Genomic DNA, 53,216 nt, shown 5'->3' with positions numbered 1-53,216 from the left:
GGCCATCGCGATGTTCCTCTCGGTAGTGATCCTTGGTCGTTTCACCACAGAGACTCACGCGATGGCCCTCTACATCAGCACCGACACGCCGCCACTATTTACACCACGCCCCGGGACGTTCCCCGCTATGCCGCTTAAGTGTGGCATCATTGGATGCATCAATGATGCTCATGGAGGTGTCTAAATGAGGACGACGGTGACGATTGACGACGCCTTATTGGCAGAGGCGGCCGAACTGACCGGGGTGACAGAGAGCGTGGCGCTCCTCCGTCAGGGACTGCAGACACTCGTTCGGGTAGAGAGCGCCCGTCGGCTGGCGGCGCTCGGCGGCACGGATCGGAAGGCATCGGTCGGCCCTCGCCGGAGGACACCCGCCGATGATTCTCGTTGACACGTCGGTATGGATCGATCATCTGCACGTCGCCGACAAGCGACTCATAGAGTTCCTGACCAACGACGCAATCGGTTGCCACCAAATGGTGATCGAGGAGTTGGCATTGGGTGCGATCAGGCGGCGCGCCGATCTATTGCGCCTGCTGTCCAATCTTCGGGCGTTCCCGTTGCTGACGCATGCGGAGGTCCTTCATCTCGTCGAATGCCACCGCTTGTGGGGCCGCGGACTGAGTGCGATCGACGTCCATCTTCTTGGGTCGGTTGCTCTGGTCGACGGTGCACGGCTATGGACCAGGGACAAGAATTTAAAAGCGGCGGGCTGGGACGTGGGTATCGCGATCGTCGACGAGCTCTGACGTTGCGTCGACGCCCTCGTCGGTAGGCGTCCGACTCACTTCAGAACACCGTTGTTGGAACGCTGGAGAAGTGCGACGCCACTGACGAGACTGACAGTTATGAGTTTCGTAGAGGAAAAACTGCTCCCACAGGTGCTGCGGGTGCACGACACGGTCTACCGCAAGACCAACGGCTGGATCGGTCACCGCACGCTGTGGATACCGAGCCTGCTGCTGCACACCGTCGGCGCAAAGACCGGCAAACCGCGCACCACGTCGCTGACCTACGCCCGCGACGGCGAGAACTATCTGGTGGTCGCGTCCAAGGGCGGCGCGCCCGAGGCCCCCGGCTGGTATCACAACCTCAAAGCCAAGCCGGAAGCCGAAATCAACGTGGGCCCAAAGCGTTTCGCCGTCACCGCGCGGATCGTGCCGCCCGGCGACGCTGACTATGCCCGGCTCTGGGAGATCGTGAACAAGAACAATCAGAACCGCTACGCCGAATATCAGAAGCGGACGTCGCGCCCGATCCCCGTAGTCGTCCTGACGCCGAAAAGCTAGAACGCGCAGCAACATTCGGATGCGCCCGGCGAAGCGGAGGCTTCACGTCAGATGGCTCCGTTCATCGCCGCCGCCGTGGAGATCTCCGATCCGCAGCATCCCGCGCGCGTGCGGGCCCGCGAGTACAAGACCTCCGTCGCCGCCCGCCTGAGCGAGACTGCCCGGGAGGCCGGCGCCGCCGATCCGGAACTGCTCGGTGAGCAGCTGGCGCTGTTACTCGATGGCGCCTCGGTTCGGACCAGGGCCTTGGGCAGCGACGCCTTCCCGACGGCTGCCGGGATCGCGGCCGCCCTGGTCGAGCGCGCCATACCCCCGACGGCACGGTGAATCTCGCGCCTGCCGGCCCGACAAAACGGCCGCTCGGTTGTCAGAGGCAGCGCCTAATCTGCTTGGGCGACACCACATCCACCCCTTCGAGGAGCGCCCGCATGAAGTTCGTATCGACCCGCATCATCACCGCCGACGTGCAGCGCCTCGTCGGTTTCTACGAGATCGTCACCCGAGTCTCGGCCGTGTGGGCAAACGAGCTGTTCGCCGAGATTCCGACACCGGCGGCCACGCTGGCCATCGGCAGCGACCAGACGGTACCCCTGTTCGGTGCCGGATCCGCCGAACCCGCGGCCAACCGCAGCGCGATTGTGGAGTTCATCGTCGATGACGTCGACGCCGAATACGAGCGGCTCCGCGAGCAGCTCACCGAGGTCGTGACGGAGCCGACGACCATGCCGTGGGGCAACCGCGCGTTGTTGTTCCGGGATCCGGACGGAAACCTGGTCAACCTGTTCACCCCGGTGACGCCGGAGGCGCGGGCCAAGTTCGGGATATGAGCCCTAGAACCCGCGACAACTCCGAATTGCCACTTGCCCCGAACCTCGCCACGGGAAAGTCTTAGGGCATGACGACGGAAAAGCGCACGGCGGGTTGGGCGGCGAGTGTGGTGGCGGGCGGCGCGTTGGCGATGTCCGTCGTCGGTCTCGCCGGCGGCCCCGTCGCCGCGGCGGCCCCGGCCCCCGCACCCACCGGGCATTGGTGTCCGGGCGATCCGTGGAACCCGTCCTGGGGCAACGTCTTGGACTGGGACTGGCATCAATGCCACGACTGGCAACACCCCGGTGGCCCCACCGGCCCGGCGGGCTGGGGGCCCTGGGGACCGCCGCCGGCGTGGGCACCGCCCCCGCCACCGCAACCGGCCTGGGCGCCCGGGGCGCAAATGATGTGGAACCCGACCGGCGCCGGTAACTGGGGAATCTGGAACAACGGAGTGTGGACCCCGCTCTGAGCACCCGGACCCGGTGCCGGCGGCGCTCGGCGCGTCGAACGGTCGGCCGCCGCAGGGTTAGGGTGAATTGTGGCCGCAGAACACTGGGCCGAGCCTCCCGAGGAATCCGAGCGTCGGTCCGACGCGCTCGATCAGCGCGAGAAGGCCCTGGCCCGGCGGGAGGCCGACGTCAGACGACGTGAATGGCTGGCGGGTCGACGAGGCCGGGTCGCCGATCAGCGCGAGCAGATCGCCGACGAGCGCGAGCAGCTCGCCGACGAACGCGAGGGCACGGCCGCCGAGCGGGAACGGGCGCGACTGCGCCGCATCGACGAACGGGTCAAGCGGACGCGGGCGCGCGCCAACCGGGAGCAAGCCGAGGTCGACCGCGAGATCGCGGAAAGCGAGCGAGACGACGCGTAAGGCCGGGTCGCCGAAGGCGTAAGCATTTTGCTGCGGCAAATATACCCGTGTGTAATATATTGGCTCAGTCTGCGGCGCACGTCATTGTCCGTTTAGCGAATGACCTGGGCCACAAATTTTGGATCGCAATAAACCTTATTGCTAGCCTCCCTGGCCATGGTCGTTATTGCAACATTGATGTCGTTGATCAATCAGGTCTCCGGCACGCCTTATATTTCGGGTGGAGATTCTCCGGCTGGGACCGATTGTTCGGGACTTGCTTCGTGGATTGCGAATGCAGCAACTGACAGGCCAGTGTTCGGGGACCGGTTCAATACCGGAAACGAGGAAGCCGCGTTGTTGGCCCGGGGCTTCCAATACGGCACCGCCCCCAACGCCTTGGTGATCGGCTGGAACGGCGGCCACACCGCGGTGACGCTGCCGGACGGAACGGCGGTGTCCAGCGGCGAGCACGGCGGCGTCCACGTCGGCGGCGCCGGTGCCTACCAGGCCGGATTCACCCACCACATGTTCCTGCCGATGCCCCCCGAGGACGGCGGCGCGCCGCCGCCGGCGATGTTCGGGCCGCCGCCGCCGCCGGACGCACCGCCACCCCCGCCGGACGCACCGGCTCCGCCGCCCGACGCGCCGCCTGCGCCGCCGGAAGCGCCGGCCGTTCTGATCGATGCGCCGGCGCCCGTGCCGCCGCCCCCGCCGGGCCCCTGAATTACCTTTCCCGGCGACGCGGTAATTGCGAATCCATAACGAATAAAACGCGGCCGTGCTGGTGATTGTCACCCGGTTTTCGGCGCCCCGGTTCGCGACCATTCTCGTTCCGCAAAGTGAAATAGCGCGGATATCCGTGCCCATGTGAGCTGGGCCACTACGTGTGCGACCGGGTGGCGCGCGGCAAAAGCGGGCTGATGTGTCGCCTGTGACGGATGAGCCCACTTTGCTGTGATTATTTCGCCCAAAAAAGCGACCTGCCATCGCGGCCGGGGCCGGGCCGCGGTGGCGACCCGGCCCCGATAGGCTGGCGCTGCCCGCCGGCAGGGGCGGGCGTCATCCCAAGTCATCCCAAGCGCCATCCCAAGTCATCCCAGCAGCGAACCGAGGCGGGGCCGCAATGATCTTCATCGTCGTCAAGTTCGAGACCAAACCCGAGTGGGCCGACCGCTGGCCGGACCTCGTCGCCGCGTTCACCGCGGCAACCCGGGCCGAGGAGGGCAACCTGTGGTTCGAGTGGTCGCGCAGCCTGGACGACCCGGCCGAGTACGTGCTGGTGGAGGCGTTCCGCGACGGTGACGCCGGCAGCGCTCACGTCAACAGCGACCACTTCAAGCGGGCGATGCAAGAGCTCCCACAGGCGCTGAAGTCCACGCCCAAGATCATCAGCCAGACCGTCGAGGCCACCGGGTGGTCGCGGATGGGCGAGATGACGGTCGACTAACCCCTCACCGATCGACCGCGATCTCGATCTCGTCGCCCAGCGCATAGCCCGGCGTGAGCGGAAGCTTGTCGCCGCTCCAGAACGAGCCCGGGTCGAACCAGTTCGAGTATTTCTCGGTGGTGAGCAAACCCATTTCCTCGTAGGTGATCGCCACGGTTTCCGCGCAGTAGGCCGCTTCCAGACCGAGCCGTTGACGTTCCTTTCGTCGGCGCGTTGTCTCCCGAATCTTCTTGTCCACCACGGGGATTCCGCGTGCCCAGTCGTAGGCGGTGGGCAGTCGGCCGCGCAGCCACCGGCCGGTGAGGCGCATGGTGGTGGGAAACGCGGTGCCGTCCATCCGGGCGATCACGCGCAGCAGCCTGTTCTCCTGCTCGCGGGTGGCCGGCGGCGTCAGCTGGCGCAGCCAGCACCGTTGGCGGTAGCGCTGCGTCCACTGCAACACCGACTGGTGCAGATCGTTGAGTTGCACGCCACGATGATTCGTCCCGATCCACAGGTCGACGAGCTTGTCACCCAGCTCGGCGTGCCAGATCAGCGGCGGCAGGTCATCGATGGCCACCGTCATGCCGACGTGATTGACGGGGCTGTTGGTCAACGTCTGGATGGCGCGGTCGGGACCCGAACCGCCGCGAAACAGCCACAGGTCACCGGTCCGGGTCTCCTCGAGCGCTTGGTTCAAGGTGAGCATCGTGTAAGCCCGTCTCCCGCTGCAATTTTCGCCGACGTCGCCGCCGCCCCGCCCCGCTTCTTGCGGGTAAGGCCAGGCGGGGATCCAGTCAATCACAACTACGCCTAGCCTGGTGGCATGCGCAGCATGTGGAAGTGGCTCGGGCTGGCCGGTGCGGCCGGCGTCGTCGCCGGCGGCGTGCTGGTGGTCCGCGACCAACGCAAACGCCGGGCCTACACCGCCGACGAGGTCCGGGATCGTTTGCATCAGCGGCTGGCCGAATACGATGCGCTTCAGTCGGGATCGGGCGAGGCCAGCACGGCGAACAACCGGTAGGTGCCCGAGAATCCCTTGAGCTCGACCTCGCGTCCGTCATCGAACCGGATCCCGTCGGAGCGCGAAAGCGCGTCTCGCACCGGCTGACTCACCAGGATCTCCCCGCCGGCGGCCTGGGCGGCGACCCGCGCCGCCATCGCGACGTTGCGGCCGAACAGGTCGTCGCCGCGGCGCACCGAGCGGCCCATGTGGATCCCGATCCGGACCCGAATCTCCTCGTGCCGCTTGCGGTTTGCGTTCCGGCGCAACGCGCGTTGCAACTCGATGCCGCACCGCACCGCCTGCTCGGGGCGGGCGAAGGCGACCATGAATCCGTCGCCCTGGCTCTTCACCACGTGACCGGATTGGCGCCGCACCAGATCCGAGACCAGCTTGTCGTGCGAGCTGATCAGCTTGACCCAGGCCCGGTCGCCGATCCGCTCGTTGAGCGCGGTGGATTCCTCGATGTCGGTGAACAGGATCACCACCGGGCCGTCCGGGGTCACCCGGGCCAGGTCGGGCCGCTCCACCTCGGCCCAGTCCGCGAGCTCCTCGATCGAGCTGCGCACCGCCGCGCCGAAACCCTCCTTGCGCACGAGATTGGCGGTGTTCCATACCGTCTTGACCGCTTCCCGCCCGCCCGCGAGCAGCCAGTTGCGGGCGTCGGTGCGCTGACGCAGCTCGTCGAGTTCGGCGCGGCTGCGCACCAGCCGCCGCCACAGCACGGCCAGCGCGCCGGCCTCGACGGCGGCCAGCCCGGCCAGGATGTAGACCGTGACATGCAGCACGTCACCCATGCCGGTCATCCTGTCAGGCGGCGCCGCGGTCGGGCTGGCGCCCCTGCCGGGCTGTGTCTAGTGTTGAGTCCGCCGGCCGCGGGTAGTGAGTCTCAAGGGAGCCGATCGGGTGACTTTCGGGAGGAGCGGTCTTGGCCGACGATGACAGCCATCCATCCGACCTGCTGGTGATCTTCGGAATCACCGGGGACTTGGCGCGCAAGATGACGTTCCGCGCGCTCTACCGGCTGGAGCGCCGCGAGGAGCTCGAGCACCCGATCATCGGCGTGGCCAGCGACGACATCACCCTCGACCAGCTGCTGGACCGCGCCCGGGAGGCGATCAAGGCCACCGGTGAGACGTTCGACGACGCGGTGTTCGACCGCTTGGCGGGCCGGCTTTCCTACCTGTCGGGCGACGTCACCGACGCCGGGCTCTACAGCGAGCTCGCCGAGAAGATCGGTGACGATTCGCGTCCGCTGTACTACCTGGAGATGCCGCCGTCGTTGTTCGCGCCGATCGTGGAGAACCTGGCCAAGGCCGACCTACTGGAACGCGCCAGGGTGGCGGTGGAAAAGCCGTTCGGCCACGACCTGGAATCGGCGCGCGACCTCAACGCCCGGCTGCGCGCGGTGCTCGACGAAGACCAAATCCTGCGCGTAGACCACTTTTTGGGCAAACAGCCGGTCGAAGAACTGCAATACCTGCGGTTCGCCAACAACGCCCTGGCCAAGCTGTGGGACCGCGACAGCATCTCCGAAATCCACATCACCATGGCCGAGGACTTCGGCATCGAGGACCGCGGCAAGTTCTATGACGCGGTGGGGGCGGTGCGCGACGTCGTGCAAAACCATCTGCTGCAGGTGCTCGCGCTGGTCGCCATGGAACCCCCGGTCGGGGCCGGCGCCGACGACCTCAACGACAAGAAGGCCGAGGTGTTCCGGGCCATGCCGTCGCTGGACCCGGAGCACTGCGTGCGTGGCCAGTATCGTGGCTACACCGAAGTCCCCGGTGTGGCAAAGGATTCCACCACCGAGACCTACGTCGCGTTGAGGACCGAGATCGACAACTGGCGCTGGGCCGGGGTGCCGATCTTCCTGCGCGCCGGCAAGGCGTTGCCGCACAAGGTCACCGAGGTTCGGATGTTCCTGCATCACGTGCCCGGCTTCTCCTTCCTGCCCAACCGCCGCCCGCCCGAGCCCAACCAGATCGTGCTGCGCATCGACCCCGATCCCGGGATGCGCCTGCAGCTGTCCGCTCAGGTCGGCGACTCGTGGCACGACGTCCACCTGGACTCCTCGTTCGCGGTGGACCTCGGCGAACCGGTGCGGCCCTACGAACGGCTGCTCTACGCCGCGTTCAACGGCGACCGCCAGCTGTTTGCCCGCGAGGACGCCATCGAAGAGACCTGGCGGATCGTGCAGCCGGTGCTGGACAAGCCGAGCCGCATCCACCAATACGAGCAAGGCTCCTGGGGACCCGAGGCCGCGCAGGCGCTGGTGCACGGTCGCCACGCCTGGCAGCAACCGTGGCTGCCGCAGAGCACGTCCACGAAACGATAAGGAGGCTCGAAACACGATGCAGCTGGGGATGATCGGCCTGGGCCGGATGGGTGCCAACATCGTCCGCCGGGTGGTCAAGGGCGGACACGAATGCGTTGTCTACGACCACAATCCGGACGCGGTCAAGGCGATGGCGGGGGAGGAGAAGACGACCGGGGTCTCCTCGCTGCAAGAGCTCGCCGCGAAGCTGAGCGCCCCGCGGGTGGTGTGGGTGATGGTGCCGGCCGGGACGATCACCACCGGGGTGATCGAGGAGCTGGCCACCACGCTGGAGCCCGGCGACATCGTCATCGACGGCGGCAACTCCTACTACCGTGACGACATTCGTCACTCGAAGACGCTGTCGGAGAAGGGGATTCGGCTGCTGGACTGCGGCACCAGCGGTGGCGTCTGGGGTCGGGAACGCGGTTACTGCCTGATGATCGGCGGCGACGAGGAGGCGTTCGCGCACGCCGAGCCGATCTTCGCCACCGTCGCACCCGGGGTGGACGCCGCGCCGCGGACGCCGGGCCGCGACGGCGAGGTCACCCGGTCGGAGCAGGGGTATCTGCATTGCGGGCCGTCCGGCGCCGGGCACTTCGTGAAGATGGTGCACAACGGCATCGAGTACGGGATGATGGCCTCGCTCGCCGAGGGACTCAACGTGTTGCGCAACGCCGACATCGGCAAGCACGTGCAGGAAGGCGACGCCGAAACCGCGCCGCTGTCCAATCCCGAGTTCTACCAATACGATTTCGACATCCCCGAGGTCGCCGAGGTGTGGCGGCGCGGCAGCGTCATCGGATCCTGGCTGCTGGATCTCACGGCGATCGCACTGCACGAATCACCGGAGCTCAAGGAGTTCTCCGGGCGCGTCTCCGACTCGGGGGAGGGCCGCTGGACGTCCATCGCCGCGATCGACGAGGGGGTCCCCACGCCGGTGCTGACCACCGCGCTGCAGTCCCGCTTCGCCTCCCGGCATCTCGATGACTTCGCCAACAAGACGCTCTCGGCGATGCGTAAGCAATTCGGCGGGCACGCCGAGAAGCCGGCCAACTAGCCGCGCGGATTTCTCAGCGGCGCTTGACGAACGCCACCACGGCGTCGCTGAACGCGTCGTTGTCGTCGCCGGCCGCGGTGTGCCCGGCGTTGGACAGCTCGACGAACTCCGCGCGCGGCACGGTGGCCAAAAAGTGCCGGACCCCCTCGGGGCTCACCACATCGGAGAGCTTGCCGCGGATCAGCAGGACCGGGATCGACAGGTTCTTGGCGGCCTGCTCGAAGCTTTCGGTGCGCAGTTCGGGATCGTCGCCGGGCTTCGTCATGAACGCCGGGTCCCAGTGCCAGTACCAGCGGCCGTCGCGCAGCCTCAGGTTCTTCTTCAGCCCCTCGGGGCTGCGCGGCTTGCTGCGGTAGGGCAGATAGGCGGCGACGGCGTCGGCGGCCTGCTCCAGCGAGTCGAAGCCGTCCAGGCCGCTGATCATGAAGTCGCGGATGCGGGCGCTGCCGTCCTTCTCGAACCGGGGCACCACGTCCACCAGCACCAGGCGGGTCACCTTCGCCGGCCCGGCCCGGTGCGCGGCCAGGATGCCGGTCAGCCCGCCCATGCTCGCCCCGATGATCGTCACCGGCCGCCCGATCGCGTCCAGCACCCGCAGCACGTCGGCCGTCAGCGTCTCGATCTGGTAGTCGGCCTGCGGCGAGCGATCGCTGTCGCCGTGCCCCCGGGAATCCAGCGCCACCACGTGCAGCCCCTCGTCGGCCAACGTCTGCCCGGTGTTCTTCCAGGAAAACCGGTTCTGGCCGCCGCCGTGCAGCATCAAGATGCTCGGCCGGCCGGCGCCGTCGGAGCCCCGATTCCATTCGTCGGCGACCAGGGTGATCCCGTCGACGCCGGCAAACTCCACCGTCTCGGGACTGCTGCTGACGGTACTCATGGGTCCTGACGTTACATAGGTCGCATAAGCACTCTTGCGCGGGCCGACGACGCGATGAGTTTCCACGGCCGCCGGGGTCTACCCCAGCACAACCAACCAGCCGGCGAGGAGGCCCGCGGACATGCCATCGATCACCCCGTCCTTGTGGTTCGACGACAACCTGGAGGAGGCGGCCACGTTCTACACCTCGGTGTTCCCGAACTCGCACATCGAGGGGTTCAACCGGACCACCGAGGCCGGCCCGGGCGAGCCCGGGACGGTGCTGTCGGGCAGCTTCGTGCTGGACGGCTCGCGGTTCATCGGGATCAACGGCGGCCCGCACTTCCGGTTCAGCGAGGCGGTGTCGTTCACGGTGCACTGCAAGGACCAGGACGAGGTCGACTACTACTGGGACCGGTTGAGCGACGGCGGCGAGGAATCCCAATGCGGCTGGCTCAAAGACCGCTTCGGCCTGAGCTGGCAAATCGTCCCCGACCGGCTCTTCGAACTGATCGGCGACCCCGACCGCAGCAGGGCGGCGGCGGCCACCCAGGCGATGTATGGCATGCGCAAGATCGTCATCGCCGAGCTGGAGCGGGCCGCGGCATCCTCGTAGCGAAACCCGCTGACGCAGTGACGGTTTGACTTCATACTTACTGCGGTCGGTGCGTCTCGACGACACACGGGTTAGGTTGGTCCGTGCGGACGCGCCGAGCAGGGAGTGAAGATGGCTGAACCAGGCTGGATCGACGTGACCGGCCCTGCGGGGGACCTCAAGGCGCTCACCTGGGGGCCGCCCGACGGCCCGCTCGCGTTGTGTCTGCACGGCTTCCCCGACACGCCGTACGGGTGGCGCAAGCTCGCTCCCCGGCTCGCCGACGCGGGGTGGCGGGTGGTCGCGCCCTTCATGCGCGGATACGCGCCGTCGGCGATCCCGTCCGACGGCAGCTACCACGTGGGTGCGCTGATGGACGACGCGCTGCGGGTGCGCGCGGCCGCCGGCGGTACCGAGAACGACGTGGTGATCGGCCACGACTGGGGGGCGATCGCGGCCACCGGCCTGGCCGCCATGCCCGACAGCCCGTTCGCCAAGGCGGTGCTCATGTCGGTGCCGCCCTCGGCGGCGTTCCGGCGGCGCGGCGGCAGCGCGGCCGAGCGGGGCCGGCTGGCCGCCCATCTGGCCCGCCAGGTGTTCCGCAGCTGGTACATCCTTTACTTCCAATTGCCTTGGCTGCCTGAACGTTCCGCTTCCTGGGTGCTGCCGCTGCTGTGGCGGCGCTGGTCGCCGGGCTACCGCGCCGAGGAGGATCTGCGGCACGTTGACGCCGCGATCGGGGCGCCGGAGAGCTGGAGGGCGGCGCTGGGCCCCTACCGCGCCACCATCCGCAACACCGCCCCGCCGGCCCAGTACGCGACGTTGCACCGACTGTGGACCGAGGAGCCGGTGCTGCCGTGTTTGTACCTTCATGGCCGCGACGACGGTTGCATGACATCGGCTTTCGCTCACCAGGTGGAAAAGGTGCTGCCCCCCGGCAGCGAAGTCGACATCGTCGAACATGCCGGGCACTTCCTGCAGCTCGAACAGCCCGACAAGGTCGCCGGCCTGGTGCTCGGGTTCATCGGCTCACCCGGCTGAATGACGGGCCACCGGGTGGCGGCCGTCGATGCGCAGTTCTACTGGATGTCGGCCAAGATCCCCAACGACGAGTTCCTGCTGTACGCCTTCGACGGCGAGCCGGCGGATTACCCGGCTGCCGCCGATCAGCTGCGCCGGCGGGCCGACGCGGAGCCGGCGCTGAGCATCCGGGTGCGCGACCGCGGCCGGCTGCGCTACCCGCACTGGGTGCCCGCGGCCGTCGCCCCCGAGCAGGTGGTCAGCCACGAGCTGGCCGAGCACAGCTGGGACGGGTGCCTGGCCGCTGTCGCCGGGCTCGCCGACGACCAACTCGACCTTCGCCGGATGGCCTGGCGGCTGCACGTTTTCGGCCCGGTCCGCGGCATTCCGGGGGTCCGCGGGCCGGGCACGGTCGCGGTGCTGCAGGTCGCGCACGCGCTGGCCGACGGCGCCCGCGCCGCGGCGTTGGCCGCCCGGCTTTTCGGCCGGGCCGCCCCGGTGCCCGAGGTGCCCGTCCCGCGGCCGGGCTGGTTGCCCTGGCGGGCCGCGGTGGCCGCGCGCACCCACCGCCAACTGGTGCGCGACACCCGTGCCGGGCGGCTGGCCCCCGGGGCCAGGCCGCGTCCGCTGCTGCCGACGAACGCCCGGCCCGCCGGTGTGCGTTCGCTGCGCACCCTGGTGCGGCACCGCGCGCAGCTGCCCGGTCCGACGGCCACGGTTGCGGTGCTGGGCGCGGTGGCGCAGGCGCTGTCCGATCTGCTTGGCGATCAAGCGGATTCGCTGGGCGCCGAGGTTCCGATGGCCAAACCCGGTGCACCGCAGGCATACAACCACTTCGGCAACGTCGTGGTGGACCTGCATCCGAGGCTGGGGGCCCAGGCCCGCGCGGAGCGGATCGCGGCCGGCCTGGCCGCCGGGCGGCGCCGCTTCGGGCACCCGGCAACCCGGGCCGCCGACCGTGCATTCGCCGCGGTGCCGGCCGCGCTGTTGCGTTGGGGCGTAGACCAATTCGACGCCGACCAGCGTCCGGACCAGGTGGCCGGCAACACCGTGGTGTCCAGCGTCAATCGCGGGCCGGCCGATTTGAGCTTCGGCGGCGCGCGGGTGGTGCTGACGGCGGGCTATCCCGCGCTGTCGCCGGTGATGGGGCTGACGCACGGCGTGCACGGCATCGGGGACACCATCGCGATCAGCGTGCACGCGGCGGCGTCGGCGGTTCCCGACGTCGACGCCTACCTGGCGTTGCTCGACGCGGCGCTATGACTATTGCGCGTCACCGGATCTGGCGGCTTGCTGCCTGGTCAGGCCGACGGCGACGATGAGCTCTTCGTGCAGTTCGAACCACACCGTGTGGTAGGAGTCGATCAGCGGCCTGGTCAGCCACGCCGTGTCGCCGGCCCGCACCTTGTCCAGGGCCGCGGCCAGTTTCGCCGCGTAGCGGTACAGCCGCGGCAGTTGGGCGGCCGCGGCCTCGATGACCGGCGTCACCCGCGCGTGCGCGTCGTCCAGGCGGGCCAACACGGCGGCGTCGTACTCGGCGTCGTCGTGGCGGTTGGGCGCGCCGTCCTTGAGCTGCCAGTCGGTCACCAGGCGCTTGAAATCGGCGTTGATCGCCCGAAAGTCGTCATAGACGGCGGCCATCGCGGCGGCGTCGATGCCCCGGCGTTCCTCGGCGAGCAGCGCCGTGAGCCGGGCGCTGCCGGCCGGGGTGATCCGCAGGGTGGCGTCCCCGGTCACCAGGCCCGCCGCGCTCAGCCGCTCGACCGTGCCGGCGATTTCGTCGGGATCCGTGCCCAGGGTGGCGGCCAGGTCGGCTCGGCTGACCCGGCCCTTGAGCCGAATCGCTTGCAGCACAGCCAGTTCGGTCACGGCGCGCCCTGGCGCAGCGCGGTCAGCATGACCAGCAGCGGGGTGGGCGAGACCACGTCGGTCTGCCCGGCGGCCAGGGCCGCGCGCACGGCGCTCTCGGAGTCGTCGTCCAGCCGCGGATGGTCGCCGCCGGAATGGGCGCGCAGCGGGCTGATCCGCCGCGCGATCTCGGCCAGCTCGCGCAGCTCCGGGGTATCGTTCTCGGACCACGCGGACAGGGACAATTCGCCTTCGCGCACTTCGCCTTCGGCGCCGTCCACGGTGATCCGCCGGCCCGCCAGCATCGCGGCCACCCCGGCGCCGCAACCCACCACGGCCACCCGGCCCAGTTCCCGGCTGACCACCGCCGCATGGCTGGCCGCGCCGCCCACCTCGGTGACGATGCCCCGCGCGGCCAGCATGCCCGACACGTCTTCGGGCCGGGTGTGGTCGCGCACCAGGATCACCGGTTCGCCCCGCTCGGCGGCGTGCAGCGCCTCGTCGACGTCGGCGTAGGCCGTGCCGGATACCACGCCGGGGCAGGCAGGTAGGCCCTTGGCCAGAAGTGGTGCCGCCAAACGTATTTCGGGTTGAAGGGCGGGCATCAGCAGCGACCGCACGTGCGCCGGGGTGACCCGCCGCAGCGTCTCGGCGTCGTCGATCAGCCCCTCGCGTCGCAGCTGCAGCGCCAAGCGCACCGCCGCCTGCGCCGAGCGTTCGGCCGCCCGGGTCTGCAGCAACCACAGGGCGCCGTCCTCGACGGTGAACTCGATCTCCTGGACGTCACGGTCCAACCGCTCCAGCGTCCGGGCGGCGGCCATCAGCTGGTCGTAGACGGCCGGCTGCTCGTCGCGCAGCGCGGCGATCGGTTCCACGTCGACCGATCCCGACACCACGTCGTCGCCCTGGCCCCCGGGCAGCCACTCGCCGAACGGCTCGTCGTCCCCGGTGATCGGGTTGCGCGAAAAGAATGCTCCCGCACCGGAATTGGGGCCGTGATTGCCGAACACCATGGCCTGCACGACGACGGCGGTGCCGTGCCGGTCGGCGAAACCGTAATGGGCGCGGTAGGCGCGGGCGCGCGGGGAGTTCCACGACGCGAACACCGCCTCGATGCCGGCGCGCAACTGCGTGTACGGGTCGGACGGCACCGGCCGCTCGACACCCACGATGCGCCGGTACATCTCGCGGAACCGCCGGTGGGTGTCGCGGGCGAACGCCGGGCCGTGCTCGGCGGCCAGCGCCTGCTCCACGGAGTCGTTGATGCCCAGGTTCAACAGGGTGTCCATCATCCCGGGCATCGACTGGGTGGCCCCGGAGCGCACGCTGACCAGCAGCGGGTGCGGGCCCCGCCCGAACGTGCGCGAGGTCTGCGCCTGCAGCCAGCCCATCCGGTCCAGCACGTCGTCCCAGACGGCGTCCATCGTCGCCGCAGGGTCGGCCAGATACCGCAGGCCCACCGCGGTGGTGAGGCAGAACGCGGGCGGCACCGGCAGGTGGTGGCGGCGCATCACCTCGATGCCGTGGCCCTTGTTGCCCAGCAGCTCGCGGGGGTGGCTCGATGTGCCGTCCAGCAACACCACGGACTGCTCGGTCGGCGCGGCGTCCCGGTCGCGTGACGCGTTGCGGTGGGCGCCGCTACCTGGTGCGGTGCGAGCCGTGGTGCACCCCCTTCGTGGTGTCGCTGCTGATTCGGGCAACCCCGGAACGCCCGCTATGTTCCCACACGGGCCGGCGGGTCGACTCAGCCGCGCGGCGGTCCTGTCCTCCCCGGCGGCCGATGATCTAGGTTTGCACGTATGACTCCCTACGACGTCGGGTTACTGATCCTGCGGCTGGTGTTGGGCGTGACGTTGGCCGCGCATGGCTACAACAAGTTCTTCGGCGGTGGCCGCATCCCGGGCACCGCCCGGTGGTTCGAGAGCATCGGCATGAAGCCGGGCAAGTTCCACGCCACCGTGGCGGCAAGCACGGAAATGGCCGCCGGTCTGGGCCTGGCCGCCGGGTTGCTCACCCCGATCCCGGCGGCGGGCTTCGTCTCGCTGATGCTGGTCGCGGCGTGGACGGTGCACCGCCCCAACGGCTTCTTCATCGTCAAGGAGGGCTGGGAATACAACCTGGTGCTGGCGGCCAGCGCGGTGGTGGTGGCCACCCTGGGCGCCGGCCGGCTCAGCCTGGATTGGCTGGTCTTCGGCAAGAACTGGATGGACGGCTGGAACGGCCTGCTGATCTCGCTGCTGCTCGGCCTGGCCGGGGCCATCGGCCAGCTGGTGATCTTCTACCGGCCGCCCGCCAAGCAAGCCGGGTAGCCCCGGCGCGCACCGGTCCAGCGTCGACTTGTTGCGCCGACACGCCGGGTGATCGCGCAACTAGTCCACGCTCGACGCCGCGGCCGGGTGTCGCCGCGCGGCCGGGTGTCGCCGCGTTGCCCGAGGTTGCCGGGCGTGTTCCTAGAACGCGTTCTAGTCTTTGACACCATGGGATTTCTGAAGCCCGAGCTGCCGCAGCTCGACATGGCCGAATGGAGCAAGGGCACCCGTAGCGACAAGATCCGCCCGATGGCCAAGCACTGGGCCGAGGTGGGGTTCGGCACCCCGGTCGCCCTGCACCTGTTCTACGTCGTCAAAATCCTGCTCTACATCCTGGGCGGGTGGCTGTTCGCCTCGGCCACCCGGGGTCTCGGCGGCTTCACCCACGTCGCGTCGTGGTGGTCGGAGCCGATCGTCTTCGAAAAGGTCGTGCTCTACACGATGCTGTTCGAGGTGATCGGGCTGGGCTGCGGCTTCGGCCCGCTGAACAACCGCTTCTTTCCGCCGATGGGCTCGATTCTGTACTGGATGCGCTTCGGCACCATCCGGCTGCCACCGTGGCCGGACCGGGTCCCGTTCACCGCGGGCACCAAACGCAAGCCGGTCGACGTCGCGCTGTACGCGCTGTTTCTGCTGCTGACGCTGGCCGCGCTGTTCGCCGACGGCACCGGGCCCATGCCCGAGCTGGGCACCACGATCGGCCTGCTGCCCGCCTGGAAGATCGTGCTGATCCTGCTGGTGCTGGCGGTGCTGGGGCTGCGCGACAAGGTGATCTTCCTGGCCGCCCGCGGCGAGGTCTACGCCAGCATGGCGGTGACGTTCCTGTTCGGGGCGCCCGACATGATCGTCGGGTCCAAGGTGGTCTTCCTGGTGATCTGGATGGGCGCGGCGACATCCAAACTCAACAAACACTTTCCGTTCGTGATCTCCACGATGATGTCCAACAACCCGCTGGTGCGCCCGCGCTGGCTGAAGCGGCGGTTCTTCGAGAAGTTCCCCGACGATCTGCGACCCGGCCGGCTGTCACGCTGGATCGCGCATCTGAGCACCGCGATCGAGATGCTGGTGCCGTTGCCGCTGTTCTTCTGTCACGGCGGCTGGCCGGTCACCGTGGCCGCGGTGGTGATGGTGTGCTTCCACCTGGGGATCCTGGTCTCGATTCCGATGGGCGTGCCGCTGGAATGGAACGTGTTCATGATCTTCGGGGTGCTGTCGCTGTTCGTGGCGCACACCGGGATCGGGCTCGGCGACCTTCGGCACCCCGTGGTGGTGGCCGTCCTGTTCGTCGTCATTGCGGGAATCGTGGTGTTGGGCAACATGTTTCCGTGCAAGATCTCGTTTCTGCCCGGGATGCGCTACTACGCCGGCAACTGGGACACCACCCTGTGGTGCATCAAACCGTCGGCCAGCGAGAAGATCAGCCGCGGCATCGTCGCCATCGCCAGCATGCCCCAGGCCCAGCTGGAGCGGTTCTACGGCAGCCCGGAGGCGGCGCAGATCCCGCTCTACATGGGATATGCGTTCCGCGGCTTCAACACTCACGGCCGGGCGCTGTTCACGCTGGCGCACCGGGCGATGGCGGGCCAGAACGAGGACGACTACGTCATCACCGACGGCGAGCGGATCTGCAGCACCGCGATCGGCTGGAACTTCGGCGACGGCCACATGCACAACGAGCAGCTGATCGCCGCGCTGCAGGAGCGCTGCCACTTCGAGCCGGGCGAGGTGCGGGTGGTGCTGCTCGACGCGCAGCCCATTCACAAGCAGACGCAGGCCTACCGGCTGGTCGACGCGGCCACCGGTGAGTTCGAGCGCGGCATCGTGCGGGTCGCCGACATGGTCGTGCGGCAACCCTGGGACGACGACGTCCCCGTGCAGGTGGTGTCGGACGACGCGCCGAGCGTCACGCCAGAGTGACGCCGAAGCCCGAGCGTCACGCTGGCGTGACGCTCGGGCTCGGCGGCTCAGACCCCGGCCCGAACCTCGTGGGCCGCGGCGACCATGTTCTTCAGCGACGCGCTCACCTCGTCGGGGTTGCGGGTCTTGAGCCCGCAGTCGGGGTTGACCCACAACCGTTCGGCCGGCACCGCCCGCAGCGCCGCGCGCAACGACTCGGCGATCTCGGCGGTGCTCGGCACCCGCGGCGAGTGGATGTCGTAGACACCCGGCCCGACGCTGTTGGAGAAGCCGACCGCGTTCAGGTCGTCGAGCACCTCCATGTGCGAGCGGGCGGCCTCCAGGGAGGTCACGTCGGCGTCCAGGTCGGCGATCGCCCCGATCACCTCACCGAACTCCGAGTAGCACAGATGGGTGTGGATCTGGGTCGAGTCGGCGACCCCGGAGGTGGCCAGCCGGAAAGCGCCTACGGCCCAACGCAAATACTCCTCCTGATCGGCCCGGCGCAGCGGCAACAGCTCGCGCAGCGCCGGCTCGTCGACCTGGATGACCGCGATGCCCGCCGCCTGCAGGTCCACCGTCTCGTCGCGGATGGCCAGCGCCACCTGGTTGGCGGTGTCGGCCAGCGGCTGGTCGTCGCGGACGAACGACCACGCCAGGATCGTCACCGGCCCGGTCAGCATGCCCTTCACCGGCTTGTCGGTCAGTGACTGCGCGTAGGTGATCCACTCGACCGTCATCGGGTGGGTGCGCACCACATCGCCGTACAGGATCGGCGGCCGCACGCAGCGGCTGCCGTAGGACTGTACCCAGCCGTTCTGCGTGGCGAAGAAGCCCTCCAACTGCTCGGCGAAGTACTGCACCATGTCGTTGCGCTCCGGCTCGCCGTGCACCAACACGTCGAGGCCGAGCTGCTCCTGCAACGTGATGACGTCGGCGATCTCCTTTTTCATCCGCCTCTCGTACTCGGCCTGGTCGATCTCGCCGGACCGTAATGCCGCGCGCGCCTTGCGGATTGCCGAGGTCTGCGGGTAGGAGCCGATGGTCGTCGTGGGCAGCGGCGGCAGGTGCAGCCGCGCGTCCTGGCTGGCGCGGCGCTGGGCCGGGTCGCCGCGGTGCGAACCCGACGCGACGATCGAGTCGATGCGGGCCCGGACGCGGTCGTTGTGCAGGCGGGGGTCGCTCTTGCGGGAGGCGACGGCCGCGTTGGACGCCGCGATCTCGTCGGCGACGGCCTCGCGCCCGTCGCGCAGGGCACGCGCCAGCGTCACCACCTCGGCGACCTTCTCCCGCCCGAACGCCAGCCAGCTGCGCAGCGCGTCGTCCAGGTCGGTCTCCGGCTCCAGCGAGTAGGGCACGTGCAGCGTGGAGCACGACGTCGAAACCGCAACGCGCGCTGCCGAACCCAGCAGCGTGGTCAGCTTGTCCAGCGCCGCCGCCAGGTCGGTGCGCCACACGTTGCGGCCGTCGACCACGCCGGCCACCACGGTCTTGCCGGCCAGCTCGGGCACGGCGGCGACGGCGGTGTCGGGGCCGTACACCAGGTCGACGCCGATCGCCTCGATCGGCGTGCGGGCCAGCCCGGCCAGCGACGCCCCCGGGTCACCGAAGTAGGTGGCGACGTAGATGGCCGGCCGGTTGGCCGCCGAGCCCAGCTTGTTGTAGACCGCCTCGGCCAGGGCGGGCGCGTCGGCGCACATGTCGGTCACCAGCGCCGGCTCATCGAGCTGCACCCACTGCGCCCCGTTGTCGGCGAGCAGCGACAGCAGCTCGGCGTAGATCGGCACCAGCTCCTCGAGCCGCTCGATGGGGCCGCCCGCCCCGTCGACGCCCTTGCTGAGCAGCAGGAAGGTGATCGGCCCGATGACCACAGGCCGGGCTGGAATACCTTGTGCCAAAGCTTCTTTCAGCTCCGAAAGCACCTTGTCGGGGTTCAGTGCAAACTTGGTGGTGGGCGCGATCTCGGGGACGATGTAGTGGTAGTTGGTGTCGAACCACTTGGTCATCTCCAGCGGTGCGACGTCGGAGTTGCCGCGGGCGGCCGCGAAGTAGCGATCCAGGTCGTCGGACACCTGCCGGGCCCGCTCCGGCAGCGCGTCGAGCATCACCGCGGTGTCGAGCATCTGGTCGTAATACGAGAAGGTGTTCACCGGCACCGAGTCCAGGCCGGCGGCCGCCAGGCCCGCCCAGGTGTCGCGGCGCAGCGTCGCGGCCACCTTTTCGAGCTCGGCGCGACCGGTGCGGCCGGCCCAGTAGCCCTCGGTGGCGCGCTTGAGTTCGCGCTTCGGGCCGATGCGCGGCGATCCGACAACCGTTGCGGTGAATGCTTGAGGGGTCACGATATTCGTCCTTCAATCGGCGTGGTGGTCACCGCCCGCGGACGTGCAGCCGACCCGTCGGCGGTGGGTACCCGGTACCGACCGCAACGGCTGCAGCCAAACGCCCATTCCACGAGGCGATGAGCCGCCGGACGCGGCGCGCCCGGCACAGCTGGCAGGTCTCCGGACTCGCAGGCGCGCACCGGATGGTGCGTGCCCGGCCGACGATGCGGTCCCGAAGGGCCGCCGAGGAGCCGGGCAGTTCCTAGTGGCCGTCGCTTCCCAGTCTTGCGACCAGTGCTGGTGACGGCGGTCGTTCCTGCATACCGTTGCGGGACAGTCCCGGATTCTCACCGGGTTCCCTCTTACGAAGCGTTACTAACGTTGCTTCGCTCGATGCTCACGGCGCGGTTGCGACGCGAGCAGACCAGCTGCGTAGCGCAGCTTACCGCGCCGCCGGGCGGGCTCAGCCGGCCAGTGCGACGGCGATCGGCACGTCACCGTTGTTGAAGTCGATGGTGCGCCGGATCGTCGAGTCGTCGGCGAGGGCGGCGGCGGCGACGCTTGCGACGTCGGCGCGCGAGACCTCGCCCTTGCCGCGCCCGACGGCGATGCGGCCGGTGGGCGGGTCCAGGGTGAGCCGGCCCGGCCCCAGGATCGTCCAGTCCAGGTCGCTGGCCCGCAGGTGGGCGTCGGCCGCGGCCTTGGACTCCGCGTAGGGAAAGAACGGATCGTCTTGGGGCACACCATGATCGGGGCCGGCGCCGAAGTAGGACACCATCACGAACCGTTTCACTCCCGACCGGGCGGCGGCGTCGACCACCCGGATCGCCGCGTCGCGGTCGACGGCATACGTGCGGGCCGGGTTGCCGCCGCCGGCCCCCGCCGAGAAGACCACGGCGTCGTGCCCGGCCAGCAGGCCGGCCAGCGCGTCGGTGTCCAGCCGCTCGATGTCGGCCACCACCGGCTTGGCGCCGGTGGCGGCGACGTCGTCGGCGTGATCGGGATTGCGGAACAGCGAAGTCACCGCGTCGCCGCGCTGCGTCAGGATGGCGGACAGCTGCAACGCGACCTTGCCGTGGCCGCCGACGATCACGACTCGTGCCATGACAGCCGACGCTACGCCGGCCCGGTCAGAGCTTCACGCGGCCCATGATGATGTCGATGATCGGCTTGCCCGGCGGGTAGGCGCCGGTCAGCGACGCCATGGTGTGGCCGTAGTCGACCAGCAGCGTGATCCCGTTGATGCCGAAGGCGGCGGCGCTGTTGAGGAACGCCATCACGTCGCCCATCTGTTCGGGCGTGTGCACCTTGGACCCGGTCTCGTCGCGGTAGTCCTGGGCGAAGGTGAGCCACAGGTCGGCGTTGGCCTGGGCCAGCGGGGTGTCGGTGGGACCGGGGCAGATCGCGTTGATCCGGATGCCCTTCTTCAGCAGCGGATAGCCCTGGGTTGCCACGTAGGCGTTGACGACCTTCTTGGAGAAGCCGTAGTGGATGATGCCTTCCGGCTCGTGCGCCTTGACCCATTCCTGCGCCGTCGCGAAGTCCGGGGTGGCCAGGAACTCGTTCAGCAGGTCCAGGTCGTTCTCCCACCCCATGCCCGCGACCGAGGAGATGAAGCAGATCGCCGAGCCTGACGGCAGCTGGTTGCGTTCCAGCAGCCGCTCGATCAGGTAGCGGTGTCCGAGGAAGTTGATCGCCATCAGGTCGGTGGTGCCCTCGGCGATGCCGGCGGCCGAGAACACCGCGTGCACCGGGCCGTCGAGCTGCTCGAGCGCGGCGTCGATGGACGCGGGATCGCGCAGGTCGACCTGGATGGACTTGGCGACGTCGTAGGTCACCGGGGCGTAGTCCAGCACGATGACCTCGGCGCCCAGCTCGGCAGCGGATTTGGCCGCCGCGGCGCCCATGCCGGTCGCACCACCGACCACCAGCGCGCGCTTGCCGTCGTAGCGCAGCCGATCGACAATCGTCATGGAAATCCCCTTCTCGTTAATCGCCAACCCGATTCTAATTGCCCAACTGTATGGGGAACGGTTATTTGGTTTCAATACCTAGATATCGACCGGGGTGTCGACCTAGTTGTCGACGGCGGCGCCGCGGACCGCCACGCCACGCAAAACGGTGTCGCGGACATGCAGCAGAGCTGGGCGTTTGCCGATCTCGGCGAGGATGTTCTCCGGTATCCACTGCAGGGCGATCAGGCAGCGCGCCAGCATCGCGGTGGACGGCGCGGCGATGGCGATCTCACCCGTCCGGAGCCCTTCGGAGAGCAGCGATTTCATCTGCCGCAGGCGGGTGGCGTAGGACCAGCCCGGGTTGGCCGTCGGGGGAGAGAGCCGCATCCAGGCGAGCTGGATCCGGAATTCGTCGGAGAACTGGTCCAGCGCGTTGACGTTGACCCAGCTCAACGCGTCCAGCTTCTCGGTGGGTGTGGCGTCGGAGCGCAGCACGCTGACCCATCCCGCCTCCACCTTCTTGCCGAAGGAGCGCATGATCGAGTCCAGCAGCTCGTCCTTGGACCCGATCACCCGATACACCGTTCCGGTGCCCAGGCCGGCCGCCGCCGCGATGTCCCTGATGGTGGTGACTTCATAACCGCGGCGGCCGAATTCGGCGCGTGCCACCGCGCGCACCAGCGCCGCTTTGTCACCGGGATCGGCGTCGCTGTCGTCGGACCAGGTTTCGATCACCTCGTTGGCGGCGGCGAATGCCTTCGACCGGTCCAGCGCGGCGTCGCTGGGCGGCCGGCTTGCCAAGCCCTGCAAGATGATTCGGCACAGCAGTTCGGCGACCTGGTCGGCGGATGCGGTGTGCCGCATGACGTCGAGACCGACCTGCAGCATGGTTTGGCAGATGCGGTCGGCCAGCGTGGGCAGGTCGATGTCGGGTTTGATGTAGCCGCTCCACCGGCCGGCGCGCAGCGTCTGCAGCATCGCCTCCTGGATGGCCACCGGCCGCTGCCGGGTCAGCTTGGTCAGCTCCGGGTCGGTGCCCGGCCCCTCGTAGAACGACATCTGCAGGGCGGCGCGGTGCTCGACGGCGCAGTTGGCGATCGCCGAGCCGAGCTCGATGATCTGCTCGGGGACCGGACGCGAGTCGGGTTCGTCCAACCTGGCCTGGGCGGCCCGGCCGATCCGCTCCAGGTCGTCTTGGTAGCGGCGGATCAGCTCGACGAGGATGGCCTCTTTGGACTCGAAGTGATGATAGAGGCTGCCGGGAAGGATGCCGGCGGCATCGGCGATCTCCTGCAACGACGTTCGCAGGCCCGAGGACGCGATCAGGGACGCGGCGGTGGCCAGGATCTCGGCCCGGCGCGTCGGGGAATCGGCGGTGCTGCCGGCTCGGAGCGACTCGGCTTTCGCCATGGTCAGCGGTGTGCAGATCCGGACGACTGCGGGTGCGTGACCATACGCATTCGTCCTCTTTTCGCCGAACCAAATCTTTGTTAGAGGCTATCAGACCGGACTCGGTGAATGCGCTGCACAAGCCGCCGAAATCCCATCCTAGAGCGGCGGCCCGTCCCAACGGTCGCAGGCGATCACTTCCTGGATCGGCCGCCGCCGCGCGGGCCGGAAGGTGCGCCCGGCCCGCAGCCGGCCCACCGGCAGCAGACAGCCCTGGACGTAGGTCGGCGGAATGCCGAGCAGCTGTGCGACTTCGTCTTCGTGATGCAGATGCAGCGTGGTGATGCACGTCCCGTATCCCCGGGTGTGCAGGGCCAGCTGAAAGTTCCACACCGGCGGGAAGATCGAGCCGTACAGCGTGGCCAGGTGGAAGGATTCGTCGCCGTCGATGCGCGGCAAGTAAGGCTCGTAGCAAGGGATTACCAGCATGGGCACCCTGGCCAGGTTCTCGACCAGCCACTCGGTCGACGACATGATGCGGCTCTCGGGTGTTCCGGCGGGCATCAGGCCGGCGAGCAACCGTCCGCCGACCCGCCGCAGATAGGCGTCGCGATACAGCTCGGCGATCCGGGCGCGCAGCGCCGGATCGCCGACCACCAGCCAGCGCCACGACTGCGCGTTCGACCCGTTCGCGGCCTGCAGGCCGATGCGCAGGCACTCGCGGATGTCGCCGGGGTCGACCGGGGCGTCCAGGTCCAGCGACTTGCGCGCCGACGGCGTGGCGGTGAGCAGGTACTCGACATTCATCACGGACTGCCTCTCTTGGCAAGGCGCGCACCGACTTCGGTGAGGTAGCGGTCGGGTCCGCCGAGAAACGCGCTATGGCCCAGCAACCGCTTGAGATAGAGGTGGGCGTCGTGCTCCCACGTGTAGCCGATGCCGCCGAAGACCTGGATAGCGGTGTCGGCCACGCCGGCCAGTCGCCCGGCGAACGCCTTCGCCCGCAGCGCGGCCAGATGCCGCTCATCGCCGTCGGGCGCGTCGCTAACCCACAGGGCGTGGATCACCCCGCTGCGGGCCAACTCGACGGTCTCGTACATGTCCACGCACAGATGCTGGACGGCCTGGAACGACCCGATCGGCTGACCGAATTGCGTTCGGGTCTTGGCATATTCGACGGCGAGGTCCATGACGGCGCGGGCGGCGCCGAGCGCGTCGGCGCACGCTGCGATCAGCACGTCGTCGACCACCGCCGCCACGTCGTCCGCCGACGCCGTCGCCAGCCGCCGCGCGGGGGCCGCGTCGAAGGTGACCCGCGATTGTTTGTGGGTCGGGTCGATGTGGTGTTCGGGCCTGACCGCAACCCCGGCCGATCCGGTGTTCACCGCGAAAAGCGCTGTGTCCCCGGCATCTTCGGCCAGAGCCAGCAGGACGTCGGCGGCCGCGGCATCGGGCACGGCGCGGGCCTGCCCGTGCAGCACCGTGGTCTCGCCCTCTCGGGTGGCGGCCATGGGCGGGGTGTCCAGGAAGCAGACGGCGACGTGGGTGGTGCCGTCGGCGATGCCGCGCAGCAGCCCGGCGGCGGTGTCGCCGCCGGCGCACAGTCGGATCAGTGCCCGCGGGGCGGCCACCGCCGTCGACAACCACGGACCCGGATACAGCGCGGCGCCAAGCTCTTCGGCCACGATCCCGGCCTCGACCATCGTCATGCCCGCCCCGCCGTGTTGTTCGGGCACCAGCAGCCCGGTGCAGCCCAGGTCGGCCAGGCCGCGCCATACCGCCGGCTCGATCCCGGTCGGGTCGTCGAGCAGCCGGCGCACGTGGTGTGCGATCGGGGCCTTCTCGGCGAGGAAGCGCCGCGTGGTGTCGCGCAGCGCCACCTGTTCGTCGGTGAGTTCGAGGTTCATTTGCGCGGCAACCCCAACACCCGTTGGGCGGTGATGTTCTTGTTGATCTGCGTGGTGCCGCCCGCGATGGTCAGCGAGCGCGACGTCAGCCGGTAGTTCGCCCACGCCCGCCCGTCGTCGCGGGAGCCCAGCACGTCGAAGGCCAGCGCGGCCAGGTCCTGCCCGATCTCGCCCCACACCGTTTTGGCCAGGCTGGCCGACCCCAGCGCCACCAGTTCCGACCCGCCGTGCAGGGTGGCCGAAATCGACCGCTGGCACAGCACTTCCAGATATTTGATCCGCACCGCGAGTTCGCCGAGGCGCCGCAGCGTGACCGGGTCGTCCAGCGCGCCGGTGTCGGCGGCGGCCAGATCGTCCACCAGCTCTTCCAGCCGCACCTGCATCTCCGCGTACAACCGGGCGGCCCCGGCCCGCTCGTGGCTCAGCGTGGTGGTGGCCACCTGCCAGCCCGCATTGAGCGGGCCGAGCAACGCGTCCGCCGGCACCCGCACGTCGTGAAAGAAGACCTCGGCGAAATCGGCGTCGCCGCCCAGCGTGACCAGCGGACGGGCCTCGATGCCGGGCAGCGTCATGTCGACGATCAGGCACGAGATCCCCTTGTGCTTGGGCGCATCCGGATCGGTGCGCACGTAAAGCTGGCACCAGTCGGCGCGGTGGCCCAGCGAGGTCCAGATCTTCTGCCCGGTGACCACGAAGTCGTCACCGTCGCGCACCGCACGGGTGCGCAGCGCCGCGAGATCGGACCCGGCATCGGGTTCCGACATGCCCTGGCACCAGATGTCGTCGGCGCGCATCATGCGCGGCAGCAGCCGCTGCTTCTGCGCCTCGGTGCCGTACTGCATGATTGCCGGCGCGATGTTGTTCAAGCCAATGACGTTGAGCGGCAAGGGAGCTCGCGCCCGGGTGGTCTCCTCGGTGTAGACCAGCTGTTCGAGCACCGTCGCGCCGCGGCCACCGTATTCGCGCGGCCAGGACACCGCGGCCCATCCCGCGTCGGCCATCGTCTGGTTCCACGCCCGCAGCATCTCGAACGCGGCGTCGTCACGGCCGCCGGCGCGGCGTGCTTTCACCAGCTCGTCGGTCAGGTTGTCCGACAGCCAGTCACGCAGCTCGGTGCGGAACCGTTCCACTTCCGCGGGATAGCAGAAATCCATTTTGCCGGACACTACGTCGGGGCGGATTCGAGGTCAATGACGCGACGCCGCGAGCGGCCGTCGGTGACACGGCGCCACCCGACGGTGAACTCAATCATCATGTGCTCCCGACTCATTGACTGCCGTGCAGCCGGACTCTACGGTTGGAACAGATATTTGGTCAACAAGTCGGAGGTTGAGCATGGGGGATGACGCCTGTGCCGACCAATGGCAAGCCCTGGGCATGCTCGCCTCCGCGCTCGCGGGCCGGGCCGTCGCGGTCGCCGGGCTGCCACCGGGGGAGCCGGCGTGGACCGACGGCCAGACGATCTACGTCGACGCCGGCGCGCCCGGGGCGCTCAAATCCCTAGCGGTGCAGGCGTCGATGATCGCCGCCGGCAGCCTGCGCCCCGACGTCGTGGGCCGGTTGCTGCGGCACCGCAAGCTGGCCCAGCGCTACCTGACCGTCGAAGGCCACCGCGCCCTGGTCGCCAACGCGCCGGTGCTGCCCCGCGTGTTGGCGTCCCTGGGCGACCGTGGCGTCGCCGGCCGCAGCGATTCCCCGCGGGCGTCGCTGGCGCTGGCCGCCGCACAGGTGGCGCTGCCCGACCCGGAGCCGGAATTCGGGGTGATCCGGGCGGGGAAGGTGCTTGCCGCATGCGGGCGGGCCGCCCGGCCGGACCAGCCAGACGACAAGGCGGCACCCGCGCACGTCCCGCGGCGCGACGGGGCCGCCGACCTCGCGGAGCTCGACGACGCGGCGGTCGACGACTCGGACGACCCGGACCTGTTCACCAGCCCGGTCGGCGGGGGCGGCGCCCTCGGCAAGTGGCTGAAGAAGCTGCTGTCGTCGGCGCGCAAGACCGGCAGCGGCGGCGGGCCGCCGGGCGCGGACAGCCCCACGCATCGCACCGATTCCGGAAAGCGCGGTGCCTACGCCGTCGCCTCGCTCGCGTCGGCCCCCGCCGACGAGGGGAACGACGAGGATCCCGCCGACGGGGTGCGGTATCCGGAATGGGACGTGGCGCGCGGGAGTTACCGGCCCGCCTGGTGCACCGTGCGCGAGGTCGAGCCGGCCGTCACGGCGCGGGCCACGCTGGCCGTCGACGACGCCATCGCGGTGCGCCGCCCGCTCGCGCGACTGGGCATGGGTCTGCACCGGCGGCACCGGCAGCCGCAGGGCGACGACATCGACATCGACGCCGCGGTGGAGGCCCGGGTCGAGGTACGGGCCGGGTCGGTGCCCGACGAGGCGGTGTACCTGGACAGCCTGCGGCGCCGCCGCGACCTGTCGGTGCTGCTGCTCCTCGACGTGTCGGGGTCGGCGGCCGAGCCGGGCACCGTCGGGCGCACCGTGCATGAGCAGCAGCGCGCGGCGGTCGCCGATCTCGCTGTGGCGCTTCATGATTTGGGGGATCGGGTCGCGCTGTACGCCTACTACTCGCAGGGCCGGCGCGCGGTGAGCATGGTGCCGGTGAAGCGGTTCGACGACCAGCTCAACGCCCAGGTGATCAGGCGGCTCAACAGCCTCGAGCCCGGCGCGTACTCCCGGCTGGGCGCGGCCATCCGGCACGGCTCGGCGATCTTGGAGGCGCGCGGCGGCACGTCGCGACGGCTGTTGGTGGTGCTGTCCGACGGGCTGGCCTACGACCACGGATACGAGCGGGCCTACGGTGCCGCGGATGCACGCCGGGCGCTGACCGAGGCGCGCCGGCGGGGGACCGGCTGCGTGTGCCTGACCATCGGCGCGGGGACCGACGTGCAGTCCCTGCGCCGGGTGTTCGGCACTAGCGCGCACGCGACGATCGCGCGCCCCGATCAGCTGGCCGGGGTGATCGGTCCGCTGTTCCGCTCGGCCCTGCGCGCGGCGGAGGTCCGCCGCCGCACCACCGCGAACGCGCGTGCCGGTACCGCGACACCCCGCCGGCCGCACACATCGGCGCACGTGGGCGCCGGCTAACAGAAGGGAAGCCATGGTCGACCAGTCCGGACTTGCATACGTCCATGCCGCCGAGGCGCGCCCGTACTACCGGGCGGTCGGCAGCGAGGAGGCCGTCTTCAAGGCCGCGTACCGGCAGGGCCTGGCGCTCGTCCTCAAGGGCCCGACGGGCTGCGGGAAGACCCGGTTCGTCGAAGCGATGGCCTACGACCTGCGCCGGCCGCTGATCACCGTCGCCTGCCACGACGACTTGACCACCGCCGACCTGGTCGGCCGCTACCTGCTGCGCGGCGACGAGACCGTGTGGGTGGACGGCCCGCTGACCCGGGCGGTGCGGGAGGGGGCGATCTGCTACCTCGACGAGGTGGTGGAGGCCCGCCAGGACACCACCGTGGTGCTGCACCCGCTGGCCGACCACCGCCGGCAGCTGCCCATCGAGCGACTCGGCATCACGCTGGACGCCGCGCCCGGCTTCGGGCTGGTGGTGTCCTACAACCCCGGCTATCAGAGCGTGCTGAAGGATCTCAAGGATTCGACGCGCCAGCGCATGGTCGCCATCGAATTCGATTTCCCCGCAGCCGATGTCGAGGAGGGGATCGTCGCGCACGAGGCGGGCGTGGACGCCGCCACCGCGGCCGAGCTGGTCCGCTTCGGGCAGGCTATCCGCCGGCTGGAAACCGCCGGGTTGCGCGAGGTCGCGTCGACGCGGGTGCTGATCGCGGCGGGCAGGCTGATCGCCGAGGGCCTGAGCCTGCCCGAGGCGGCCCGGGCCGCCATCGCCGGGCCGTTGACCGACGACGTGGCGGTGGGCAAGGCCCTGGGCGAGATGATCGGCATCTACTTCGGGTCGGGCGGTTCGCTCGGGTCCGATGATTGACGCTGCATACCGCCCCCGCTAGGGTCTGAACAAATATTAGGTTTACAGACCGGCGCGCGCGAATTTGTCCTTGGGAGGTCAGATGTCCTACGAAAGCAGCGCTGAGCCGATCAAGGTCGGCTATCTGATGGACTTCGCCCTGCCGCCGGGGTTCCCCGAGGAGATGAAGGCCGACTTCACCCGCTGTTTCGACCTCGTCTTCGCCGAGGCCGCCGAGCAGGGCGTGCTGGACCGAGCGGTCCAGATGATCTACCGCGAGGTGGAGGGCCTGCCCAAAGGATCGGTCAAAGCGGTCATCGACGCCTTCGGCGAACTCGTCGACGAGGGCTGCCTGGTGGTGTTCGGGCCGCACATCACCGACAACTGCGTGCCCACCCGCGAGGCGATCGAAGAGCGGTTCAAGGTGCCGGCGCTCAGCGTCACCGGCACCGACGACTGGCTGGGTGAATGGACCTTCTCCTTCCCGCAGGGGTCGATGACCGACGAGCCGATCTTCATCGCGGATCTCGTTGCCAAGCGCGAACTTTCCGAGATCGGAGTGCTCGTCGAGCAGAACCTGATCGGCGAAAGCTACCTGAAGAACCTGCGCAGCGCCTGCCGGCGCAAGGGCATTCGCATCGTCGCCGAGGCGGCCATCGCGCAAACCGCGCAGGACATCAACGAGGCCGTGCGCACGCTGCACGACGCCAAGTCCGAGGCGATCGTGCATCTGGGTTTCGGGTTCGGCATCGTGTTCATCAATCCGGCGCTGCAGGCGGTCGATTGGGATCCGCCGCGCTTCACCACCACCGCCTTCCAGAACGCCTGGGTCAACCCGATCATGTGGAACGCCTTCATGGGCTGGGTCGGCGTCGACCAATACGACGAGGACAACCGGATCGGGCAGGACTTCCTCGACCGCTACGCCGCAAAGTACGGGGGCCGGCGGCCGGAATATTGCGTGCCGGTGGTCAACTGCGACGTCGCCGCCACCCTGGTGCGGGCCTTCGCCGATGCCCATCCGCTCAGCCCGCGCGGGGTCAAGGAGGCGCTGGAGCGGGTGAAGATGATGCCGGCGGCCTCCGGTGCGCCCGGCACCCGGGTGTCGTTCGGCAAGTGGACGCGACGCGCCTGGATGGGCGCCGGGTATCTGGTGGCCAGAACCCTCGACGCCGACGGCGTCAACTCGCATCTGGTCGATCGTTTCGGAGAGGAAGGTTGACCTGATGTCGACAGAACAGACCACTTCGCCTGCGGCACAACGGGAATCGGCCGCCCCGCGGCGAACCGGCACACGCGGCTGGGGCGGCTGGGTGGCCGGCGCCGGCTTGGCGGCGTTCGCGCTCTTCTTCATCGCGAACTGCCGCGTCGCGCTGGATCCGCGGGTGGCCAACCCGAACGTGCAGGGCCGTCCGCGCCCGGTGAAGTTCATCTTCGGCCTGGATTACATGACGTTCATCCAGATCTCCACCGTGGTCATGCTGATCGTGTTGGTGGTGGTCTTCGTCAGGGGATGGCGCCGCAACCCGGGCAGCCCGGCGATGCTGATGTTCCTGTGCACCACCCTGATCGTGTGGCAGGACCCGATCATGAACTGGGCGCCGTTCGCGGTGTACAACCCCGACCTGATCCACTGGCCGGAATCCTGGCCGCTGGTGTCGTTGTCGCCGACGGTGGAGCCGTTCGTCGTATTCGGTTACGTGACTTTCTATTTCGGACCGTACTTCCCGGCGGTGTGGATTCTGCGCAGGCTTCAGGCCAAGTACGGCCCGCAGTCGTTCTTCGCGCGGCACCCGCTGGTCAGCCTCGGCGTGCTGACCTGCGCGATCGGTTTCGTCTTCGACGCCTGGCTGGAGATCCAGCTGGTCCACATGGGCATGTACATCTATTCACAGGTCATCCCCTGGGGTTCGGTGTTCACCGGCACCACCTTCCAGTTCCCGCTGATCTGGGAGTCGTTCTCGGTGACCTTCGTGATGGTCCCGGCCGCGATCCTGTGCTATCGCGACGACACCGGCAAATCGGTGGCCGAAAAGCTGGCCGCCAAAGCCAAACTCTTCCCGGCGCGGCCGGTGCTCGGCACCTTCCTGGTGATGTTCGTCATCATCAACGTGTCCTACTTCGCCTACGGGGCGTGGTTCGCCGTCATCAAGGCCACCAAGGCGGCGACCTCCGTCGCCTGCCCCTGGCCGTATCCGGAAGCCAAAGTCTATGACCCACAGGGTTTTTACGAGAAGGCCGGCGCGCAGGGCCCATACTCGGTCGGCATCTGGTCGACCTGGATGAGCGGGCAACCCCACGGCCGCCCCGACGTGCAGCCGCCACCACCCGGTGCGGGCGCCTGCGCGACCACCGCGGTCGGGCATGGCTGAGCCGCGCAGCGTCGTCATCACCGGCGCATCCCGCGGACTGGGGTTCGCCTCCGCGCTGCGGATGTATCGCGAAGGGTGGCGGGTGGTCGCCGCCATGCGAACACCGGATCAGGGAATGCCCCTGTTGCGCCGGGCCATTCGGGACGGCACCGGGCAGGACCCCGACGACGACCGGTTGATCGGCGTACAGCTCGATCTGACCGACAGCGCGTCGGTCGCCGCGGCCGCCAAGGCCATCGAGGAAGCCGTGGGCGCACCGTATGCGATAGTGCACAACGCCGGAATCTCGGCCGCCGGAATGGTGGAGGAGACCGATACGGCGTTGTGGCAGCGGATGTTCGCCACCAGCGTGCTGGGCCCGGTTGCGCTCACCCAGGCCCTGTTGCCGTCCATGCGGGCCGCCGGGCGGGGGCGGATCGTCCTGGTGTCCAGCGCGGCCGGGGTTCGCGGCCAGCCCGGCACCGCGCCGTACTCGGCGGCCAAGGGCGCGCTGGAACGGTGGGGCGAATCGCTGGCGGGCGAGATCGCGCCGTTCGGTTTGGGGGTGACGGTGTTGGTGGCCGGCACCTATGACACCGAGATCATCACCGACGCCGGCACCACCGACGACCGCAACTTCAGCGGCCCCTATGCCCGCCTGCACACCACCATGAACACCCGCGGGCGCTTGGCGGTCAGTTTCGCCCGGCCGCCCGAGCGGTTCACCGACGGCCTGTGCAAGGCGCTGGACGACCGGGCGCCGTTCCGCCGCCGCGGGGTCGGCCCCGACGCGTCGATGTTGTTGGCCGCCAACAGGATCCTGCCGGCGTCGGGCATGCACCACCTGTCGCGGGTGGTGCTGGGCATACCGCGGCAGGGATCGATGCGGGACGGGGCGTGGCCGCTGACGCACGGCCAGCGGGCCATGGTGTTGGTGGCGCGGGTGCTTCCGCAGCCGGTGTTGCAGCGCCTGGCCGCGCTGACCGGGCGGTTCTCGTCACCGAAAAGCGCGGCACGTCAAGGGGATCAAGAGGGGTAATCATGGAGCAACTTTTCGACGACCTGGAAGACTTCGGCGCCTTCGACGACGCGGTCTCCGGGGACGTGCGCGACCCGTACACCGAATTGGCCCGGCTGCGCCGCGAGGAGCCGATTCAGCGATTGGACACCTCCGGCATGCCGCACGAGGAATCCAAGCCGGTGTTCATCGTCTACCGCCACGAGGACGCCCAGCAGATGCTGCGCGACAACGAGACGTTCTCGTCGGCCGCCGTCATCGCGGCGTTCGGGCCGGTGCTGGGCGAGCGCGTGATGCTGGGTATGGACGAGCCGGTGCACGGACGGCTGCGGTCTCTGGTGTCAAAGGCGTTCTCGCAGAAGGCATTGGCGCGCTGGGAGGACGAGCTGGTCGGGCGGGTGGGCAACAGCCTGATCGACAGGTTCGCCGGCAACGGCAAGGCCGATCTGGTCAAGGAGTTCACCTTCGACTATCCCAGCCGGATCATCGCGGGCCTGCTGGGCCTGCCCGAGCAGGACTACCCGCAGTTTCAGCGGTGGTCCATCTCGTTGCTGAGCTGGATCCTGAATCCGCAACGCGGGCTTGCCGCCTCGGCCGCGCTGTGCGACTACTTCGCGCCGATCCTGGCGGCGCGGCGCGCAGAGGCCAAGGACGATCTGATCAGCGGGCTGGCCCAGGCCGAGATCGACGGCGAGAAGCTGGAAGACGAGGAGATCTACTCCTTCCTGCGGCTGCTGCTGCCGGCCGGGGTGGAGACGACGTACCGGGCGCTGGGCAGCCTGCTGCTTGCGCTGCTGTCCGATCCGGAGCAGTTGGATGCCATCCGCGCGGACCGCTCGCTACTGCCGCAGGCCATCGAGGAGGGCGTGCGCTGGGAGCCCCCGCTGCTGACTATCACCCGGGTGGCCACCCGCGACACCGAACTCGGCGGGGTGCCGATTCCGGCCGGCTCCACGGTGATGCCGATGCTGGGCGCCGCCAACCGGCAGGAGGACCGCTACCCCGACCCGGACAGGTTCGACATCTTCCGCGCGCCCAAAAGTCATCTGGGCTGGGGGCACGGCGTGCACGTCTGCCTGGGCATGCATCTGGCCCGCCTGGAGATGCGCACCGCCGTCAACCTGCTGCTGGACCGGCTGCCGAACCTTCGGCTGGACCCCGACGCCGACGATCCCCACATCCGGGGCCAGGTGTTCCGGTCGCCGACGTCGGTCCCGGTGCTGTTCGACCCGCAATAACCAGCCCGGCGGCGGCCGCAGCTTGCCAATCGGCTAGTTTCCGGTAAGGCTCTCCGTAGCCCCTCCGCGACCCAGAAGAGAGTGACAGATATGACTGAGGCTGTAAAGGTCCGCTTCGAGCCGAAGATGATGATCGACGGCAAGCTCGTCGACGGGCAGGCCGGCACCTTCACCAACATCAACCCCGCCACCGAGGAGCCGCTCGGCGAGGTCGCCGACGCCTCGAAGGAGGACATGCACCGGGCCATCGACGCCGCCCGGCGGGCCTTCGACGAGACGGACTGGTCGACCAACCGGGAGCTGCGCAAGCGCTGCCTGCTGCAGCTGCACGAGGCTATCGAGTCGGAGAAGGAGGAGCTGCGCGAGGAGCTCATCCTCGAGGTGGGTTCGCCGCGGGCCATCACGTTCGGGCCCCAGCTGGACGCCCCGCTGGAAGACGGGCTCAAATATCCCGCGCGATTGATCGACGAGTACGCCTGGGAGACCGACCTGGGCGACAAGGTGATCAGCCTGACCGGCACGCTGACCACCCGCAAGGTCTGGCGTGAGCCGGTGGGCGTGGTCGGCGCCATCGTGCCGTGGAACTTCCCGTTCGAGGTGACCCTCAACAAGCTCGGCCAGGCGCTGGGCACCGGCAACACCGTGGTGCTCAAGCCGGCGCCGAACACCCCGTTCAACGCCACCCGGCTGGGCCGGCTGATCGCCGAGAAGACCGACATCCCGGCCGGCGTGGTGAATGTCGTCACCGCCTCGGATCACTTTGTGGGAGAAGAGCTCACGCTCTCGCCCAAGGTCGATCTGATCTCGTTCACCGGGTCGACGGTGGTCGGGCAGCGGATCATGGAAAAGGGCGCGGCGACCATGAAGCGGCTGTTCCTGGAGCTGGGCGGCAAGTCGGCCACGATTGTCTTGGAGGACGCCGATTTCGGGATGGCCTGCGCGATCGGGATCGCGCCGTGTATGCACGCCGGGCAGGGCTGCGCCAACCCCACCCGGATGCTGCTGCCGCGGTCCCGCTACGACGAGGGGGTGGCGATCCTCAAGGGCATCTACGAGAACGTCACTTGCGGCGACCCGCAGGACCCCGGAACCCTTTGCGGCCCGGTCATTTCGCAGGTGCAGCGCGACCGCGTGATGGGCTACATCCGCAAGGGGGTCGAAGAGGGCGCCACCGCACTGGTCGGCGGACCCGACGCGCCCACCGGTTTCGACAAGGGATACTACGTACGGCCAACGCTTTTCACCGACGTCGACAACTCGATGACGATCGCCCAGGAGGAGATCTTCGGACCGGTGTTGTGCGTCATCCCGTTCGACGACGAGGAGGACGCCATCCGGATCGCCAACGACAGCAGGTACGGCCTGGCCGGCAACGTGATGTCGGGTTCGCTGGAGCGCTCGCTTTCGGTGGCGCGCCGGATTCGGGCCGGCTTCATGGGCGTCAACGGCGGCGCGCCCTACGGCGCCGACACCCCGTTCGGTGGCTACAAGTACAGCGGGGTCGGGCGCCAGAACGGTGTGGCCGGATTCGACCAGTACACCGAGATCAAGTCGGTCGCCTATCCGGCCGGCTAGCATCCGATGCCTGGTGCCACGTAAAGCGCTGCCACGCAACGCCTTCGACGATGTGCGCCGGGCTTGGGGCTGACGGCCGTTGGCGGCCGGGCCCCGCCTGCTCAACGGGCCGGGCCTCGACGTGCTGCGCGGGCGTATGTCCGGTCGCCGCCGGTGACGCCGTCGCCGTCCGACTTGACCTAATTTTTGTTCAATCAGCTCTACGTCGGCCCGCCGCCGCGCGTCGGGCGGTTCCGCCGATCGGGTGAGTGGTCCATGCGTCCCCGGCCGAATGCGCCAGCACATGCGCTGGCGGATTCGCCGGGGTGTCATGGTCACCCGCTGGTACGCATGTGGCCGATGTGGCCATGCCGCCGGCGCCGAGCCACCCCGCCCTCCGACCTGCCAACCCCTTGGTTGACAATCGAGGCAAGACTCACTCTTCTCGAAGTCCACGTGTCAAAGGAGACAAGACCATGGCTGAAGCCGTCATCGTCGAGGCAGTGCGCTCACCGATCGGCAAGCGCAACGGCGGGTTGTCGGGGGTGCATCCGGCCGAGCTTTCCGCGCAGGTGCTCAACGGCCTGGTCGACAAGGCCGGCGTCGACCCGGGCATCGTCGACGACGTCATCTGGGGCTGCGTCATGCAGGCCGGCGAACAGGCCCTCGACATCGGCCGCACCGCGCTGCTGACCGCCGGCTGGCCCGAGACCGTGCCGGGCGTGACCGTCGACCGGCAGTGCGGGTCGAGCCAGCAATCCATCCACTTCGCGGCGGCGGGCGTGATCGCCGGGCACTACGACGTCGTCGTCGCCGGCGGCGTCGAGTCGATGTCGCGCACCCCGATGGGCGCGTCGCTGGCCAACGGCGGGCGGCCCTACCCCCAGGCCTTCCTGGACCGCTACCAGGGCCAGATCCCGAACCAGGGCATCGGTGCGGAGATGATCGCCGAGAAGTGGGGCTTCGACCGCACCGCGCTCGACGAATTCTCCCTGGCGTCGCACGAAAAGGCCGCGGCCGCACAGGATTCCGGCGCATTCGACGACCAGATCGTGGGCATCAAGGACCAGGACGGCAATGTCGTCTTGAAGGACGAGGGCATCCGGCGCGGCACCCCGATGGAGAAGATGGCCTCGCTGAAGCCGGCGTTCAAGGAGGACGGCGTGATTCACGCCGGCAACTCCTCGCAGATCTCCGACGGTTCGGCGGCCATCCTCTTCATGTCCGCGGAGAAGGCAAAGGAGTTGGGGCTCAAGCCAATCGCGAAGGTGCACACCGCGACGCTGGCCGGGGCCGACCCGGTGATCATGCTGACCGCGCCCATCCCGGCGACGCAGAAGGTGCTCAAGAAGTCCGGCCTGTCCATCGACGACATCGGCGTCTACGAGGTCAACGAGGCCTTCGCTCCGGTCCCGATGGCGTGGCTCAAGGACATCGGCGCCGACGAGAAGAAGCTCAACCCCAACGGCGGGGCGATCGCGTTGGGCCACCCGCTCGGCGGCTCGGGCGCCCGGATCATGACCACGCTGCTGTATCACATGCGGGACAAGGGAATTCGCTACGGCCTGCAGACCATGTGCGAGGGCGGCGGGCAGGCCAACGCCACCATCGTGGAACTGTTGTGACCGACGCGCCGGGGGCCCTGGCCGAACGCCGGGGCAACGTGATGGTGATAACCATCAACCGGCCGGAAGCCCGCAACGCGGTCAACGCCGCGGTCAGCATCGGCGTCGGGGATGCGCTCGAAGAGGCGCAACACGAGCCCGAGGTGCGGGCGGTGGTGCTCACCGGCGCGGGCGACAAGTCGTTCTGCGCCGGGGCCGACCTCAAGGCCATCGCGCGGCGGGAGAACCTGTATCACCCCGACCATCCCGAATGGGGCTTCGCCGGCTACGTGCGTCACTTCATCGACAAGCCCACCATCGCGGCGGTCAACGGCACCGCCCTGGGCGGGGGCACCGAGCTGGCGCTGGCCAGCGACCTGGTGGTGGCCGACGAGCGGGCCCAGTTCGGGCTGCCGGAGGTCAAGCGCGGCCTGATCGCCGCCGCCGGTGGGGTGTTCCGGATCGCCGAGCAGCTGCCCCGCAAGGTGGCGATGCGGCTGCTGCTGACCGGCGAGCCGCTGCCCGCGGCCGCCGCCCGCGACTGGGGCCTGATCAACGAGGTGGTCGAGGCCGGCTCGGTGCTGGACGCCGCGCTGGCGCTGGCCTCGGCGATCACCGTGAACGCCCCGCTGTCGGTACAGGCCAGCAAGCGGATCGCCTACGGCGTCGACGACGGCATGGTGGTCGGCGACGAACCCGGCTGGGACCGCACCATGCGCGAGATGCGGGCCCTGCTCAAGTCGGAGGACGCCAAGGAGGGCCCGCGGGCGTTCGCCGAGAAGCGGGAGCCGGTCTGGCAGGCGCGCTGAACCCACGCCCTAGCGGGCCAGGATGTTCACCCCGGCGCGGAACGCGCCGGGCAACAGCGCGCCGGCCGGCACGATGGCGCGCCGCACCGCCCGCGGCGTGCTGGCCAGCACCAGCGCGCGGGTGAGTAGCCGATAGTCGCGGGTGATCTGGTGCCACGCGGCTTCATATGACGCCGGCCTCTCGTCGACGATGGCCCGGACCGCCGCGGCGGCCTGCTTGACCGCCAGGCTGATGCCCTCGCCGGTCAGCGCATCCTCATAGCCGGCCGCGTCGCCGACCAGCAGGACGCGCCCGGCGACGCGGCGGGAAACCACCTGCCGCAACGGGCCGCAGCCACGCGGCCGGCCACGATCGGCGGCGCGCAGTCGCGCGGCCAGCCCCGGGAACCAGCCCAGGTCGGGACGCCCGCGCGAGAGTATCGCCACGCCGACCAGGTCCGGTTCGACCGGCGTCACATACGCCTCACCCCAGCGCGACCAGTGCACCTCGACGAATTCCGACCACGCCGGCACCCGGTAGTGCCAGCGCACGCCGTAGCGCCGCGGCGTCCCGGCCGTCGCCGCGATGCCGACGGCGCGCCGCACGGTCGAGTGCAGCCCGTCGGCCGCCACCAACCACCTCGCGCGCACACCGGCGGCCGACACGCCGTGCGCATCCTGCGCGACGCTGCTCACCCGCGCCCGGATCCATTCGGTGTCTTGCTCTTTGGCGCGCGCGGCCAGTGCGGCGTGCAACGTGGTGCGACGCACTCCGCGGCCGGGCCCGTCACGAAACCGGGCCTGGGCCCGCTGGTGCTCGCTCAGGTAGGCGATGCCCTGGAACGGCATGCCGGCCGGGTCCACACCCAGCGCGGTCAGCGCGGCCAGCCCGCCCGGCATCAGGCCCTCGCCGCACGCCTTGTCGATGGGCGCCTCGCGCGGCTCGGCCACGATCACCGAAAGCCCAAGGCGGCGAGCGTGTAACGCCGTGGCCAACCCGCCCGGACCGCCGCCGACGACCAACAGGTCCGCGTCGTAGGCCATCAGCGCCGCTCCTTCTCGCATCGCTTCGCATCGTCGCCGGCGCGGTCGTTCACGTGTAACCCAAGGCCGAATTCTCCACCCGCAGACGCACTCTCAGCAGCGCGGCGTTGGCCAGCGTGAACACCGCCGCGGTGAGCCACGCCGTGTGTACCAACGGCAACGCCAACCCTTCGGCCACCACTGCAACATAGTTCGGATGGTGCAGCCAACGGTAGGGACCGTCGTGCACCAGCGGGGCCTGCGGCAACACGATGACCCGGGTGTTCCACCGTCGGCCCAAGGTGGTGATGCACCACCAGCGCAGCCCCTGGCTGGCCGCCACCACCGCCAGCATCGGCCAGCCCAGCCAGCCGAGGAACGGCCGGTGCAGCGCCCACGGTTCCACCAGGCAGCCGGCCAGCAGCGCGGTGTGGATGAACACCATTACCGGGTAGTGGGAGCGGCCAAACTCCTTGCCGCCCTGGGTAAACGACCAGCGCGCGTTCCGGGTGGACACCAGCAGCTCGGCGATCCGCTCCAGCCCGACCGCCAGCACCAGCAGGTAATACATGGCTACAGTCTTTACCAGTCCTAGAAGGCCAGCAGCACCAGCTCGGAGCAGAACGCCGGGCCCATCGCGATCATCAGGCCGATCGAGCCGGGGGCCGGCGGATCGGCCAGGTTGGCCGCGAGCACGTCCAGCACCGATACCGAGGACAGATTCCCGTTCTCGCGCAACGAGTTTCGCGTGTGGTCGAGCGCGTCGGCGGGCAGGTCCAAGACGCTCTCGACGGCCTCGATCACCCGGGGCCCGCCCGGGTGGCACACCCACGTCGTCACGTCGCGAGGCGCCAACCCGTGGTCGGCGAGGAAGTCACGGACGTCCTCGCCCAGGTACTTCTCGGCGATGTTGGCGACGTCGGCGGACAACACGATCCGGAACCCGTCGCCGCCGATCTTCCAGCCCATGACTTCCTCGGTGTCGGGATAGATACGGCTGCGGGTCGCCAGGATGCGCGGGCCGGTGTGTTCGGCGCCGGCCCGACGGGCGCCCTCGGTGATCACCGCGGCCGCACCGTCGCCGAAAAGGCTGGTGGCGACCAGGTTGGCGATCGAGGTGTCGTGCCGCTGGATGGTCAGCGAGCACAGTTCGACCGCCAGCAGCGCGGCCGTCTGGTCGGGGAATGCGCGCAGGTAGTCGTGCATGCGCGCCACTCCGGCCGCACCGGCCACGCAGCCCAGGCCGAACAGCGGGACGCGCTTGACATCCGGCCGCAGCCCCACCCGCGTGGCCAGCCGCGCCTCCAACGTCGGTACGGCCAGCCCGGTGACCGTCGTCGAGAAGACGATGTCGACCTCCGACGGCTTGACCTTGGCCCGGTCCAGCGCCGCCACCAGCGCCTGCTCGCCGAGGTCGAGTGCGACCTCGAGGTAGGCGTCGTTGGCCTCGCTGAAGCCGCTCAGCTCGCGGTAGCGCGGCAGCCGCAACGCGGTGTTGCGGAACTCGACTCCGCTGCTGTGCGCGAAACGCCGAAACTCCGGGCCGGCAATGTCGGTCAGCGCCCGGATGGCTTCGCTCTGCGCGTAGCGGTTGGGCGGAAACTTGACCGCAACACCGGTGATCGACGGACTTTCCCCCACGATGTCCCCTGAAACTGTGCTCGTGCCGACGAAATCGCGGCTCCCCCTTTGATCCATGTACCGGTGACGACGGGGCCGCGCCGATGGTTCAAACGCGCCTCGCCTCGCCGCGCCCGTAACGCCACGGCGGGAATTCGACCCGAAAACCGCCCTGGCGTTACGGACGCGGTGGGAACCCCGCCTACGCGCGCGGTGGGAACCCCGCCTACGCGCGCGGTGGGAACTCCGCCTACGTACGCGGTGGGAACCCCGCCTCCGTACGCGGTGGGAACTCCGGCCCGCCGCCGGGCTGGGCTAGGGTCGGGGGTTATGCGGGTTCTGGTCACCGGCGCCACCGGCTACGTGGGATCGCGGCTGGTCACGGCGCTGCTGGCGGGTGGGCACGACGTCTTGGCCGCGACCCGAAACCCGTTGCGGCTCAAGCGTTTCGGCTGGTTCGACGAGATCACCCCGGTGCCTCTCGACGCGGCCGATCCGGCGTCGCTGCGGTCGGCGTTCGCAGGATGCGGCCCGGTCGAGGTGGTGTATTACCTGGTGCACGCCATCGGCCAGCCCGGTTTCCGGGACGCCGACAAGGCCGCGGCCGCCAACCTCGCCGCCGCGGCCAAGGACGCCGGGGTGCGGCGCATCGTCTACCTGGGCGGCTTCGTGCCCGCCGGGGAGGTGCTGTCCGAGCATCTGACCAGCCGGGCCGAGGTGGCCGAGGCGCTCGCGGTGCCGGACGGCCCGGAGCTGGTGTGGCTGGGCGCGGCGATGATCATCGGCGCCGGCTCCACGTCGTTCGAGATGATGCGGTATGTGGGAGATCGCTTCCCGCTCATGCCGATACCGAGCTGGATGGACAACCCCATCGACCCCATCTCCATCCGCGACGTGCTGCACTACCTGCTCGCCGCCGCCGACCGTGACCTGGTGCCCGCCGGCGCCTACGACATCGCCGGCCCCGACACCACGTCCTACCGGCGGCTGCTCAAGACCTACGCGCGGCTGTCCGGCCGGTGGCATACCGGGCTGCCGGTGGGTCGGGTGGACACCGGGCTGGCGTCACTGGTCACCGGCGTCGCGCTGCCGGTGCCGCCGGGGCTGGCCGGCGACCTGGTCGAGTCGCTGGACCACCCGATGGTGGCCTCCGGCAGCGATCTGCGGCAGCGGGTCCCCGACCCGCCCGGCGGGCTGCTCGGCGTTGACGACGCCATCGCCCGGGCGCTGGACGACCGGTCGTACCGGCGGCCCCGGCCGGTCAACGCGCTGGCCGATCCGCACCACCTCGCCGACACCGATCCCGGGTGGGCCGGCGGCGACGCGCGGCGCATCCGCCAGCTCGCCGGGCGGGTCACCCCCGCCATCGCACGGCCGACCCTGGGGCTGGTGAACAAGGTCCCCGGTCCGGTGGCCGGAGCGGTTCGCACCGGCCTCGACATCCTGATCGCTCTGACCCCGAAGGTGCGTCCCGCATGAGCCAGTCAACGAGCCCGTACCACACCAGCGTCTTCGCCGAGCTGCGCCGCGCCATCACCAATGTTGCTGTGCCCCACAATGAACCGCCGGCCATCGTCCGGCGCCGACGCGTCGTCGTGGCGATCACCCTGGTGCTCGGGGCCGCGGTGCTGGGCTACTCGTTGCGCCGCCATCCGGGCGAGTCCAGCTTCTACTGGCTGACGCTGGGCCTGGCGGCGGTGTGGACCGTCGGGGCGCTGAGCTCCGGCCCGCTGCACCTGGGCGGCATCTGCTGGCGGGGCCGCAACCAACGCCCCGTCATCACCGGGACGACCGTCGGGCTGTTGCTCGGCGGCGCGTTCGTGGTGGGCGGGCTGATCGCCCGGGAAATCCCGGCCGTGTCCGCGTTGATCACCCGGGTGCTGCTGTACGCCCACCACGGATGGTTACCGCTGGTGGTGGCCATCACGGTGATCAACGGCATCGCCGAGGAACTGTTCTTCCGCGGCGCGCTGTACACCGCGCTGGGCCGGTATCACCCGGTGCTGATCTCGACCCTGCTGTACACGGCGGCGACCATGGCCGCCGGCAACCCGATGCTCGGATTCGCCGCGGTGATCCTCGGTACGGTGTGCGCGCTGGAACGCCGGGCGAGCGGCGGCGTGCTGGCCCCGGTGCTGACGCACTGCGGGTGGGGCCTGATCATGGTGCTGGCCCTGCCGCCCGTGTTCGGGCTCTGACCAATCCGTTGCGCCGTTGCGGCGCAACGGGATTCAGCGATCGGTGAAGTTGGGGGTGCGCCGCTGCTGGAAGGCGGTGGCGCCCTCGACGAAGTCGGGGGACTTCAGCAGCACCGACTGTCCGTCGAATTCACGCTGCAGGGCCGGGTCCAGCTCGGTGAGCGTGGCCGCGTTGATCGCCAGCTTGGTCTTGGCGAACGCGACGGCCGGACCGCTGAGCAACCGTGCGATCACCTTGTCCACCTCGGCCTCGAACTCGTCGGCCGGGTAGACCGCGGTGACCAGCCCCCAGGACAACGCCTCGGCGGCCGGCAGCCGTTCGGGCAGCAGCGCCATCTGCATGGCCCGGATCCGGCCCACCGCGGCGGCCACCAACGCCGACGCGCCGCCGTCGGGCATCAACCCGATCTTGGTGAAGGCAAGCATGAAAAACGCGTTCTCCGAAGCCAATACGACGTCGCAGGCCAACGCGATGGAGACGCCGACGCCGGCCGCCGGGCCCTGCACGACGGCGACCACCGGGTGGGGCAGCGCGGCGATCGCCCGCACCAGCCGGTTGATCTCGAGGATGATCTCGTCCGGCGGGACGCCGCCGCCGTCGGAGACGTCGTCGGCGCTGATGCCCGCCCCGGAGCTGAAGCCGCGGCCCGCCCCGCCGATCCGCACCACCTTGACCTCGGGGTCGGTGGCGGCGTACTCCATCGCGTCGGCGATCCCGGTGATCACCGGAACGGTCAGGGAATTCAGGCTGTCGGGCCGGTTGATGGTCACCGAGAACACGCCGTCGGACAGCGTGACGTCGAGGCCTGCGACGGGGGCGAGGGTGGCGATCGCGGATGAAGGCATGGGCTCACCATAAGTGACCGGGGTGCGCGGGCTTTCGGCACGGCTGCGAAGATGTCGATCGACCGGTTGTTAGAGGCGAACGGTCGACGGCGTCAGAGCGGACGAAAGGTCGATGGATCATGGCTGGACCGTTGCAGGGACTGCGTGTTGTCGAGTTGTCCGGCATCGGGCCGGGCCCGCACGCCGCGATGATCCTGGGGGACCTGGGCGCCGACGTGGTGCGCATCGACCGGCCATCCGGCGCCCCCGGCGGTGTCGTCAAGGACGCCATGAGCCGCAATCGCCGCATCGTCACCGCCGACCTGAAATCCGACCAGGGGCGCGAGCTGGTGCTCAAACTGGTCGCCAAGGCCGACGTGCTGATCGAGGGCTACCGCCCGGGCGTCACCGAGCGGCTCGGCCTGGGCCCGCAGGACTGCGCCAAGGTCAACGACCGGCTGATCTATGCCCGGATGACCGGCTGGGGGCAGACCGGCCCGCGCAGCCAGCAGGCCGGCCACGACATCAACTACATCTCGCTGAACGGCATCCTGCACGCCATCGGCCGGGCGAACGAACGCCCCGTTCCGCCGCTGAACCTGGTCGGCGATTTCGGCGGCGGCTCGATGTTCCTGCTGCTCGGCATCCTGTCCGCACTGTGGGAGCGGCAGAGCTCCGGCAAGGGCCAGGTGGTCGACGCCGCCATGGTGGACGGCTCCAGCGTGCTGGTCCAGATGATGTGGCAGATGCGGGCCTCGGGGATGTGGACCGACGCGCGCGGCACCAACCTGCTCGACGGCGGCGCGCCCTACTACGACACCTACGAGTGCGCCGACGGGCGCTACGTCGCGGTCGGCGCCATCGAGCCGCAGTTCTACGCGGCGATGCTGGCCGGGCTGGGCCTGGACGGTGCCGACCTGCCCGGGCAGAACGACGTCAGCCGCTGGCCCGAGCTGCGCGCCGCGCTGACCGAGAAGTTCGCCAGCCGCGACCGCGACCACTGGGCCAAGGTGTTCGCCGACTCCGACGCCTGCGTGACGCCGGTGCTGGCCTTCGGCGAGGTGCAGACCGAGCCGCACATCACCGAGCGCAACACCTTCTACGAGGTGGACGGGGGACTGCAGCCGCTGCCGGCGCCGCGGTTCTCCCGCACCGCCCCGGAGACGCCGCGCCCCGCGGCGCCGGTGACCGACGCGACGGCCATACTCGACGAGTGGGTATAGTCCCGACCAACCAGTTGGCTGGCTAGGGCTCGGGATTCGAAGGGAATTCAGGAAGGACTCGCATGGAGATCAAGGACGCCGTCGCCGTCGTCACCGGGGGTGCCTCCGGTCTGGGTCTGGCCACCACCAAACGCCTGCTCGACCGCGGCGCGCAGGTGGTGGTCATCGACCTGCGCGGCGAAGACGCGGTTCGCGAGCTGGGGGACCGGGCGCGGTTCGTGCAGGCCGACGTCACCGACGAGGCCGCCGTCGGCAAGGCGCTGGACACCGCGGAGTCAATGGGACCGCTGCGCATCAACGTCAACTGCGCCGGCATCGGCAACGCCATCAAGACGCTGTCCAAGGACGGCCCGTTCCCGCTGGACGCGTTCAAGAAGGTGGTCGGGGTGAACCTGATCGGCACCTTCAACGTGCTGCGGCTGGCCGCCGAGCGGATCGCCAAGACCGAGCCGATCGGGCCCGGAACAAGCCCGGAGCGCGGCGTCATCATCAACACCGCCTCGGTCGCGGCGTTCGAGGGCCAGATCGGCCAGGCCGCCTACTCGGCGTCCAAGGGCGGCGTGGTGGGCATGACGCTGCCCATCGCCCGCGACCTGGCCCGCGAGCTCATCCGGGTGGTGACCATCGCGCCGGGGCTGTTCAAGACCCCGCTGCTGGGCTCGCTGCCCGAGGAGGCGCAGGCCTCGCTGGGCAAGCAGGTGCCGCACCCGGCCCGGCTGGGCGATCCCGACGAGTACGGCGCCCTGGCCGTGCACATCGTCGAGAACCCGATGCTCAACGGCGAGGTCATCCGCTTGGACGGCGCCATTCGCATGGCGCCCCGCTGAGCCACACCGCTACGCAAACGAATGGGCCCCCGCATCCGCGGGGGCCCATTCGGGAGAACAATGGTTACTTGCGGAACCATCGACTGACAGCGGGTTCGGCCATTAACAGCCGTGCGAGCATGCTCATGGTCGGGCTCAGCTCGCTGCTTGCAGTTCGTCGAACTGCTCCGAGGTCTCGCCTTCCACCAGCACGTCGCCGTGGTAGAGGGCCTCGAAGTCAACCTTGATGACGTCGGCACTTGTGTCGTCGATCCACATGACACTGAGCGTATGGGCCACCATTAAGGAATCCTTGAGTCACGATTCGGAAAACGTTGGCAATTTACTTCCGGGTAGGTTCGCCGCCGTCAGCGCCGCAAAATGCGCCGTGAGCTGCTTAATTGCCGCATATTTTTCTGAGCGGACTCTTACTGTCGAACAGGTTTGAAAGCCGCCGTTGAACGGTGACACCGCCCGGCTGCGTCTCTAAAGAGAACACTGTTGGACGCGTGAAAATTAGCGTTTGTTAGGTTGTCGCGGACAATCCAGCGGCCAGCGCAATGGGGCGCACCGGCAGCGGAAGGGCTCACAATGCTGCAGAAAATCGCCCGAGTCGCCATCGCGGCCCCGCGTCGGATCATCGCACTGGGCGTGCTGGTCTTCCTGGCCGCCGCCGTCTTCGGCATCCCGGTCGCCAAGAGCCTGTCACCCGGCGGGTTCCAGGACCCCGACTCCGAGTCGGCCCGGGCCATCGGGGTGCTGACCGACAAGTTCGGCCAGAGCGGCCAGCAGATGCTGATCCTGGTCACCGCCCCCGGCGGCAGCAACAGCGACCCGGCCCGCAGGGTGGGCACCGAGCTGGTCGAGCAGTTGCAGCGCTCCCCGCTGGTGTACAACGTGTCCTCGCCCTGGACCGCGCCGCCGCAGGCCTCGGCGGACCTGGTGAGCCGCGACGGCAAGTCCGGGCTCATCGTGGTCAACCTCAAGGGCGGCGAGAACTTCGTGCAGAACAACGCCCAAACCCTGGCCGACCAATTCGTCCACGACCGCGACGGCGTCACCGTCCGCGCCGGCGGCGCGGCCATGCAGTACGCCCAGATCAACACCCAGAACCAGGCCGACCTGCTGGTGATGGAGATGATCGCGCTGCCGCTGAGCTTCCTGGTGCTGATCTGGGTATTCGGCGGGCTGCTGGCCGCGGCACTGCCGATGGCGCTGGGTGCGCTGGCCGTCGTCGGTTCCATGTCGGTGCTGCGCCTGATCACCTTCACCACCGAGGTGTCGATCTTCGCGCTCAACCTCAGCACCGCCCTGGGCCTGGCGCTGGCCATCGACTACACCCTGCTGATCGTCAGCCGCTACCGCGACGAGCTGGCCGAGGGGCACGACCGGGACCAGGCGCTGATCCGGACCATGGCCACCTCGGGCCGCACCGTGCTGTTCTCAGCGGTCACCGTGGCGTTGTCGATGTCGGCGACGGTGGCCTTCCCGATGTACTTCCTCAAGTCGTTCGCCTATGCCGGCGTGGCCACCGTCGCGTTCGTGGCGACCGCCTCGATCGTGATCACCCCGGCCGCGATCGTGCTGCTCGGCGACCGGCTGGACGCGCTGGACGTGCGCCGGCTGCTGCGGCGGGCGTTGCGGCGCGCCCAACCGGTGCGCAAACCCGTCGAGCAGCTGTTCTGGTACCGGTCCAGCAAGTTCGTGATGCGCCGCTGGGCGCCCGTCGGCCTGATCGTCGTCGGGCTGTTGCTGCTGCTCGGGCTGCCGTTCTTCTCGGTCAAGTGGGGGTTCCCGGACGACCGGGTGCTGCCCCGGTCGGCATCGGCGCATCAGGTCGGTGACCGGCTGCGCAGCGGCTTCGCCCACGACTCGGCGACCTCGGTGCCCGTCGTCATCCCCGACGCCGCCGGCCTGAGCCCGGCCGACCTGGACGACTACGCCGCCGCGCTGTCCCGGGTGCCCGACGTGTCGGCGGTGTCGGCCCCGGGCGGCACGTTCACCGGCGGCACCCGGGTGGGCCCACCGGCCGGGGCCACCGGGCTGGGCGACGGCAGCGCGTTTCTGACCGTGAGCAGCACCGCGCCGCTGTTCTCCACGGCGAACGACGTCCAGCTCAAGCGGTTGCACGAGGTACCCGGACCGGCCGGCCGGTCGGTCGAGATGGGCGGGGTCGCGCAGGTCAACCGGGACAGCGTCGACGCGGTGACGGACCGGCTGCCGCTGGTGCTGGGATTGATGGCGGCGATCACCTTCGTGTTGCTGTTCCTGCTCACCGGCAGCGTGCTGCTGCCGGCCAAGGCGCTCGCGTGCAATTTCCTGTCGTTGACCGCGGCGTTCGGCGCGCTGGTGTGGATCTTCCAGGACGGCCACCTCGGCGCGCTGGGAACCACGCCGAGCGGGACGCTGGTGGCCAACATGCCGGTGCTGCTGTTCTGCATCGCGTTCGGGTTGTCGATGGACTACGAGGTGTTCCTGCTGTCCCGGATCCGCGAGTACTGGCTGGCCTCCGGCGCCGCCCGGCCGGCCCGGCCGACCCCGAAGCGGGCGCACGCCGCCAACGACGAGAGCGTGGCGCTGGGCGTCGCCCGCACCGGCCGGGTCATCACCGCGGCCGCGCTGGTGATGTCGATGTCGTTCGCCGCCCTGATCGCCGCCCACGTCTCGTTCATGCGGATGTTCGGCCTGGGCCTGACGCTTGCCGTGTTCGCCGACGCCACCCTGGTGCGGATGGTGGTGGTGCCGGCGTTCATGCATGTGATGGGCCGGTGGAACTGGTGGGCGCCCAAGCCGCTGGCGTGGCTGCACGACCGGTTCGGCATCAGCGAGGCGGCCGACGAAGAACCCCGCCTCGCCGAGCCTGCCCTCGGACCCGTCGGATCCGTCGGATTGCCCGGCGGCGCGGTCGCCGAACCGGTGCCCAACATCGGTTGACGGCCGTTCGGCCAACCGCCCGTCGAGTGTGGCGGTCGGACCCTATTCTGAGGCTCATTCGAGGCGGAAGGTGCACACAGGCATGACAACGGTGGTCGTCGACAACCCGTTCTTCGCGCGCATCTGGCCGGTCGTCGCCACGCACGAGACGGCGGCGGTGCGGGCCCTTCGCCGGGAGAACGTGGCCGGCCTGACCGGCCGGGTGCTGGAGGTCGGCGCGGGCATCGGGACCAACTTTCCGCTCTACCCGGAGACGGTCGACGAGGTGATCGCGGTGGAGCCCGAGCCGCGGCTGGCCGACCGGGCCCGCGCGGCGGCGCAGGTGGTGCCGGTTCGGGTCGTGGTGACCGGCGAGACGGCCGAAGCGGTCGGCGGCGACGAGCCGTTCGACGCGGTGGTGTGCTCGCTGGTGTTGTGTTCGGTGCGCGACCCTCAGAACGTGTTGCGGCGCCTGTATTCGTTGCTGCGCCCGGGCGGGCAGCTGCGCTACCTCGAGCACATCGCCAGTGCCGGCGCGCGGGGTCGCTTTCAGCGTTTCGTCGATGCGACGTTGTGGCCGCGGCTGTTCGGTAACTGCCACACCCATCGCGACACCGAACGCTCGATCGTCGAGGCGGGGTTCGACGTCGACGCGTCGCGGCGGGAGTGGACGTTGCCGGCCTGGTCGCCGATGCCGGTGTCGGAGCTGTTGCTGGGCCGCGCGCACCGGCCCGCCTAGTCCGCGCTCAGTTGAGCAGCGCCGGCAACCGCTGCAGCAGCCTGGGCAAGGCCTGGCTGGCCGTCTCCCGGATGCTGAGCGTGGCGCTGGCCGACAGCGGCGTGACCTCGGGATTGACCTCGACGACGGCGGCGCCGCGGGACAACGCCAGCTCGGCCAGCCCGGCCGCCGGATACACGATCGCCGAGGTGCCCACCACCACCATCACGTCGGCGGACTCGGTCGCCTCGACGGCACGCCGCCACGGCTCGTCGGGCAGCTGTTCGCCGAACCACACGATGTCGGGCCTGATCAGGCCGCCGCATCCGCACACCGGGGGTTGCACCTCCAGCGCCGGTTCGGCCATCGCCGGCAGCTCGCCGGTGTAGGGCTTTGCGCAACGGGCGCAACGGAATTGGAACAGGCTGCCGTGCAGGTGGTGCACGGGCCGGCTACCGGCCCGCTCGTGCAGGTCGTCGACGTTCTGGGTGATGACGCTGACCTCGGCGTGGTCTTGCCAGGCGGCGATCGCGCGATGACCCGCGTTCGGCGCGACGTCGGCCACCAGGTAGTGACGCCACAGATACCAGCCCCAGACGCGCTGCGGGTTGTCGCGCCACCCCTGGGTGCTGGACAGCTCGTAGGGGTCGAAGCGGGCCCACAGTCCGTTCTTGTCGTCGCGAAAGGTCGGCACCCCGCTCTCCGCGGAGATGCCCGCGCCGCTGAGCACCGCTATGCGCATCCCACCAAGATAGCCGCGGCTGAGCGATACTGAACGAGTGGAGCTGGGTGACCGGTTGCGGGTCGACATGAAGGCGGGCAAGCCGCTTTTCGACCAGCTCAGGACGCAGGTGATCGAGGGGGTGCGCGAGGGCGCGCTGCCACCCGGCACCCGGTTGCCCACCGTGCGGGAGCTGGCCGGCCAGCTCGGCGTCGCCGTCAACACCGTGGCCCGCGCCTACCGCGAGCTGGAATCGGCCGCCATCATCGAAACCCGGGGCCGCTTCGGCACTTTCGTCGCCCGCTACGACCCCACCGACGCCGCGATGGCGGCCGCGGCCCGCGAGTACGTCCGGGTGGCACGCGGCCTGGGGTTGGACAAGGCGGACGCCGTGCGCTATATCGAATCGGTGCCCGACGAGTGAGAAGCCCGGACGGGGGCTGAAAAACCTTGCCGCCGTGGGGTTTTGCGACGGCTAGCTCAACACCTTGACCAGGGTGCGCAGATTGCGGGTGGTGGTCGACGACTTGTACCGCGGCTTGCCCATCGTCTTGCCGATGGTGCTGTCCAGGGTGCTGCCCTTGGGCACCTGCCAGTAGAGCACGCCAAGCGGATCGGGGCCGCGGCGGATCCTCTCGTCGGGCCCGGCCGGCAGGGCGGCGAGTTCGTCCAGCACGGCGGCGTCGGCCACGAACGTGACATAGGACTGGTAGCCGTCGACCTCGCGCTCGAACGGATAGCCGTCGACCACCCGGCGCACGGTGTCGAGGTCATAGACCAGCACCCAGGCGTCGTAGCCGAACCGTTCGCGCAACGCGGCTTCGGCCTTCGCGCGCACCGCCGCCGCGCCGGCCTTCGACTGCAGCAGGACGTTGCCGCTGGCCAGGACGGTCCGCACCGCAGTGAAGCCGGCGTCGGTCAGGGCCTTTTTCACGTCGGCCATCTTGAGATTGACGCCGCCGACGTTGACGCCCCGCAGAAACGCCGCGTATTCGGTCATGCCCCGATTCCACCAGCTCGGCCCGGTGACGACCATCGGGGGCCGCCGGTCGCGTGCGACGTAGGCTTTCGGCATGGGACGCCAAGTCTTCGACGACAAACTGTTGGCCGTCATCAGTGGAAATTCTCTCGGGGTGCTGGCCACCATCAAACGCGACGGGCGACCGCAGCTGTCGAATGTGCAGTACCACTTCGACCCGCGCAGCCTGGTGATCCAGGTGTCGATCACCGAGCCGCGCGCCAAGACCCGCAACCTGCGCCGGGACCCGCGGGCATCGATCCTGGTCGACGCCGACGACGGATGGTCCTATGCCGTGGCCGAGGGCACCGCGGAACTCACCCCGCCGGCGGCCGCGCCCGACGACGACACCGTGCAGGGGCTGATTGCGTTGTACCGCAACATCGCTGGTGAACATCCGGACTGGGATGAGTACCGGCAGGCGATGGTCACCGATCGGCGGGTGTTGCTGACACTGCCGATCTCGCACGTCTACGGCATGCCGCCCGGGATGCGCTAGCCGCGCCGTCACGCTGTCCCGCCCTGCCCGCCGGGTGGTCCGGGGCTAGGCTGCCGCTATGGCTGCATCGAGTGCCCGGCAGGGTTCAACGTCGTCGAAGTCTTCGGGCGGCGCCGGATCGTCGAAGTCCGACGACGACACCAAGCGCAGATTCCGGGAAGCCCTGGACCGCAAGATGGCGAAATCCACCGGCGGCTCCGATCACAAGGACGGCGCCGGCAAGCAGTCGCGGGCGCACGGTCCGGTGGAGAGCCGCCGGGAATTCCGCCGCAAGAGCGGCTGATGCTTCTATAGCCGATCATGTTGTGCGCCAACGTGTTTCGGCGCTGATGATCGCTCTGTACGAGACGGCCGGCGCGGTGGGGATTCCGCCGCGCCGAGCGTGCGGTCCGCGGCGTGAACGCCCTGGACGCGGGGCCCGGGGCGCGGTTCTAGACTGTCTGCGTGCCGAAACTGCAGCTTGTCCAAGAGCCGGCCGCCGACGCCCTGCTGGACGAGAACCCGTTCGCGTTGCTGGTCGGCATGCTGCTCGATCAGCAGGTGCCGATCGAGACCGCCTTCGCCGGCCCCAAGAAGATCGCCGACCGGATGGGCCGGCTGGACGCCGCGACGATCGCCGACTACGACCCGGACAAGTTCGCCGCACTGTGTTCGGAAAGGCCTGCCATACACCGGTTTCCGGGGTCGATGGCCAAGCGCATCCAGGCCCTGGCGCAGCTGCTGGTGGACCGCTACGACGGCGATGCCGCCGCGCTGTGGACCGCCGGTGAGCCCGACGGCAAGGAGCTGCTGCGCCGGCTCAAGGGGCTGCCCGGCTTCGGCGAGCAGAAGGCGCGGATCTTCCTGGCGCTGCTGGGCAAGCAGTACGGGGTGACGCCGCCCGGCTGGCGGGAAGCCGCCGGCGAGTTCGGCAAAGCCGGCACCTACCTGTCTGTCGCCGACATCGTCGACGCCCGGTCGCTCGGGCAGGTGCGGTCCTACAAGAAGCAGATGAAGGCGGCGGCCAAGGCGGCCAAGTAGTGAGTGCACGGAAGGGAAGGGCGACAACGTGAAGACACACATAACGTGTCCGTGCGGCGAAGCCATCGTCGGCAAGGACGAGGACGAGCTGGTGGAATTGACCCAGGCTCACCTCGCCAGCGTTCATCCTGGCCTCGAATACGACCGCGACGCCATCTTGTTCATGGCCTACTGAGCGCGAACGCGCCCGCCCCGGGCCGGGACGCGCGCGTTCGCGGGCGGTGCAGCGGTGACGCCGTTACGGCACCACCGTGGAGCCGATGGTGGGCATGAACTGGCACTGCCGTTCCTTGGTGGTGACCTGCCCGAAGATCGTCGACATGATGCTGCCCGAGCCGGTGTCGGCGATCGCGCTCAACGTCGTGGGCCCGTCCGGGTTGATGTCCGGCCGCGGTTTCAGCGCGACGGTTCCGGATTTGCCGGTGGTCAGGTTGACCCAGGTGACGTTCAACGGCAGCTTCTGCTCCTCGGCGGGCCCGGGCGTGCCGACCGCCGTGAACACGTAGGCGGTCTGGCCGGGGCCCGGGCCGGGGGCGGGGATCTTGGCCGGCCCCGCCACCGAGAGCGCGGTGGCGATGGCGCTGCTGCCGTCGGCCAGGCAGTTGGTGCCGATCGAGGGATACATGAAGTCCTGCGTGGGCGGCGCGTCGGCGCCGAACCCGGGCGCCGCCGCGGGGGCCGGCGCGGCGTCGGGTGCGCCCGGGGTTGCCGGGGCCGCGGCGGCCGGCGCCGGTGGCGGCGGAACCGGTGCGGCGGCCGGGACGGTGGCCGGCTGAACCGGCCCGGGCGCGGGAGCCGCGGCGGGTGCCGGAGCGGACGGCGGGGTGGCGGCGGGTGCCGGAGCCGACGGCGGGGTGGCGGCGGGTGCCGGAGCCGACGGCGCAGCGGCGGCGGGTGCCGGGCCGGCCGCGTGCGCCGGGTCGATGCCGGTCGGCAGGTGAGCCTGCAGACCGGGTTCGATGCCGGTTGCCGGCACGTGCTGGACCGGCGCGCCGTCCGGCGGGGTCACGCCGTTGGGCACCGGCGAGCCGGGCTCGGCGACGAACTGGTTCACCGCCGCGGCCACGTTCTTCGACTCGGTGGGCGCGGTCGGGTTGTGACTGAAGGCTTGCGCGGCGGCCATCAGCAGCTGGGTGGCTTGCTGCGGGTCGGTGGCCGCTTGCTGGATCAGCGGGCTGAGCTGCGACAAGGCGGGCAGGCCCGGCAATTGCGGGGCGGCGTTGGGTGGTGGTGCCGGCTGGGGCGCCGCCGCCGGGTCGGCTGCCGCGCCCGGGCACAGCCCGAGCGCGGCAACCGA

General features: G+C 69.5%; 58 protein-coding genes and 1 riboswitch (1 of these 59 only partly in view). Of the genes, 38 read left to right on the top strand and 20 right to left on the bottom strand.

What is annotated here, in order from left to right:
* The 10 genes from H7I87_RS05700 to H7I87_RS05655 all read left to right on the top strand — a co-directional run.
* Positions 1-184, top strand: a 184-nt coding sequence (locus H7I87_RS05700; protein WP_264002610.1) for a hypothetical protein, incomplete at its 5' end; no start/stop codon positions are given.
* Positions 185-391: a type II toxin-antitoxin system VapB family antitoxin gene (locus tag H7I87_RS05695; RefSeq protein WP_011724021.1), complete on the top strand. Its 207-nt coding sequence runs from the start codon at positions 185-187 to the stop codon at positions 389-391.
* Positions 378-749: a type II toxin-antitoxin system VapC family toxin gene (locus H7I87_RS05690; protein WP_003875391.1), complete on the top strand. Its 372-nt coding sequence runs from the start codon at positions 378-380 to the stop codon at positions 747-749. Before H7I87_RS05695 ends, H7I87_RS05690 begins: the two co-directional genes overlap by 14 nt.
* A gap of 99 nt (positions 750-848) precedes the next feature.
* Complete coding sequence (locus H7I87_RS05685; protein ID WP_003875392.1) at positions 849-1,289, top strand: nitroreductase family deazaflavin-dependent oxidoreductase; 441 nt, start codon at positions 849-851, stop codon at positions 1,287-1,289.
* Between the two features lie 51 nt (positions 1,290-1,340).
* Complete coding sequence (locus H7I87_RS05680) at positions 1,341-1,616, top strand: hypothetical protein (RefSeq protein WP_023881132.1); 276 nt, start codon at positions 1,341-1,343, stop codon at positions 1,614-1,616.
* Positions 1,617-1,717: 101 nt separating this feature from the next.
* Positions 1,718-2,116: a VOC family protein gene (locus tag H7I87_RS05675; RefSeq protein ID WP_011724025.1), complete on the top strand. Its 399-nt coding sequence runs from the start codon at positions 1,718-1,720 to the stop codon at positions 2,114-2,116.
* A gap of 68 nt (positions 2,117-2,184) precedes the next feature.
* Positions 2,185-2,568, top strand: a complete 384-nt coding sequence (locus H7I87_RS05670; protein WP_011724026.1) for an Mtp family mycobacterial-type pilin — start codon at positions 2,185-2,187, stop codon at positions 2,566-2,568.
* Positions 2,569-2,637: 69 nt separating this feature from the next.
* The gene (locus H7I87_RS05665) at positions 2,638-2,970 is read left to right on the top strand and encodes a hypothetical protein (RefSeq protein ID WP_011724027.1); all 333 of its coding nucleotides are present in this window, start codon (positions 2,638-2,640) and stop codon (positions 2,968-2,970) included.
* Positions 2,971-3,126: 156 nt separating this feature from the next.
* Positions 3,127-3,675: a glycoside hydrolase gene (locus H7I87_RS05660; RefSeq protein ID WP_080516335.1), complete on the top strand. Its 549-nt coding sequence runs from the start codon at positions 3,127-3,129 to the stop codon at positions 3,673-3,675.
* 400 nt (positions 3,676-4,075) lie between these two features.
* On the top strand, positions 4,076-4,399 hold the full coding sequence (locus H7I87_RS05655) for a putative quinol monooxygenase (RefSeq protein WP_009975396.1): 324 nt from the start codon (positions 4,076-4,078) through the stop codon (positions 4,397-4,399).
* Positions 4,400-4,403: 4 nt separating this feature from the next.
* On the opposite strand, the gene H7I87_RS05650 is transcribed toward H7I87_RS05655, so the two are convergent.
* Positions 4,404-5,087: a hypothetical protein gene (locus H7I87_RS05650; protein WP_031353918.1), complete on the bottom strand. Its 684-nt coding sequence runs from the start codon at positions 5,085-5,087 to the stop codon at positions 4,404-4,406.
* A gap of 117 nt (positions 5,088-5,204) precedes the next feature.
* Between H7I87_RS05650 and H7I87_RS05645 the strand changes: the two genes are divergently transcribed.
* Complete coding sequence (locus tag H7I87_RS05645; RefSeq protein ID WP_016706054.1) at positions 5,205-5,402, top strand: hypothetical protein; 198 nt, start codon at positions 5,205-5,207, stop codon at positions 5,400-5,402.
* Here H7I87_RS05645 and H7I87_RS05640 read toward each other — a convergent pair.
* Positions 5,360-6,187, bottom strand: a complete 828-nt coding sequence (locus H7I87_RS05640) for an adenylate/guanylate cyclase domain-containing protein (RefSeq protein ID WP_023868523.1) — start codon at positions 6,185-6,187, stop codon at positions 5,360-5,362. The genes H7I87_RS05645 and H7I87_RS05640 overlap by 43 nt on opposite strands.
* A 122-nt stretch (positions 6,188-6,309) precedes the next feature.
* On the opposite strand from H7I87_RS05640, the gene H7I87_RS05635 reads away from it, so the two are divergent.
* Together H7I87_RS05635 and gnd are read left to right on the top strand one after the other, a co-directional pair.
* On the top strand, positions 6,310-7,719 hold the full coding sequence (locus H7I87_RS05635) for a glucose-6-phosphate dehydrogenase (RefSeq protein ID WP_033726642.1): 1,410 nt from the start codon (positions 6,310-6,312) through the stop codon (positions 7,717-7,719).
* Between the two features lie 16 nt (positions 7,720-7,735).
* Entirely contained in the window at positions 7,736-8,758 is a 1,023-nt protein-coding gene (gene gnd / locus H7I87_RS05630; protein WP_033726643.1) for a phosphogluconate dehydrogenase (NAD(+)-dependent, decarboxylating), read from the top strand.
* A 13-nt stretch (positions 8,759-8,771) separates the two neighbouring features.
* On the opposite strand, the gene H7I87_RS05625 is transcribed toward gnd, so the two are convergent.
* Positions 8,772-9,635 carry an alpha/beta fold hydrolase gene (locus tag H7I87_RS05625; RefSeq protein ID WP_003875404.1) on the bottom strand — a complete coding sequence of 288 codons (864 nt, stop codon included), beginning with the start codon at positions 9,633-9,635 and terminating at the stop codon, positions 8,772-8,774.
* 121 nt (positions 9,636-9,756) lie between these two features.
* Here H7I87_RS05625 and H7I87_RS05620 point away from each other — a divergent pair, with 121 nt between their 5' ends.
* The 3 genes from H7I87_RS05620 to H7I87_RS05610 all read left to right on the top strand — a co-directional run bounded on the left by H7I87_RS05620 (position 9,757) and on the right by H7I87_RS05610 (position 12,492).
* The gene (locus H7I87_RS05620) at positions 9,757-10,230 is read left to right on the top strand and encodes a VOC family protein (RefSeq protein WP_003875405.1); all 474 of its coding nucleotides are present in this window, start codon (positions 9,757-9,759) and stop codon (positions 10,228-10,230) included.
* 111 nt (positions 10,231-10,341) lie between these two features.
* Positions 10,342-11,250, top strand: a complete 909-nt coding sequence (locus H7I87_RS05615) for an alpha/beta fold hydrolase (protein WP_033726660.1) — start codon at positions 10,342-10,344, stop codon at positions 11,248-11,250.
* Entirely contained in the window at positions 11,251-12,492 is a 1,242-nt protein-coding gene (locus H7I87_RS05610) for a WS/DGAT domain-containing protein (protein WP_033726644.1), read from the top strand.
* Here H7I87_RS05610 and H7I87_RS05605 read toward each other — a convergent pair whose 3' ends face one another.
* Positions 12,493-13,098, bottom strand: a complete 606-nt coding sequence (locus H7I87_RS05605; protein WP_023863466.1) for a hypothetical protein — start codon at positions 13,096-13,098, stop codon at positions 12,493-12,495.
* The gene (locus tag H7I87_RS05600) at positions 13,095-14,660 is read right to left on the bottom strand and encodes a pyruvate, phosphate dikinase (protein WP_033726645.1); all 1,566 of its coding nucleotides are present in this window, start codon (positions 14,658-14,660) and stop codon (positions 13,095-13,097) included. The genes H7I87_RS05605 and H7I87_RS05600 overlap by 4 nt, the downstream gene beginning before the upstream one ends.
* 216 nt (positions 14,661-14,876) lie before the next feature.
* On the opposite strand from H7I87_RS05600, the gene H7I87_RS05595 reads away from it, so the two are divergent.
* Together H7I87_RS05595 and H7I87_RS05590 are read left to right on the top strand one after the other, a co-directional pair.
* Positions 14,877-15,386, top strand: a complete 510-nt coding sequence (locus H7I87_RS05595) for a DoxX family protein (protein ID WP_009975416.1) — start codon at positions 14,877-14,879, stop codon at positions 15,384-15,386.
* Between the two features lie 168 nt (positions 15,387-15,554).
* On the top strand, positions 15,555-17,303 hold the full coding sequence (locus tag H7I87_RS05590; protein ID WP_033726646.1) for a DUF3556 domain-containing protein: 1,749 nt from the start codon (positions 15,555-15,557) through the stop codon (positions 17,301-17,303).
* Positions 17,304-17,350: 47 nt separating this feature from the next.
* Here the strand turns inward: H7I87_RS05590 and metE are convergent, their stop codons facing one another.
* The 7 genes from metE to H7I87_RS05555 all read right to left on the bottom strand — a co-directional run bounded on the left by metE (position 17,351) and on the right by H7I87_RS05555 (position 26,008).
* Positions 17,351-19,621, bottom strand: a complete 2,271-nt coding sequence (metE, locus tag H7I87_RS05585; RefSeq protein ID WP_033726647.1) for a 5-methyltetrahydropteroyltriglutamate--homocysteine S-methyltransferase — start codon at positions 19,619-19,621, stop codon at positions 17,351-17,353.
* A gap of 154 nt (positions 19,622-19,775) precedes the next feature.
* Positions 19,776-19,993: riboswitch (cobalamin riboswitch) on the bottom strand.
* Positions 19,994-20,066: 73 nt separating this feature from the next.
* Positions 20,067-20,708: an SDR family oxidoreductase gene (locus H7I87_RS05580; protein ID WP_031347736.1), complete on the bottom strand. Its 642-nt coding sequence runs from the start codon at positions 20,706-20,708 to the stop codon at positions 20,067-20,069.
* A gap of 25 nt (positions 20,709-20,733) precedes the next feature.
* Positions 20,734-21,576 (bottom strand): SDR family oxidoreductase, encoded by an 843-nt coding sequence (locus H7I87_RS05575; protein ID WP_009975421.1) that lies wholly within the window; start codon positions 21,574-21,576, stop codon positions 20,734-20,736.
* Positions 21,577-21,678: 102 nt separating this feature from the next.
* A complete protein-coding gene (locus tag H7I87_RS05570; protein WP_023865363.1) occupies positions 21,679-22,968 on the bottom strand; it encodes a TetR/AcrR family transcriptional regulator in 1,290 nt (429 codons plus the stop codon).
* 138 nt (positions 22,969-23,106) lie between these two features.
* Positions 23,107-23,754, bottom strand: a complete 648-nt coding sequence (locus H7I87_RS05565) for a nitroreductase family protein (RefSeq protein ID WP_015632605.1) — start codon at positions 23,752-23,754, stop codon at positions 23,107-23,109.
* Positions 23,754-24,854, bottom strand: coding sequence for an acyl-CoA dehydrogenase family protein (locus tag H7I87_RS05560; RefSeq protein WP_019732335.1), 1,101 nt, complete (start codon positions 24,852-24,854; stop codon positions 23,754-23,756). Before H7I87_RS05560 ends, H7I87_RS05565 begins: the two co-directional genes overlap by 1 nt.
* Positions 24,851-26,008, bottom strand: a complete 1,158-nt coding sequence (locus H7I87_RS05555) for an acyl-CoA dehydrogenase family protein (protein ID WP_033720373.1) — start codon at positions 26,006-26,008, stop codon at positions 24,851-24,853. The genes H7I87_RS05560 and H7I87_RS05555 overlap by 4 nt, the downstream gene beginning before the upstream one ends.
* Positions 26,009-26,189: 181 nt before the next feature.
* Here H7I87_RS05555 and H7I87_RS05550 point away from each other — a divergent pair, with 181 nt between their 5' ends.
* The 9 genes from H7I87_RS05550 (at position 26,190) to H7I87_RS05510 (ending at position 37,356) form a co-directional block, all read left to right on the top strand.
* Positions 26,190-27,947 (top strand): nitric oxide reductase activation protein NorD, encoded by a 1,758-nt coding sequence (locus H7I87_RS05550; RefSeq protein WP_033726649.1) that lies wholly within the window; start codon positions 26,190-26,192, stop codon positions 27,945-27,947.
* 13 nt (positions 27,948-27,960) lie between these two features.
* Positions 27,961-28,803 (top strand): CbbQ/NirQ/NorQ/GpvN family protein, encoded by an 843-nt coding sequence (locus tag H7I87_RS05545; protein ID WP_033720361.1) that lies wholly within the window; start codon positions 27,961-27,963, stop codon positions 28,801-28,803.
* Positions 28,804-28,885: 82 nt separating this feature from the next.
* A complete protein-coding gene (locus H7I87_RS05540; RefSeq protein WP_011724042.1) occupies positions 28,886-30,004 on the top strand; it encodes an ABC transporter substrate-binding protein in 1,119 nt (372 codons plus the stop codon).
* Between the two features lie 4 nt (positions 30,005-30,008).
* Complete coding sequence (locus H7I87_RS05535; RefSeq protein ID WP_011724043.1) at positions 30,009-31,154, top strand: spirocyclase AveC family protein; 1,146 nt, start codon at positions 30,009-30,011, stop codon at positions 31,152-31,154.
* Positions 31,147-32,172, top strand: coding sequence for an SDR family oxidoreductase (locus H7I87_RS05530; protein WP_033726650.1), 1,026 nt, complete (start codon positions 31,147-31,149; stop codon positions 32,170-32,172). The genes H7I87_RS05535 and H7I87_RS05530 overlap by 8 nt, the downstream gene beginning before the upstream one ends.
* 2 nt (positions 32,173-32,174) lie before the next feature.
* Positions 32,175-33,389, top strand: a complete 1,215-nt coding sequence (locus H7I87_RS05525; protein ID WP_033726652.1) for a cytochrome P450 — start codon at positions 32,175-32,177, stop codon at positions 33,387-33,389.
* Between the two features lie 90 nt (positions 33,390-33,479).
* Positions 33,480-34,964: an aldehyde dehydrogenase family protein gene (locus H7I87_RS05520; protein WP_023861242.1), complete on the top strand. Its 1,485-nt coding sequence runs from the start codon at positions 33,480-33,482 to the stop codon at positions 34,962-34,964.
* A 455-nt stretch (positions 34,965-35,419) separates the two neighbouring features.
* Entirely contained in the window at positions 35,420-36,568 is a 1,149-nt protein-coding gene (locus H7I87_RS05515) for a thiolase family protein (protein ID WP_003878513.1), read from the top strand.
* Positions 36,565-37,356, top strand: a complete 792-nt coding sequence (locus H7I87_RS05510) for a crotonase/enoyl-CoA hydratase family protein (RefSeq protein WP_033726653.1) — start codon at positions 36,565-36,567, stop codon at positions 37,354-37,356. The genes H7I87_RS05515 and H7I87_RS05510 overlap by 4 nt, the downstream gene beginning before the upstream one ends.
* Positions 37,357-37,365: 9 nt before the next feature.
* Here H7I87_RS05510 and H7I87_RS05505 read toward each other — a convergent pair whose 3' ends face one another.
* From H7I87_RS05505 to H7I87_RS05495, 3 genes are read right to left on the bottom strand one after another with little or no spacing between them, the layout of a single operon-like run.
* On the bottom strand, positions 37,366-38,382 hold the full coding sequence (locus H7I87_RS05505) for an NAD(P)/FAD-dependent oxidoreductase (protein ID WP_103036215.1): 1,017 nt from the start codon (positions 38,380-38,382) through the stop codon (positions 37,366-37,368).
* 46 nt (positions 38,383-38,428) lie between these two features.
* On the bottom strand, positions 38,429-38,929 hold the full coding sequence (locus tag H7I87_RS05500) for an isoprenylcysteine carboxyl methyltransferase family protein (protein WP_033726656.1): 501 nt from the start codon (positions 38,927-38,929) through the stop codon (positions 38,429-38,431).
* A gap of 20 nt (positions 38,930-38,949) precedes the next feature.
* A complete protein-coding gene (locus H7I87_RS05495; protein WP_023863475.1) occupies positions 38,950-39,999 on the bottom strand; it encodes a type III polyketide synthase in 1,050 nt (349 codons plus the stop codon).
* A gap of 309 nt (positions 40,000-40,308) precedes the next feature.
* Between H7I87_RS05495 and H7I87_RS05490 the strand changes: the two genes are divergently transcribed.
* Both H7I87_RS05490 and H7I87_RS05485 read left to right on the top strand, forming a co-directional pair.
* A complete protein-coding gene (locus H7I87_RS05490) occupies positions 40,309-41,457 on the top strand; it encodes an NAD(P)H-binding protein (protein WP_011724050.1) in 1,149 nt (382 codons plus the stop codon).
* On the top strand, positions 41,454-42,176 hold the full coding sequence (locus H7I87_RS05485; RefSeq protein WP_011724051.1) for a CPBP family intramembrane glutamic endopeptidase: 723 nt from the start codon (positions 41,454-41,456) through the stop codon (positions 42,174-42,176). The genes H7I87_RS05490 and H7I87_RS05485 overlap by 4 nt, the downstream gene beginning before the upstream one ends.
* Positions 42,177-42,209: 33 nt before the next feature.
* Here the strand turns inward: H7I87_RS05485 and H7I87_RS05480 are convergent, their stop codons facing one another.
* Positions 42,210-43,022 carry an enoyl-CoA hydratase gene (locus H7I87_RS05480; RefSeq protein ID WP_009975462.1) on the bottom strand — a complete coding sequence of 271 codons (813 nt, stop codon included), beginning with the start codon at positions 43,020-43,022 and terminating at the stop codon, positions 42,210-42,212.
* A gap of 119 nt (positions 43,023-43,141) precedes the next feature.
* Between H7I87_RS05480 and H7I87_RS05475 the strand changes: the two genes are divergently transcribed.
* Together H7I87_RS05475 and H7I87_RS05470 are read left to right on the top strand one after the other, a co-directional pair.
* Complete coding sequence (locus tag H7I87_RS05475; protein WP_009975464.1) at positions 43,142-44,224, top strand: CaiB/BaiF CoA transferase family protein; 1,083 nt, start codon at positions 43,142-43,144, stop codon at positions 44,222-44,224.
* Positions 44,225-44,286: 62 nt separating this feature from the next.
* On the top strand, positions 44,287-45,051 hold the full coding sequence (locus H7I87_RS05470) for a 3-hydroxyacyl-CoA dehydrogenase (RefSeq protein ID WP_003878507.1): 765 nt from the start codon (positions 44,287-44,289) through the stop codon (positions 45,049-45,051).
* A gap of 135 nt (positions 45,052-45,186) precedes the next feature.
* Here the strand turns inward: H7I87_RS05470 and H7I87_RS05465 are convergent, their stop codons facing one another.
* Complete coding sequence (locus tag H7I87_RS05465) at positions 45,187-45,309, bottom strand: hypothetical protein (RefSeq protein WP_003878506.1); 123 nt, start codon at positions 45,307-45,309, stop codon at positions 45,187-45,189.
* A 312-nt stretch (positions 45,310-45,621) separates the two neighbouring features.
* Here H7I87_RS05465 and H7I87_RS05460 point away from each other — a divergent pair, with 312 nt between their 5' ends.
* Together H7I87_RS05460 and H7I87_RS05455 are read left to right on the top strand one after the other, a co-directional pair.
* Positions 45,622-47,964 carry an MMPL family transporter gene (locus H7I87_RS05460; RefSeq protein WP_023861244.1) on the top strand — a complete coding sequence of 781 codons (2,343 nt, stop codon included), beginning with the start codon at positions 45,622-45,624 and terminating at the stop codon, positions 47,962-47,964.
* A gap of 82 nt (positions 47,965-48,046) precedes the next feature.
* The gene (locus H7I87_RS05455) at positions 48,047-48,682 is read left to right on the top strand and encodes a class I SAM-dependent methyltransferase (protein ID WP_009975471.1); all 636 of its coding nucleotides are present in this window, start codon (positions 48,047-48,049) and stop codon (positions 48,680-48,682) included.
* A 7-nt stretch (positions 48,683-48,689) separates the two neighbouring features.
* Here the strand turns inward: H7I87_RS05455 and H7I87_RS05450 are convergent, their stop codons facing one another.
* On the bottom strand, positions 48,690-49,403 hold the full coding sequence (locus H7I87_RS05450) for an NAD-dependent deacylase (RefSeq protein WP_023861246.1): 714 nt from the start codon (positions 49,401-49,403) through the stop codon (positions 48,690-48,692).
* A 37-nt stretch (positions 49,404-49,440) separates the two neighbouring features.
* Between H7I87_RS05450 and H7I87_RS05445 the strand changes: the two genes are divergently transcribed.
* Entirely contained in the window at positions 49,441-49,806 is a 366-nt protein-coding gene (locus H7I87_RS05445; protein WP_023861247.1) for an Rv1152 family transcriptional regulator, read from the top strand.
* A 51-nt stretch (positions 49,807-49,857) separates the two neighbouring features.
* On the opposite strand, the gene H7I87_RS05440 is transcribed toward H7I87_RS05445, so the two are convergent.
* A complete protein-coding gene (locus H7I87_RS05440) occupies positions 49,858-50,382 on the bottom strand; it encodes a DUF1697 domain-containing protein (RefSeq protein WP_085978475.1) in 525 nt (174 codons plus the stop codon).
* A 73-nt stretch (positions 50,383-50,455) separates the two neighbouring features.
* On the opposite strand from H7I87_RS05440, the gene H7I87_RS05435 reads away from it, so the two are divergent.
* The 4 genes from H7I87_RS05435 to H7I87_RS05420 all read left to right on the top strand — a co-directional run bounded on the left by H7I87_RS05435 (position 50,456) and on the right by H7I87_RS05420 (position 52,094).
* Entirely contained in the window at positions 50,456-50,899 is a 444-nt protein-coding gene (locus H7I87_RS05435) for a PPOX class F420-dependent oxidoreductase (protein ID WP_003875444.1), read from the top strand.
* Positions 50,900-50,957: 58 nt separating this feature from the next.
* Positions 50,958-51,182, top strand: a complete 225-nt coding sequence (locus tag H7I87_RS05430) for a DUF5302 domain-containing protein (protein WP_033726658.1) — start codon at positions 50,958-50,960, stop codon at positions 51,180-51,182.
* A gap of 161 nt (positions 51,183-51,343) precedes the next feature.
* Complete coding sequence (locus H7I87_RS05425; RefSeq protein ID WP_023861250.1) at positions 51,344-51,919, top strand: HhH-GPD-type base excision DNA repair protein; 576 nt, start codon at positions 51,344-51,346, stop codon at positions 51,917-51,919.
* A 28-nt stretch (positions 51,920-51,947) separates the two neighbouring features.
* Entirely contained in the window at positions 51,948-52,094 is a 147-nt protein-coding gene (locus H7I87_RS05420; protein WP_003875447.1) for a hypothetical protein, read from the top strand.
* A gap of 63 nt (positions 52,095-52,157) precedes the next feature.
* On the opposite strand, the gene H7I87_RS05415 is transcribed toward H7I87_RS05420, so the two are convergent.
* Positions 52,158-53,216: the 3' portion of an Rv1157c family protein gene (locus tag H7I87_RS05415; RefSeq protein WP_062891135.1), read on the bottom strand. The gene runs 51 nt beyond the window's last position; 1,059 of the gene's 1,110 nt are visible here — the last part of the coding sequence; the start codon falls outside the window, past its right edge — the gene reads right to left on this strand; the stop codon is at positions 52,158-52,160.

It is taken from the genome of Mycobacterium timonense (genome assembly GCF_025821985.1).
Classification (GTDB): domain Bacteria; phylum Actinomycetota; class Actinomycetes; order Mycobacteriales; family Mycobacteriaceae; genus Mycobacterium; species Mycobacterium avium.
The sequence above is the reverse complement of the archived record's forward strand: the minus strand, read 5'-3'. Positions and strand labels throughout refer to the sequence as shown.

Bases quoted from the DNA above. Each gene is read 5' to 3' on its own strand.
- H7I87_RS05695 (WP_011724021.1), top strand. From the start codon at position 185: ATGAGGACGACGGTGACGATTGACGACGCCTTATTGGCAGAGGCGGCC.
- H7I87_RS05690 (WP_003875391.1), top strand. From the start codon at position 378: ATGATTCTCGTTGACACGTCGGTATGGATCGATCATCTGCACGTCGCC.
- H7I87_RS05685 (WP_003875392.1), top strand. From the start codon at position 849: ATGAGTTTCGTAGAGGAAAAACTGCTCCCACAGGTGCTGCGGGTGCAC.
- H7I87_RS05680 (WP_023881132.1), top strand. From the start codon at position 1,341: ATGGCTCCGTTCATCGCCGCCGCCGTGGAGATCTCCGATCCGCAGCAT.
- H7I87_RS05675 (WP_011724025.1), top strand. From the start codon at position 1,718: ATGAAGTTCGTATCGACCCGCATCATCACCGCCGACGTGCAGCGCCTC.
- H7I87_RS05670 (WP_011724026.1), top strand. From the start codon at position 2,185: ATGACGACGGAAAAGCGCACGGCGGGTTGGGCGGCGAGTGTGGTGGCG.
- H7I87_RS05660 (WP_080516335.1), top strand. From the start codon at position 3,127: ATGGTCGTTATTGCAACATTGATGTCGTTGATCAATCAGGTCTCCGGC.
- H7I87_RS05655 (WP_009975396.1), top strand. From the start codon at position 4,076: ATGATCTTCATCGTCGTCAAGTTCGAGACCAAACCCGAGTGGGCCGAC.
- H7I87_RS05650 (WP_031353918.1), bottom strand. From the start codon at position 5,087: ATGCTCACCTTGAACCAAGCGCTCGAGGAGACCCGGACCGGTGACCTG.
- H7I87_RS05645 (WP_016706054.1), top strand. From the start codon at position 5,205: ATGCGCAGCATGTGGAAGTGGCTCGGGCTGGCCGGTGCGGCCGGCGTC.
- H7I87_RS05640 (WP_023868523.1), bottom strand. From the start codon at position 6,187: ATGACCGGCATGGGTGACGTGCTGCATGTCACGGTCTACATCCTGGCC.
- gnd (WP_033726643.1), top strand. From the start codon at position 7,736: ATGCAGCTGGGGATGATCGGCCTGGGCCGGATGGGTGCCAACATCGTC.
- H7I87_RS05625 (WP_003875404.1), bottom strand. From the start codon at position 9,635: ATGAGTACCGTCAGCAGCAGTCCCGAGACGGTGGAGTTTGCCGGCGTC.
- H7I87_RS05620 (WP_003875405.1), top strand. From the start codon at position 9,757: ATGCCATCGATCACCCCGTCCTTGTGGTTCGACGACAACCTGGAGGAG.
- H7I87_RS05615 (WP_033726660.1), top strand. From the start codon at position 10,342: ATGGCTGAACCAGGCTGGATCGACGTGACCGGCCCTGCGGGGGACCTC.
- H7I87_RS05610 (WP_033726644.1), top strand. From the start codon at position 11,251: ATGACGGGCCACCGGGTGGCGGCCGTCGATGCGCAGTTCTACTGGATG.
- H7I87_RS05595 (WP_009975416.1), top strand. From the start codon at position 14,877: ATGACTCCCTACGACGTCGGGTTACTGATCCTGCGGCTGGTGTTGGGC.
- H7I87_RS05590 (WP_033726646.1), top strand. From the start codon at position 15,555: ATGGGATTTCTGAAGCCCGAGCTGCCGCAGCTCGACATGGCCGAATGG.
- H7I87_RS05580 (WP_031347736.1), bottom strand. From the start codon at position 20,708: ATGGCACGAGTCGTGATCGTCGGCGGCCACGGCAAGGTCGCGTTGCAG.
- H7I87_RS05575 (WP_009975421.1), bottom strand. From the start codon at position 21,576: ATGACGATTGTCGATCGGCTGCGCTACGACGGCAAGCGCGCGCTGGTG.
- H7I87_RS05570 (WP_023865363.1), bottom strand. From the start codon at position 22,968: ATGGCGAAAGCCGAGTCGCTCCGAGCCGGCAGCACCGCCGATTCCCCG.
- H7I87_RS05565 (WP_015632605.1), bottom strand. From the start codon at position 23,754: ATGAATGTCGAGTACCTGCTCACCGCCACGCCGTCGGCGCGCAAGTCG.
- H7I87_RS05560 (WP_019732335.1), bottom strand. From the start codon at position 24,854: ATGAACCTCGAACTCACCGACGAACAGGTGGCGCTGCGCGACACCACG.
- H7I87_RS05555 (WP_033720373.1), bottom strand. From the start codon at position 26,008: ATGGATTTCTGCTATCCCGCGGAAGTGGAACGGTTCCGCACCGAGCTG.
- H7I87_RS05550 (WP_033726649.1), top strand. From the start codon at position 26,190: ATGGGGGATGACGCCTGTGCCGACCAATGGCAAGCCCTGGGCATGCTC.
- H7I87_RS05545 (WP_033720361.1), top strand. From the start codon at position 27,961: ATGGTCGACCAGTCCGGACTTGCATACGTCCATGCCGCCGAGGCGCGC.
- H7I87_RS05540 (WP_011724042.1), top strand. From the start codon at position 28,886: ATGTCCTACGAAAGCAGCGCTGAGCCGATCAAGGTCGGCTATCTGATG.
- H7I87_RS05535 (WP_011724043.1), top strand. From the start codon at position 30,009: ATGTCGACAGAACAGACCACTTCGCCTGCGGCACAACGGGAATCGGCC.
- H7I87_RS05530 (WP_033726650.1), top strand. From the start codon at position 31,147: ATGGCTGAGCCGCGCAGCGTCGTCATCACCGGCGCATCCCGCGGACTG.
- H7I87_RS05525 (WP_033726652.1), top strand. From the start codon at position 32,175: ATGGAGCAACTTTTCGACGACCTGGAAGACTTCGGCGCCTTCGACGAC.
- H7I87_RS05520 (WP_023861242.1), top strand. From the start codon at position 33,480: ATGACTGAGGCTGTAAAGGTCCGCTTCGAGCCGAAGATGATGATCGAC.
- H7I87_RS05515 (WP_003878513.1), top strand. From the start codon at position 35,420: ATGGCTGAAGCCGTCATCGTCGAGGCAGTGCGCTCACCGATCGGCAAG.
- H7I87_RS05500 (WP_033726656.1), bottom strand. From the start codon at position 38,929: ATGTATTACCTGCTGGTGCTGGCGGTCGGGCTGGAGCGGATCGCCGAG.
- H7I87_RS05490 (WP_011724050.1), top strand. From the start codon at position 40,309: ATGCGGGTTCTGGTCACCGGCGCCACCGGCTACGTGGGATCGCGGCTG.
- H7I87_RS05485 (WP_011724051.1), top strand. From the start codon at position 41,454: ATGAGCCAGTCAACGAGCCCGTACCACACCAGCGTCTTCGCCGAGCTG.
- H7I87_RS05480 (WP_009975462.1), bottom strand. From the start codon at position 43,022: ATGCCTTCATCCGCGATCGCCACCCTCGCCCCCGTCGCAGGCCTCGAC.
- H7I87_RS05475 (WP_009975464.1), top strand. From the start codon at position 43,142: ATGGCTGGACCGTTGCAGGGACTGCGTGTTGTCGAGTTGTCCGGCATC.
- H7I87_RS05470 (WP_003878507.1), top strand. From the start codon at position 44,287: ATGGAGATCAAGGACGCCGTCGCCGTCGTCACCGGGGGTGCCTCCGGT.
- H7I87_RS05465 (WP_003878506.1), bottom strand. From the start codon at position 45,309: ATGTGGATCGACGACACAAGTGCCGACGTCATCAAGGTTGACTTCGAG.
- H7I87_RS05460 (WP_023861244.1), top strand. From the start codon at position 45,622: ATGCTGCAGAAAATCGCCCGAGTCGCCATCGCGGCCCCGCGTCGGATC.
- H7I87_RS05455 (WP_009975471.1), top strand. From the start codon at position 48,047: ATGACAACGGTGGTCGTCGACAACCCGTTCTTCGCGCGCATCTGGCCG.
- H7I87_RS05450 (WP_023861246.1), bottom strand. From the start codon at position 49,403: ATGCGCATAGCGGTGCTCAGCGGCGCGGGCATCTCCGCGGAGAGCGGG.
- H7I87_RS05440 (WP_085978475.1), bottom strand. From the start codon at position 50,382: ATGACCGAATACGCGGCGTTTCTGCGGGGCGTCAACGTCGGCGGCGTC.
- H7I87_RS05435 (WP_003875444.1), top strand. From the start codon at position 50,456: ATGGGACGCCAAGTCTTCGACGACAAACTGTTGGCCGTCATCAGTGGA.
- H7I87_RS05430 (WP_033726658.1), top strand. From the start codon at position 50,958: ATGGCTGCATCGAGTGCCCGGCAGGGTTCAACGTCGTCGAAGTCTTCG.